We start from the raw sequence: 55,126 nt of genomic DNA, 5'->3' as shown, positions 1-55,126 counted from the left end.
AACTTCTGGAATACCATCGCCGTCTTATGGCGGCGGAACTCGCGCAGGGCGTTTTCATTCATCTTGCAGACGTCGACGCCGTCATAGAGCACTTCGCCGGCCGTCGGCTCGATCAGCCGGTTGATGTGGCGGATCAGCGTCGACTTACCGGAGCCGGAGAGGCCCATGACGACGGTGATGGCGCCGGCTGGCATATCGATGTTGATGTCCTGCAGCCCGAGCACATGGCCGTGTTCCTCATTGAGTTCGGTCTTGCCCGTGCCATTCTTCACCATATCTACAAAGTCACACCCGCGAGGGCCGAAGATTTTGTAGAGGCTTTTGATCTGTATCGCATGACTAGCCATGGATGACCTCCGAGTGCTTCTGGAGCCGTCTGCCATAGGCCTGGCTCGTGCGGTCGAAAATGATGGCGATTGCGACCAGCGCGAAGCCATTGAGGAAGCCGACGGTGAAGAACTGGTTGTTGATCGCCTGAAGCGTGTTCTTGCCGAGGCCGCCGACGCCGACCATCGATGCGACCACGACCATGGCGAGCGACATCATGATGGTCTGGTTGATCCCGGCCATGATGGTCGGCAGTGCGAGCGGAATCTGCACGTTGAACAGCTTCTGACGATGCGACGAACCGAAGGCATCGGCCGCTTCCAGGACCTCCTTGTCCACCAGGCGAATGCCGAGATTGGTCAAGCGGATCATGGGCGGAATGGCGTAGATGACGACGGCGATGAGGCCGGGCACCTTGCCGATGCCGAAAATCACAACGACGGGGATAAGATAGACGAAGCTCGGCATGGTTTGCATGATGTCGAGGATCGGGTTGATGATCGATTGCAGCCTGTCGGAGCGCGCCATCAATATGCCGATCGGCAGGCCGATGACGATGGCGATGAGCGTGCAGACAGTCACCATCGCAAGCGTCACCATCGTGTCGCCCCAAAGGCCGCAGACGCCGATGAGCGTCATTGATATCGCCGTACCGATAACGATCTTGAGGTTTCGGCTGGCGGCATAGACGACGAACATCATGACGAGAAGCACGATGAACCAAGGCGTGTTGGTGAAGAGCCATTCCAGATAGTTCAGAAACCATTGCAGCGGCTGCACAACCGCATCGATGAGATTTGCATAGGCTCGCACAGATGCCCTGAACCCATCGTCGATATTCTTGCGTGCAATACGTATGAGCGACTCGTCTATTGCCGGAAAATTGCAAAGCACGTCCGGCAGGATCGTACACTGAATAGCCATGTATTTCCCCTTCTTGATCCGGTTCTGTCCAGTCCGCGCATGTGGCCTTTCATGTTCGAACGGTATTGCAGCGCTGCGACCGGTTCTGCAGGCTGCTTTTCTATTCCTACTACATTTGCCGGCGCCAATCTGTGCTCGTTGCGACCTGCGACCGCGTCTGTCCGTCGGTCGTCGCCTCCAGCGAATATGAAATCGGCGACAGGCGCAGGCCCGTCGCCGATGCTTTCGTGCTGATCAGAGCGAAGCCTTGATCTTGGTGGCGACATCAGCCGCAACCCACTTGGTCCACATGTCGGGATAGGTCTTGAGGAAGTACTTGGCGCCGTCCTCATTGGTACCCTGGTTGTCGGTCATCCAGGCCAGAACCTTGCCGACGGTGGCGTTATCCCACTTGCGTGTCTTCATGTAATCCATGGCGATGCCGGCCTTCGATGCGAAAGCCTTGGTCACGACCGTATAGACGTCAGAGACGGGATAGGAGTTTACCTTCGGATTGGCGCAATCCTGGATCGCAGTGCAGGCGTCCCATTCCTTCTTGTCATGCTGCACACCGAAGCTCAGACGCACCATCTCGTACTTGCCGAGAATGGCCGTGGGTGCCCAGTAGTAGCCGAGCCAGCCGCTCTTCTTTTCGAAGGCGTTGGCGATCGAACCGTCGAGGCCTGCAGCGGAACCGGTGTCTACCAGCGTAAAGCCAAGCTTGTCGGCGCCGAGTGCCTTATAGAGGTTGGCGGTGGAGATCTGGCAGTTCCAGCCTGCAGGGCAGTTATAGACCGCGCCCTTGGAGGAATCTTCAGGGGCAGGGAAGAGTTCCGGATGCTTCAGCGCGTCCTGAACGGTCTTGATGTCGGGATGGGCGTCGGCAAGGAATTTCGGAATCCACCAACCTTCGACGCCGCCGTCGCTGAGGAGCGGTGCTGCCTCGATCAGGCTGCCTTCGGATACGGCCTTGTCGAGTGCCGTGCGCACGGCGTTGACCCAAAGCTCGGGCGCGACGTCAGGCTGGCCTTTTTCGTTCATGGAGGTGAAGGTCGGCTGCGTGTCGCCGGTCACCAGGGTGACGTTACAGCCGTAGCCGTTCTGAAGGATGATCTTGTCGACCTGAGCCGCGACGCCGGCCGAAGCCCAGTTCATCTCGGCGATCGATACGTCGCCACATGATGCTGCATGCGCCGAGCCAGCCAAAGCATAGGCGCCGAAGGCAAAGATGGCGGAAGCGAGAAGCTTCTTCATTTGATGATGTCTCCCAATTTTTCGTTACGTTACGGAAATCGACCGAAAGCAAGCGTGATGTCTGTCGATCCCTGTCAGCGGTGGTTTAACCACAACCGTTCATACGCCGCTGACGACGCCCGTACGGTCCCCTTTGCTGCTGTCGTGCATTTGGTCTTTTTGCGACCGCGGAACTCTGTCGCGGCCGGGCATTCTTTGCATCGACAACAGGCAGCGTAAGGATTTGAGTGAAGAAATCAACAGCCTGGCCGGTAATTGGAGTTATCGTGCCTGTTGGAGAAGCTGATATAAGCGCCTGAATTAGCCTATTTTCTACTATTCACGGCTGCAAAATGGGCAATGTGAGGCTCGCCCGAAGCCTTTCAGCACGGTGAAGTTAAATACGCCTAAAATATCGTGTCCCTAAAAGACTTTTTGTATTCCATTTGCGTCGTTTGCGACTTCACAACGCAAATAAGAAAATTTTCAAAAATTTTTCGGATTCATTCTTAGTTAAGCACTTAATAACTGTCCGGTAACGATGTCGGTTTATCAATCGGTGCGTGGCGGGGGACACCGCTGCTTCTCCGGATCAGGTAAAGCGTACCGGGGGGAGCGAACCTTGTGGCGTATATGCAAGGAAGCCGGCGTTTTTGGCAAACCGCGTTGATCTCCGGATCGCGCGGTTTTCGCGTTTCTGGCGCAGGCTTTTGCGAGGCCCGGCGCTAACCCTCGGCTGACCCCATTTCATCCCTTTGCGGGAAGGTAAAAGAAAAGCCGCCAATGCAGTCGCATGGCGGCGCGTCGTGGCAGGGCTGCGGCTTGACCGGGTGTCAGCCGACGTTATAGGTGCGAATGAAGCCGATCGTGCCGAAGCGCGTGTCGAGCTGCTGCAGGCGGCTCTCGGGGCGGCGTGCCGGCAGCTTGCCATTCCAGGCGATCTGGATGGAATTCTGTCTGTTGAAGATGAAGAGCATTGGGGTATCCTCCGAGCCCGATCGGCTCGCCTCGTTGTGTGTTTTCGCGGTGGAGATAATCCTCTTCAGCCTAACTAACAATGGATGGAATCGTCATCCTGTGTCGCAAACAGAATATACTTGAAAGTGATGTATTTTTGTATCGCGACTGCCGTTTCCGAGGGTTAAAGATCGCGGCAAAATCAAGGCAAAACTCCGTGTTTTCAGCGGCTGCGGCATATCGAGGTGGTGGGGAATGACAAAGGCGATCATGCTGCAGGGAACCGGCTCCGATGTCGGAAAAACGGTATTGGTCGCCGGTCTGTGTCGCCTGTTCGCCAACAGGGGCGTGAGGGTTCGTCCATTCAAGCCGCAGAACATGTCCAACAATGCGGCCGTCGCCGAAGATGGAGGAGAGATCGGGCGCGCTCAATGGCTGCAATCGCTGGCAGCGCGCGTGCCGTCATCCGTGCATATGAATCCGGTGCTGTTGAAGCCGCAATCGGAAACGGGCAGCCAGATCATCGTGCAGGGCAAGGTATGGGGCCATGCCAAGGGCAGGGACTACCAGGCGCTGAAGCCGCAGCTGCTCGGCGCGGTGCTGGAGAGCTTTGCCACGATGCGGGCGGGAACCGATCTCGTCATCGTGGAAGGGGCGGGCTCGCCTGCCGAGATCAATCTGCGGCGCGGCGACATCGCCAATATGGGTTTTGCGACGCGCGCCAACGTGCCTGTCGTACTGGTCGGCGATATCGATCGCGGCGGCGTCATCGCGTCGCTGGTCGGCACTCATCATATTCTGCCGGACGAAGACAGGCGCATGATCCGTGGCTACCTTATCAATAAGTTCCGCGGAGATGTCTCGCTGTTTGGGGAAGGCATAGAGGCGATCAATGGCTTTACCGGCTGGCGTTGCCATGGGGTCGTGCCTTGGCTCAAGGCGGCGGCGCGCCTGCCGGCAGAGGATTCCGTCGTATTGGAGCGGCTTGCACGCGGTTCCTCCGGCGCGCTGAAGGTTGCTGTGCCCGTGCTTTCACGTATCGCCAATTTCGACGATCTCGATCCGCTTCGGGCCGAGCCCGACGTCGATCTCGTCTTTATCCGCGCTGGCGAGCGTTTGCCTGCCGACGCTGGACTTATCGTGCTGCCGGGCTCCAAGTCTACGATCGGTGACCTCCTCGATCTGCGCGAGCAGGGATGGGATCGCGATATTGCCGCGCATGTCCGCCGCGGCGGTCGCGTCATCGGCATTTGCGGCGGCTATCAGATGCTCGGTCATACGGTCTATGATCCGCTCGGTATCGATGGATCGGTTACCGAGACGGCGGGACTGGGTCTGTTGGATATCGAGACGGAAATGGCGCCGGAGAAGACGGTGCGCAACAGTCTTGCCGTCTCGAAGGAATATGACGTGTCGCTGTCAGGCTACGAAATCCATCTCGGCGTGACGAGCGGCGCCGACTGCGAGCGGCCCTCGACAATGATCGACGGCCGGCCCGATGGGGCGATATCGCCCGACGGTCGTGTCATGGGTACCTATTTGCACGGCCTCTTCGGCAGTGACGCCTATCGGGCGAAGCTGCTCGCAAGCTTTGGCCTTACAGGCGAGCCCACGGATTATCGTGCCAGCGTCGATGTGGCGCTGGACGACATTGCCAGAGAGCTGGAAAGCGTGCTCGATCCCGCCTGGCTCGACCGCCTCGTCCGGTAAGACATGTCGCGCAAAGCCGTGCAGCGGCTTTGCGCGACAACGGCAGCTAGAGATCAAAGACCTGAAGCGGAAGATGCCACTCTGAAAGATCGCGATGCTCGTTAGAGTTCGCCCGATACTTCGCGGCGGCGACGATCGAGTTCTTCGCTGTAGCGACGCAGTGTGTAGCTCTCCGTCAGCAGACCGATCACCTTGCGTTCGATCAGGTCGTTGACCACGACCAGCGCTTCGCTCTTGGTCTGGTCGAACATGGCGGCGGCCTGCTTGGCGTTCATCTGCGGCTGCAGGAACTCGTTGCGTAGAAGGATGAAATCGGAAAGTCCGTGCTCCTCGTCGTCCTTCTCGATCGGGCTCGCATAGACGTCTGGCACGAGAACCATTCCGGAATACTTCTCGTGCTTGTCGACCAGGATGACGCGCTGGGCCGAGCCGATCGGAAAATTCTTGCGAAACTCCTCAATGCTCATGTCGATGCTTCCCGTGTGCACGTCGGGGCGCATCATGCGGGCAACGGTAAGATTGCGGATCCAGCCGACGTCATGAGCGCTGCGGATGCTTTCGCCGCGCAGATGGAAGCGCCATGTGGCGAAGGAGTAGCCGAAGGTCGTGCGCACAACGAGCGATGAGGTGATGACCGCTGCCAGCACCAAAGCGGTGATCGGAAAATCGCCGGTGATCTCAAGCGCGAGGAACGTCATGGTCAGCGGGCCGCCGATGATGGCAACGGCAAGCGAGCTCATGCCGACCACGGCATAGACGGCCGGTGTCAGCGTGGCATGATCGAGATAGGGTGCACAATAGGCAAAGATCTTGCCGAGCAGCGCGCCCATGAACAGCGAGGCGAAGAACAGGCCGCCTCTGAATCCGGAACCGATCGACACGGCCGAGGCAAGCGATTTCAGGATGAACAATCCGACGAGAGCCCCCAGGGTCACCTCGCTGGATAGATTGAGATGCAGTGCGCCGTGTCCGGCGGACAGGACCTGCGGCGAGATCAGCGCCAGCAAGCCGACGACGAGACCACCGAGCGCAGGACGGAAGGGCGGAGCGATGGAACTCTTGCGCGCCAATTCCTCGATCCAGGCGACGCCCTGCATGATCAGGATGCCGATACCGGCGCAGAAGGCGCCGAGCAAAACGGCCGGAAGATAATCCGCAGGAACGATCGCGCCGAAATGATCGATGTCGATGGCGAAATCGTCGCCGGCAAGCAGCCTTGCGATCATCGTCGAGATCAGCGCCGAAACGACAACGGGCGTCAGTGTCAGGATGGAATAGGTGCCGATGATGAGCTCGAAGGCGTAGAAGGCGCCGGTTAAAGGCGCATTGAACGCAGCGGCGATTGCGCCGGCCGCGCCGCAGCCGACGAGCATGCGCAGGTCTGAGCGGCGCATCTGCATCTTATAGCCGAATTTCGAGGCGATGCCGGCTGCAAGCTGCGTATAGCCTGCCTCAAGCCCGACCGAGGCGCCGAAGCCGTTCGAGATCAGGTTCTGTACCGCGACGAGGATACTGTCGGTGAGCGACATGCGGCCGCCATGCAGGGCATTGGCCTCGATCGGGTCGACCATCGGCTTCTTGCGCGTGCGCGACAGCACATAAAGCAATATCCCCATGAGGATGCCGCCGGCGATCGGTGCGATCAGAAGTATCGATTTTTCCGGGATCGCCATTGCCGCTGAACTCAGGCGCTCATAGTCGGTTATGCCGAAGATAAGGCTGTGAAGCTTGCGCGAGATGAAGCTCATCGATGTCACGGCGCAACCGGACGCTATGCCCGCCAGCGCACCGGCAAACACAAGCCCTAATTCGCCACGGCGCAGCAATGCCCTGAATCGACCAAGATCGAATAGGGCCGAGAAGACGCCGAGACGGCGAGGTTGGAATTTCTGTAACATGGGGAGCGAACGATATATTCTATTCGAATGTGGGGGTTTGACCTCTATAAACTCCTAACATCAAAGAAATACGGCAAAAAGACCGGCGTTCTCCCGGGAATTTGCAGCGATTTCGCGAGTGGAACGCAGAATGTCGCAATGATGCCCTTGATTGACTTAAACTAGGCGAAAGCCTAATCACTATCGGCATAACGAATGGTTCCTAAGCGGCGATCTGCCGCATGGGATGAAAAGGGAATGTGAAGGGACGGACCCAAGCCGGGCGTTCTCATCACAGCCGACCCCGCGACTGTAGAGCGGTCAGGGTCTTTCGTTCGGTTTGAAGGGTATTCCGCCGTTGGTTCGCATGGGGCGAACAGGCGGGACAGCCGCAAACCGAAAAAGCCACTGGTATGGCATCATGATCTACCGGGGCTGGACGCCTCTTATTCTACGAATCGTCCGCCTTTTCATGATGCATTGCCGGGAAGGCGAGAAAGATCCGCTGGCGCACGATCGGGGGCGACCGGTTTCGGTCCGCCCCCGTCGCGGCGCCTTATACGCGAGCCAGGAGACCTGCCATGCGTGCCGGGCGCAGAGCCTGTTCTGGGACGTCAGTTCCGCTGCCAGCACGGAGGTTGTCATGGCGCAAGACGAGTTTTCGGCGTGTAGACGCCTCTTTTCCGGTATCGGCTTTATGCCGCCGACCCTCGCTGTTGCGCGGGAGCGGGCATAGCGCATGTCCTCTTCGACTTCCCGAGCCATTTTCGTCCTCGGTGGCGCGCGTTCCGGCAAATCCAGATTCGCCGAATCCCTGATTTCGGACACGGGTCTCGAGCGTCACTACGTGGCGACAGGTCAGGCGTGGGACGATGAGATGCGCGCGCGCATTGCGCAGCACCGTGCCGATCGCGGCGACCTTTGGCAGACACATGAGGAGCCTATCGATCTCTTGGCGCGTCTTGCCGCGATCGACGCCGACGGGCGTGCCGTGCTCGTGGACTGCCTGACGCTCTGGGTGACCAATCTAATGATGGCGGAACGAGACATGGCGGCGGAGTTTGCCGCTCTCACGGAATTCCTGCCGAGGGCGCGGGCGCGGCTCGTTCTCGTGTCCAACGAGGTCGGTCTTGGAATCGTGCCGGAAAATCGCATGGCGCGCGAATTTCGCGATCATGCCGGCCGGCTGCACCAGATGGTCGCGGCGGCGAGTGCCGAAGTTTATTTTATCGCAGCGGGCTTGCCGCTGAAAATGAAGGGTTGATCCATATGAATCAGGAAAAGATTCCCGCCACCGTCATCACCGGCTTCCTGGGAGCCGGCAAGACGACGATGATCCGCAACCTCCTGCAGAATGCCGGCGGCAAGAAGATCGCGCTGATCATCAACGAATTCGGTGATCTCGGCGTCGACGGCGACGTGCTCAAGGGCTGCGGCGCGGAGAACTGCACGGAAGACGATATCATCGAGCTGACCAACGGGTGTATCTGCTGCACCGTCGCTGACGATTTCATCCCGACAATGACGAAGCTTTTGGAGCGCGACTCGCGCCCGGATCACATCGTCATCGAAACCTCGGGCCTTGCGTTGCCGCAGCCGCTAGTCGCCGCCTTTAACTGGCCTGACATTCGCACCCACGTCACCGTCGATGGCGTCATCACGGTGGTCGACAGCGCCGCCGTTGCGGCTGGGCGTTTCGCTGACGATCATGACGCAGTCGAAGCCCGCCGCGTCGAGGATGACTCGCTCGATCACGAAAGCCCGATCGAAGAATTGTTCGAAGATCAGCTGACCTGCGCCGATCTGATCGTGCTCAACAAGACCGATTTGATCGATGTCGATGGTCTTGGCCGTGTCCGCGCCGAGGTCGCCTCGCGCACCGCCCGCAAGCCGACGATCATCGAAGCGAAGAATGGCGACGTGCCGGCCGCTATCCTGCTTGGTCTCGGCATCGGTACCGAGGGCGATATCGTCAACCGTAAATCCCATCATGAACTCGAGCATGAGGACGGCACGCCGCACGATCACGACGAATTTGACAGCTTTGTGGTCGAGCTTGGCCCGATAGCAGACCCGGCCGCCTTCATCGACGCCTTGAAGGGCGTGATTGTGGAGCATGACGTCTTGCGCCTCAAGGGCTTCGTCGATGTGCCCGGCAAGCCTATGCGCCTGCAGGTGCAGGCTGTCGGCAGCCGCATCGACACCTATTTCGATCGCGCCTGGACACCGGGCGAAGCACGGGCGACCCGGTTTGTGGTGATCGGCCTGCACGAGATGGACGAGACGATCGTGCGTAAGGCGATCGAGGCGCTGGTCTAAGGTCAGTCCATGCATCTTCTCCTAGCCCAGAAGGGAACCATCAGCGACGGCGAAGAGGCGATCGATCTTGGCCAATCGCCTGCTGATATCCTCTTTCTGTCGGCAGCCGACACCGAGCTTGCGGCGATTGCCGCAGCCCACGGTGAGGGCGGCCGTTCCCTTCGGCTTGCAAGCCTGATGAGCCTCAAACATCCGATGTCCGTCGATACCTATATCGACCGGACCGCGCGGCATGCGAAGCTCATCATCGTCCGGGCGTTAGGAGGCGCGAGCTACTTCCATTATGCACTGGAGGCGCTGCATGCCTGTGCGGCGCGCCAGGGTGCCTTGATTGCAGTGTTGCCGGGGGATTCGAAGCCCGATCCCGGACTGACGCCATTCTCTAATGTGGCTCTCGATGATCTCAATGCGCTCTGGTCCTATCTGATCGAGGGCGGCGAGACGAATTCCAGAGCATTTCTCGCTTATGCAGAGGCGATACTATCAGGCGCCGAGAAGCCCATGCCCGCCGTGCCTCTGATGAAGGCCGGCATCTGGTGGCCGGGGCGGGGCGTGATCGGCGTCGACGAGTGGAAGCGAGTTTCCAAAGCCGATGTGGCAGCGGTGGAGGGATTTGCCCCCCCGACGATCGCGATTTCCTTCTATCGCGCGCTGGTTCAAAGCGGCGAGACGAAGCCTGTCGAAGCCATGATGCAGGCGCTTATCGTCGAAGGCATGCGGCCTCTTCCGGTCTTTGCCTATAGTCTCAAGGATCCGGTCTCCGTCGGCATCCTTGAAAGCGTCTTTACCGAATTGAAGCCCGGTGTGGTCATCAATTCCACGGGTTTTGCCGTTTCGGCACCGGGTGCGGATCGTCAGCCGACGGTCCTGGAGACGGGTGAAGCCATCGTTCTTCAGGCAATCTTTTCTGCTTCGTCCAAAGAGGCTTGGGAGGCATCCTCGCAGGGGCTTTCGGCGCGCGATCTCGGCATGAATGTGGCGCTGCCTGAAGTCGACGGGCGCGTTCTCGCGCGTGCCGTGTCCTTCAAGGCTGCCGCTCGTTACGACGAACGGGTCGAGGCCAATATCGTTGCCAGCGAACCGCTTGAGGATCGCATGCGCTATACGGCGAGGCTCGCAGCCAATTGGGCGCGGCTGCGCAATATGCTGCCCGGTGGCCGCCGCGTCGCGCTTGTCATGGCGAACTATCCCAACCGGGATGGGCGTCTGGGCAATGGTGTCGGGCTCGACACGCCTGCCGGCACGATCGAGGTGCTGAAGGCGATGCGGGCGGCAGGCTATGGCGTTGCCGATCTGCCCGCCGATGGCGATGCGCTGATGCGGCATCTGGCGGAAGGTCCCACAAATTCGGGTCATGACGGCCGCTTGGTTCGCGAGACGCTTTCCTTCAGCGACTACAAGGATTTCTTCTGGTCTCTTCCAAAACAGATTCAAGATGAGATTACCGGCCGTTGGGGCAATCCGGAGGCGGATCCTTACGCGCTGAATGGCGGCTTTGCCCTGCCGTTCGCCCGCTTCGGCGATGTGCTTGTCGGCATCCAGCCGGCGCGGGGTTACAACATCGATCCGAAGGAGAGCTACCACTCTCCTGATCTCGTGCCGCCGCACGGCTATCTCGCCTTCTATGCGTTCCTGCGCCGCTCCTTCGATGCGCATGCGGTCATCCACATGGGCAAGCATGGCAATCTCGAATGGTTGCCGGGCAAGGCGCTGGCCCTGTCGGAAAACTGCTATCCGGAAGCGATCCTCGGGCCGCTGCCGAACCTCTATCCCTTCATCGTCAACGATCCCGGCGAAGGCACGCAGGCCAAGCGCCGGACGAGCGCCGTCATCATTGATCATCTGACGCCGCCACTGACGCGCGCCGAAAGCTACGGCCCTCTGAAGGATCTGGAGGCATTAGTCGATGAATATTACGAGGCGTCGGGTGGCGATCCACGCCGCATCCGTCTCCTGCGCAAGCAAATCCTCGATCTCGTCGCCGATATCGGTCTCGATCAGGATGCCGGCATCGCCAAGGGCGAGGGCGAAGACGAGGTATTGCGCAAGCTCGACGCGTATCTCTGCGACCTCAAGGAAATGCAGATCCGTGACGGCCTGCACATCTTCGGCGTTTCGCCTTCCGGACGACTGCTGACGGACCTGACGGTGGCGCTGGCGCGGGTTCCGCGCGGGCTGGGAGAGGGTGGCGATCAGAGCTTGCAACGGGCGATTGCGCGGGATGCGTTTGAGAGCTTGGAGGGTGCTATACCCCCCTCTGTCGCTTTCGCGACATCTCCCCCACAAGGGGGGAGATTGGTTGCTCGTGGCGCTTCCTACCATCAAACTGAGATCGCATCGGCTGACACTGTTGGTGAATGGGCAGGAAAGCAGAGCGGCATACTCCCCCCAATCTCCCCCCTTGTGGGGGAGATGTCAGCGAAGCTGACAGAGGGGGGTATTTATCGGAGCAAACCGTTCGACCCGTTAGACTGTGATATGGCCGCCGAATGGAGCGGCCCACGCCCCTCAATTCTCCAAGATGTCTCGGATACCCCCTGGCGCACGCAAGGCGATACCGTCGAACGCATCGAACTCCTGGCCGCACAACTCGTCTCGGGCGAAACGGCCTGCCCCGACAGCTGGCCAAACACCCACACGGTCCTCGGCGAGATCACTTCGCAGCTCCAGCCTTCTATCCTCGCTTGCGGCGACGCAGAGATCGCAGCTCTGCTCAAAGGCCTCGACGGCCGTTTTGTCCCGCCCGGCCCCTCCGGCGCGCCGACGCGGGGTCGGCCGGATGTTCTGCCGACAGGGCGGAACTTCTATTCGGTCGACAGCCGTGCCGTGCCGACGCCGGCCGCTTACGAGCTTGGCAAGAAATCAGCCGAACTGCTGATCCGCCGCTACGTTCAGGACCATGGCGAATGGCCGGTTTCCTTCGGCCTGACGGCCTGGGGCACATCGAACATGCGCACGGGCGGCGACGATGTCGCACAGGCTCTGGCGCTGATCGGCGTTAAGCCGGTCTGGGACATGACCTCGCGCCGCGTTACCGGCTATGAGATCATTCCGCCCGCCATGCTGCGGCGGCCGCGTGTTGACGTCACGCTGCGTATCTCCGGCTTTTTCCGTGACGCCTTTCCCGAGCAGATCGCCTTGTTCGACAAGGCGATCCGGGCCGTTGGCGCGCTTGATGAGGATGCGGCTGACAATCCAATTGCGGCGCGCATGCGCGGCGAGATCGCGCGGCTTGAAGCAGCCGGTCTCGACAAAGTCTCTGCCAGCCGCAGGGCCGGTTATCGTATCTTCGGCTCCAAGCCCGGGGCTTACGGCGCCGGTCTGCAGGCGCTCATCGATGAGAAGGGCTGGGAGCGGCGTGCGGATCTGGCCGAGGCTTATCTCGTCTGGGGCAGCTATGCCTATGGCGCCGGCGAGGAGGGAAGGGCCGAGCGTGGCGTCTTCGAGGAAAGATTGCGCTCTATCCAGGCGGTCGTGCAGAACCAGGACAATCGCGAGCACGATCTGCTTGATAGCGACGACTATTATCAGTTCGAGGGCGGCATGGCGGCGGCGGCCGAGCAGCTTGGTGGTGCGCGTCCCTCGATCTATCACAACGACCATTCAAGGCCGGAAAAGCCTGTGATCCGCTCCCTCGAAGAGGAGATCGGCCGGGTCGTGCGCGGGCGCGTCGTCAATCCCAAGTGGATCGAGGGCATCATGCGCCATGGCTACAAGGGTGCGTTCGAGATCGCCGCAACGGTAGACTATCTCTTCGCCTTTGCCGCGACGACCGGCGCGGTGCGCAATCATCATTTCGAAGCCGTCTATCAGGCTTTCGTCGTCGATCAGCGCGTGCGCGACTTCATGGCGGAGAAGAACCCGGCCGCGCTGAGGGACATGCGGGAGCGTTTGCTGGAGGCAATCGATCGGAAGCTCTGGACGCCGAGAAGCAATTCGGCGAGATTCGATCTGGAAAGCCTGAAAGACGGCAAAGAGGTGATGGCATGAGCGCGGTCGACGAGCTTTTCGCGGCCTTTCGGGACTATCTCGTGTCGCGCAGCGATCCGGTGTTGCACCATTTCATTGAGGGCTTTGACTGGTCAATGACGGAGCGGTCGCTCGCGCCGCGCGACCTGCCTGTCGTCGCCTATCTTCGCGACCTCGAGCGACCGGGCAATGGGGCGGAAGGAGCCCTGTTCGACCGGCTCGCGAATGCAGCGGATACGCTGCATTGGGCCCAGACCTACAGCATCACCGATTTCGGCGGAGATTTTCTGCAGCGATATGGCTGGGTCGAGCTTTTCGGCACGCGAGGACATTTCGCAAGCGAGGAGATGGCCGGCGGCTTTTTGTTGCTTGGCCCCGGGGTGCATTATCCGGACCATCACCATACGGCCGAGGAAATCTATATCCCTCTGACCGACGGCTCGCTGTGGAGCAAGGATGGCCAGCCGTTCCTGCCGCGTTGGTCGGGCGAGATCATCCATCACCCCTCGAACATCCGCCATGCCATGCGCACGGAAGATGAGCCGCTCGTCGCGCTCTATCTCTGGCGTGGCGGGCCGCTGGCACAAAAATCGATCATATCAGGGAGCATGCAATGAGCGATGAACTGGCCGAAACCGGCGCGGACGCACCGAAGAGCGACTATGCTCGTCACGCCGACAAGATGGCCAAGAAGAAGGCCGCGCGCGATAAGATCATGGCGACCAAGACCGATGAGAAGGGCCTGATCATCGTCCATACCGGCAAGGGCAAGGGAAAATCCTCCTCCGCTTTCGGCATGATCTTCCGCCATATCGCCCATGGGAAGCCCAGCGCCGTGGTGCAGTTCATCAAGGGCGCCATGTGGACCGGCGAGCGCGACCTGATCGAGAAGCATTTCTCCGATATCTGCCAGTTCCACACGATGGGCGAGGGCTTTACCTGGGAGACGCAGGATCGCGCCCGCGACGTGGCGGCCGCCTCGGCAGCCTGGGAAAAAGCCAAGGAGCTGATCCGAGACGAGCGGAACTCGATGGTACTGCTTGATGAAATCAATATCGCGCTGCGCTACGACTATCTCGACATCAACGAAGTGCTCGAATTCCTGAAGACCGAGAAGCCCTACATGACCCATGTCGTCTTGACGGGCCGTAACGCCAAGGAAGAGCTGATCGAGATTGCCGATCTCGTCACAGAGATGGAATTGGTCAAGCATCCCTTCCGCTCGGGCATCAAGGGGCAGCCAGGCGTCGAGTTCTGATCGCTGGCCGGGCTTTCAAGAGCCCGGTAGCATCGTCCTCAGCGTTTCCGCAGTCTGCTGGTTTGCGGGGAAGAAGGATTCGATCGCGAGTTCCGATAGCGTGATATCGACAGGTGTTCCGAAGACGGTCGTTGTCGAGAGGAAGGAAAGGTATCCCGCCTCGCTGATGAGCTCAAGCGGCACCGCAATTCCGGCGAAATCTCGCTCCGGGGCAGGTGATTTCTGTATTGCCGGTGCAGGATAGACCGACAATTCGTCCAACAGTTTCGACAGGACAGGATCGCCGGTGGCGGTGATCTGCTGGCGCAGGCGCTCCAGCAGATGCGCGCGCCATTCGGCCAGATTGGCGATCCGAGGCGCCAGGCCATGTGGATGCAGACTGAGCCGCAGGACGTTGATCGGCCCCTCGGTCAGCGAGGTATCGACGACACCGGCGAGAAGCGGCGTGACGGCGGCATTGGCGGCGACCAGCGTCCAGTGCCGGTCGACTGCCAGGGCCGGGAAGGGTTCGTGCCCCTTCAGGAGCATGTCGATTGCTCGTCGTGCCGGCGCAAGCGCCGGATCATCCAGCTTGCGTTCGGGAAAGACCGGGGCAAATCCCGCCGCCAGAAGCATCGGGTTGCGCTCGCGCAACGGCACGCCGAGCCGTTCGGCGAGATGCATCAGCATCTCGCGGCTTGGAAGCGCGCGCCCGCTCTCGATGAAGCTCAGATGTCGTTGCGATATATCGGCTTCAAGGGCGAATTCGAGCTGGCTCAGGCGGCGTCGCTGCCGCCATTCGCGCAGATGATCGCCGAAAGAGCGGGCCGGGTTCATCATGCGGCAGCCGGCAGCTGATCGATGAAGCCGTGAACGGACTTCAGCCGCTCGCCTTCCAGTATGGCGAAATCCGTGCCCTTGATCAGCGGCTCGGCACCGGTCGGACCGAAGCCCCAGGAGAAGCGGAGGTTGTCGCCATGGCGGTCGCCGTCGGTGATCAGGGTGAAGCGGAAGCCGGGGAAGCGGTCGTGCGCGGCCGTGACCAGCGCGTGGATCTGCTCCTGATTGTCAGCACGCATCATCGGGTCAATGTAGCTGCAGGCTTCCGTCCAAGCCTCGGCAATGAGCGCCCGCCGGCGTTCGGCATCGGCCTCGTTCCAGATGGCGATATAGCGTTCTGCAATGATGTTCGCATCAGTCATCGGTCAACTCCTTTGGATCGCCTGAACCGTTCAGGCAGGGCGATCATCGGCGCGTACCGAAGCAGTATCAATTACGTCAGAGGTAATCAAAGGCCCGTTTGTTAGAGCCCGAGCCAGATGCGGACGGGATGGGCGGGGTCCGACAAGAGCTTGACTGCAAAGGCGATGCAGACGACCACCAGCAGCGGCTTGATCAGTTTCGCACCGATGCGCATGGCGAGCCGCGAGCCGACCTGGGCACCGAGAAATTGACCGACGCCCATGATCAGCCCGACTTTCCAGAGAATGGCGCCGGAGAAGATGAACACGATCAAGCTGCCGAGGTTCGAACCGAAGTTGAGCAGTTTCGTATGCGCCGTCGCCTTCAAAAGGCCGAAGCCGGCGAGCGTCACGAAAGCCAGCATCAGGAACGAGCCCGTACCAGGCCCGAATGCCCCATCGTAGAAGCCGATCAGGGGCACGAACGTCACGCCGAAGAGCCCGGCGGTCATGCGCCGGTGTTTCTCGACGTCGCCCAAATTGGGCTTCACGGCAAAATAGAGTGCGATGGCGATCAGCAGGAAAGGCAGGATGATGCGCAGCACCTCGCTCGGCATCACCGTCGCCAGCATTGCGCCGAACATGCCGCCGATAACGGCCATCAGCGCCATTGGCAGCTGTTCGCGAAGCTGTACATGCCCCTGCCGCGCATAGGCGATGGTTGCTGAGGCCGAGCCGAAGATCGATTGCACTTTATTGGTGCCAAGGGTCTGCAGCGGCGGTATGCCCGCGAGCAGCATGGCGGGCACGGTCACCAGGCCGCCGCCGCCTGCGATGGAATCGACGAAGCCGGCAAAGAAAGCGGCGGCAAAGAGCAGAAGCAGGATCTGAAGGGTAACGTCGTGCAAGGCAGGAACTCTGAGGCGTGAAATGAAACGCCTTCTTGCACTCCGGCAACGTCAAGGCAATTGCCTGCGGGACACAGCTGCCAAAATTGACGAGGCGGGGATGGATGGCTAAAGCGCATCGCGATCTTTCAGATTCGCTTCCTGCGCTTTAGGCCCTTGATTTTGCGCATGTCGTTGCCGCAAAACCGCTGCACACTTTTGCGCGACATGCGTTAGAGCTTTGATGCCTGCCTTCGCCGCCGGGGAGTGACTATGACGACCTATGCCAATTCGACTCGACGCTACATTTTCGGTCTGGGCTGTGAGCGCGGTGCGGACTGGAACGAAGTGCGCGCGCTAGCGGAGCGAGCCTTCCATGAGGTTGGAATTGGAAGCGAGCAGGTTCTGGCAGTAGTTTCCATCGATACGCGCATGGAGGAGCCGGCCATAATCGAGGTTGCCGCTCATTTTCGTCTGCCCCTGCGCTTCTTCGAAGCCGCGGAGCTCGAGCGGGAGACGCCTCGCCTGAAGAACCCCTCTGAGCTCGTCTTCGCCCGTGTCGGTTGTCACGGCGTTGCCGAGGCGGCTGCGTTGGCGGCTGCTGGTCCGGATGCGGAACTCGTGCTTCCCAAGATAAAGTCCGGTTTTGCCACGGCTGCGATCGCCAGGATTGACTGAACACCAAAATCGCGTCGCAATTCCCGCAAATGATCCGTGTGGCTTCGCGGCGGCATTTCGCCGCCGGAGGAACTCGTGTATTCCAGTAGTTCAAGCATGATCCGCGACGGGAGGAATTTTCCGGAAGATCAAGCTTATTCAGTATGTTGGTAAGGAAAAATCATGCATAAGGTCATTTATGATACGGATCCGGGCGTCGATGACGCCATGGCGCTTCTCTTCCTGCATCGTCACCCGAATATCGACCTTTTGGGCGTGACGACGGTTTTCGGCAACGCCTCCGTCGATACGACGACACGCAACGCGCTGTTCCTTAAGCGCGAATGGAATATTCCGTGCCCGGTGGCACGCGGCGCCAGCGTCACTTTCGATCCTTCGCGGCATGAACGCCCTTGGCCGACGATGGTTCATGGCCATAACGGCCTTGGCGATATCGACGTGCCTGAAGCGATCGATCTGCCGACCGATCCGCGGCCAGCCTATCAGTTCATCATCGACACCGTTCGCGCCAATCCGGGCGAGGTGACCCTGGTCGCCGTCGGTCGCATGACCAATCTGGCGCTGGCGTTGAAGCATGATCCCGAGATCGCTTCGCTCGTGAAGGGCGTCGTCATCATGGGCGGAAATTTCTATGTGCCGGGCAACGTGTCCCCGGTCGCCGAGGCCAATATTCATGGCGATCCGGAAGCTGCCGATTTCGTCATGACGGGCGCCTGGAAGGTTGTCGTGGTTGGTCTCGATGTGACGTCGGTGACGACCATGAGCCGCAGCTATCTGGCCGACATGGCAAAGGCTGGCGGCCCGTCAGTTCAGCTGCTCGCCGACCTGTCGCAATCCTATATCGATTTCTACGAGCACGCCGTCGATGACGGCATGATGGTTCATGACAGCTGCGCCTGCGTCTATGTCGTGGCGCCAGAGCTGTTCGACACGATCGAGGGATCGATTCGCGTCGTCTGCGGCGGCATTGCCGATGGTCAGACGATCATCAAGCAGGACGGTCGTCGCTTTCCGCCGGGCGATTGGGATAATCTGCCGAGCCAGATCGCCTGCACGGGCATTCGCTCTCAGCAGGTTCTCGATCTGATCCGCGACGTGATTTTGGGCAAGGTCAAGCACTGAGTCTGAGGCGAAGAGGGCGCTTGGGTCCTCTTCGCACTCTCCCCCTCTGGGGAGCCGTCATTATTCGAGCTTGCCATATCGTTGCTTGCGTTTCCGGATATGACAGGGCCGGAAAGCAGCGCGGTTTGGCGACACGTCATTCGGCCTCTCGCCACTGCCTTATCCCGTTCTCAACATTGCAATTTCGACCATCCGGGCATAGGACAGGTGGATGAGCGATACCGTATTTTCCAATCTGCCAGCGTTAGAACCGGGCACCGTTTGGCTTGTGGGCGCCGGGCCGGGGGACGCAGGACTGCTGACCCTCCTGGCCGCCAAGGGGTTGGCCGAGGCGGATATCGTCGTGCATGACGCGCTGGTGAATGAAGATTGCCTGAAGCTCGCCCGGCCGGGTGCCGTGTTCGAGTATGCCGGCAAGCGTGGCGGCAAGCCTTCGGCCAAGCAGCGGGATATTTCCCTGCGCCTCGTGGAGCTTGCGCGCGCGGGCAAACGCGTTCTGCGCCTTAAGGGCGGCGATCCATTTGTCTTTGGGCGTGGCGGCGAGGAAGCGCTGACCCTGGTCGAACATGGTATTCCCTTCCGGATTGTTCCGGGGATTACTGCGGGCATCGGCGGTCTTGCCTATGCCGGCATCCCGGTTACCCATCGTGACGTCAATCATGCCGTTACCTTCCTGACCGGCCATGATTCGTCTGGCCTCGTGCCCGACGCGATCAACTGGGATGCGATCGGCAAGGGATCGCCCGTTATCGTGATGTATATGGCGATGAAACATATCGCCCAGATCAGTGCCAATCTCATTGCAGCAGGCCGTTCGCCGGATGAGCCGGTGGCCTTCGTCTGCGATGCCGCAACTCCTTCTCAACGAGTGCTGGAAACGACGCTCGGATGCGCGCCGGCCGACATCGAGGCCTCTGGCCTCCAACCTCCCGCCATCGTCGTCGTCGGTAACGTCGTGAAACTGCGGCCCTCCCTCGATTGGCTCGGTGCTCTTTCCGGCCGCAAGCTGCTGCCGGTGACGGAGGGGCGGACGGGAAGCGGGCATAAGGTGTCGGCATGAGCGGCTTGCTGATTGCCGCACCGGCATCGGGTTCCGGCAAAACCACATTCACGCTCGGCCTGCTGAGAGCGCTGCGGCAAAGGGGCGTCGCCGTCGCATCGGGCAAGGCCGGTCCCGATTATATCGATCCTGCCTTTCATGCGGCGGCTGCAGGTTCGCCCTGCCTCAATTTCGATCCCTGGGCCATGCGCGCGGAGCTCATATCCGCCAACTCGGCGCTTCATCGCGCCGGTGGCCGGATGCTCGTCATCGAAGCGATGATGGGCCTGTTCGATGGGGCCGCCGACGGCTCCGGCACGCCCGCTGATCTTGCAGCCCTGCTCAATCTGCCCGTCGTCCTCGTTGTCGATGTTTCGCGCATGTCGCATTCGGTTGCGGCCGTCGTCAGCGGTTTCGCCAATTTCCGCGCTGATATCCGTATTGCAGGCGTCGTGCTCAATCGTGTCGCCAGCGAGAGACACGAGGGAATGCTGCGCCGGGCGCTGGACGCGGTGCGGATGCCTATTCTCGCTACCATCGGCAACGACAAGAGCCTGGCGCTGCCGGAAAGGCACCTCGGGCTTGTTCAGGCCGGAGAGCATGCCGCGCTGGAGCATTTCATCGAATCTGCGGCCGGCATCGTATCCAAGGCCTGCAATTTCGAGATGCTGCTCAGGGCCGCACAACAGAATGTCGTGCATCCATCGGCTGCCAACATCGCGCGTCTCATGCCGTTTGGCCAGCGCATCGCGGTGGCGCGCGATATAGCCTTCGCCTTCTGCTATGAGCACATGCTGCTCGGCTGGCGGCGGCGCGGTGCCGAAATCTCCTTCTTTTCCCCCTTGGCGGACGAGGGGCCGGCGGCCGATGCGGATGCAATCTATCTGCCTGGCGGCTATCCCGAACTGCATGCGGGAAAGCTTGCGGAGGCCCATCAGTTTCAGTCGGCCATGAGGGAGGCAGCGGCGCGCAGGGTGCGAATTTACGGCGAATGCGGCGGCTATATGGTTCTTGGCGATGGGCTGGTGGATGCTGCGGGGATGCGTCACGGCATGCTCGGTCTTTTGCCGGTCGTGACCAGCTATGAGAATCGCCAGCGCCATCTGGGCTATCGGCGCGTGACGCCGCTTGGCGGTTCTTTCTTCGAAAAGCCGATGTCGGCGCATGAGTTTCACTATTCGACTATCGTTTCGGAAGGCGAGGCGGATCGGCTGTTTGCCGTCAAGGATGCGCTCGGCACCGATCTGGGTGCGGCCGGCCTGCAGCGCGCCAATGTCGCGGGCTCCTATATGCACCTGATCGACATTGCCGGTGATACGGCATGACGGACAAGATCGTGCATGGCGGCGGCATCACAGAGGCAGCTCGTCAGTATGGCGGGCGGCCGGAAGACTGGCTGGATCTGTCGACCGGCATCAACCCCAACCCCGTCGCCCTACCGGAGGTGCCCGTTTCGGCCTGGCATCGGCTGCCGGACCAGCATTTGCAGGAGCGGGCACGCGAGGCGGCGAGGGGATATTATCGCAGCGGTGATATCCTGCCCTTGCCCGTACCGGGTACGCAATCGGTCATCCAGCTGCTTCCCAGGCTCGTGATCGGTGGAAGCGTTGCCATCCTGTCGCCGACCTATGGCGAATATGCTCGCGCTTTCACGCTTGCAGGCCTGAAGGTCCGTCAAGTCTCGACGATTGCCGATCTGACTTCAGACGACAGGCTCGTCGTCGTCGTCAACCCCAATAATCCGGACGGGCGGATGCTGCCGGTCGACCGCTTGCACGATTTGCACGACAGGCAACGTCAATTGGGCGGCATTCTTCTGGTCGACGAGGCATTCGGCGATGTCGAGCCGGAAGCGAGCGTTGCGCCATATGCCGCCTCCATGCCGGGCCTCATCATTTTCCGGTCATTCGGCAAGTTCTTCGGCATGGCCGGCTTGCGGCTCGGTTTCGTGATTGCCGAGGCTTCGATCATGGCTCGCTTCGAGGATTGGCTCGGCCCCTGGGCGGTGTCCGGTCCGGCGCTTTCGATCGCGACGTCTCTGATGGAGAGCGACACGAGCGCCATTCGCGACCGCATTCTTCAACGACGCCTTGCGCTGGAGAGGATTCTCCGTCACTCGGGTCTGCACGTCGCAGGGGGCACGGCATTGTTCGCGCTGGTTGCCGACGAGCGCACGGAAGGCATATATACGCATCTCTGCCGCCACCATATTCTGGTCCGCAAGTTCGATTATGCGCGCAATTGGCTGCGCTTCGGCCTTGCTCCAGATGAAGAAGCGGACCGAAAACTCGCCGGGGCACTGGAGTCGGATGATTTTAGGTCTGTTCGACCTAAAATCTGAATCTGCTCCAGAAACAAATAAATAGAGCATGATGTCGTCCGAAGACCGCTCACACTTTTTCGGCATCATGCTCTAGAGGGCTATTCGACATGACCGCCGACGAACATCTGCTCATTCTCGTCCTTGCATTGCTGCTGGATCGTATCGTCGGGGATCCCGATTGGCTGTGGCAGCGCCTGCCACATCCTGTCGTCGTGTTCGGCAAGGCGATTTCGTTCTTCGATCGCCGCTTCAACGGAAAACACCTCTCCGGCGTGCTTCGCCGCCGCAACGGCGTCATGTCGATCATTGCCTTGCTCATGGGAGCGGCCATCGTCGGCTGGGCTGTTCATGGGCTGCTCGCTTTCTTCGGCTGGCTCGGCATATTGGTGGAAGCGGCGCTTGTGGCCGTATTCCTGGCGCAGAAGAGCCTAGCCGATCATGTCGGCGAGGTATCGCGGGCGTTGCGGAGTGACGGGGTAGAGGGTGGCCGCTTAGCCGTTTCGCGCATCGTCGGCCGTGATCCGGAGACCTTGGATGAGCCTGGCGTCTGCCGGGCGGCGATCGAGAGCCTTGCCGAAAACTTCTCGGATGGCGTGGTGGCGCCGGCGCTCTGGTACGGCATTTTCGGCCTGCCGGGCCTGTTCTTCTACAAGATGCTCAACACGGCTGATTCGATGATCGGCCATAAATCGGAGACCTATATCGATTTCGGTCGGGCAGCCGCCCGATTGGACGATATCGCAAACTGGCCGGCCGCACGGCTGTCGGTTCTGCTGATCGCTGTCGGCGCGCTCGCCAAGCGCGGGATTTCGGCGCTCGGAAATACCATTCGCGTCGCGGTGAGGGATGGCGGCCTGCACCGGTCGCCGAATTCCGGGAGGCCGGAAGCGGCGATGGCCGGCGCTCTCGACATACAGCTCGCAGGACCGCGCATCTATGGCGGCGAGCTGGTGCGCGAACCGATGATCAACGGCGCCGGCCGCGATACGGCGACCGTCAGCGATATCGAAGCAGGTATCACGATCTTCTACTCGGCATGTTCGATGCTGACGCTTCTCGCCCTTTTGGGGTTCCTGATCTTATTGTGAGCGGCCATCTCCATTAATATATTGCTCACTATACGTATTAATTTGGTATAATTGGCCTGCTGTTAAGCTTTCCCATCGTCTGAATTGCTTCACGAAGAAGCAAACAGTCGGAGGGGATAAGATGAAGTATGTAATGGCGACGGTTGCCGCATGCATCTGTACGCAACTTCACGTAGGCTCGGCGAATGCAGGGACTGTGCTTGCAACCGTCGACCTTCGCTCGCAGACAATGACCGTTTCCGAGGATGGTGTTTTCAAATATCGCTGGAAAGTGTCGACGGCTCGCAGGGGCTACGTCACGCCAATCGGTTCTTATACCGCCAAATGGCTTTCCAAAGATCATCGTTCGAAGAAATATGATGATGCGCCAATGCCCTATGCCGTGTTTTTCAACGGCGGTTATGCCGTTCACGGTACTTACGAGGTGAGGCAACTCGGCAGGCCGGCGTCGCACGGTTGCGTGCGGTTGGAGACCCGAAATGCTGCAACCTTCTTCTCGTTGGCGTCGGATGTCGGGCTTCACAATACCCGGATCGTCATCAGCGACTGATCGATCATAGTTGTGCAAGCGTCTTTGCAGATGCAATCGGCCGTAATGCTGCCGCATCTTGCACGCATGTCGGCCCCGATCCCTGTAGTTGCAGTGCAAGCGTCGCTTTGCTGTTTGCGCAACAGTGTTTCGCCAAATTGCCGGGGTTTCTGGTGGAAGCCATTGGCTTTTGGAATGGATTTCCCTATGAGGGGGATTGAATTATTATTTCAAGAGGTATGGGCAGTGACTGCTACATTTGACAAAGTTGCCGACATCATCGCTGAAACCAGCGAAATCGACCGCGAGACGATCACTCCGGATAGCCACACGATCGACGACCTTGGCATCGACAGCCTCGACTTCCTGGATATCGTCTTCGCTATCGACAAGGAATTCGGGATCAAGATCCCGCTGGAAAAGTGGACGCAGGAAGTCAACGAAGGCAAGGTTTCGACCGAAGAGTACTTCGTGCTGAAGAACCTCTGTGCCAAGATCGACGAGTTGCGCGCCGCCAAGGGCTGAGCGACATCCTTGCACTTTTTTGACGCCCAGCCGCCCTTGAATCTGGCGGCCGGGCGGTTTCATTCTTAAATAGCGTATCCCGCCTGGCGCATGGTGCCTTGCCGGGTCGGAGCGGAGGCATTGATGCTGCTGGAATATTTCCAGATGATCGACAAGGTCGAGTCCGTCGATCTGTCCAAGGGCCTGTTGAAGGCGCATTCCGTCGTTCCGGCGAAGAGCCCGGTTTTCGAAGGCCATTTCCCCGGCATGCCGCTCGTTCCCGGCGTCCTCCTGATCGAGACGATGGCGCAGGCTTCGGGCATGCTGGTGCTTGCCGCGACGAAATTTGCCTATATGCCGTTCCTGATGTCGGTCGATGGCGCCAAGATGCGCACCTTCGTCGAGCCGGAAGCGGAGCTGGATATCGAAGCCGAGCTGGAGCACGATGGGTCTGGTTTTGCGGTGACCAAGGCGCGGATCACCATTGCCGGAAAGAAGATCTGCGATGCGCAGTTGAAGCTGCGCACCATGCCGTTTAATGAGGTGCCGCTCGCCGATATCGTGCGTAAGCGGGCAGGCGAGGTCGGGCTTCTCGACGCCATCGCCGCCAACGGTTGACGCTGCCGGCTTTGCGGGTGCCGCATTCGAAGAGGATTGATGAATGAGCAAGGCTCAGAATGATGTGGTGATCACGGGTATCGGCATCGTCACCTGTCAGGGTGTCGGCAAGGATGCGCATGTCGCACTGCTGACCGCAGACAAGGCGCCGCCGACCGTCGTCGAAACCGAAAAATTCAAGCCCTACCCGGTACATCCGCTGCCTGAGATCGACTGGTCGCAGCAGATCCCGAAGCGCGGCGATCAGCGCCAGATGGAAAACTGGCAGCGCATCGGCGTCTTCACCGCCGGTCTGGCGCTCGACGATGCCGGTTTCAAGGATGATCTGGAAGCCTGCGGCACCATGGATATGATCGTCGCGGCTGGCGGTGGCGAACGTGATACCAACGTCGATACGCTGATCGTCAACGAGGGTCTGAAGCGCAACGACCGCGAACTCCTGCTGAACGAGAAGCTGACGACCGAGCTGCGGCCGACCCTCTTCCTGGCGCAGCTTTCGAACCTGCTCGCCGGCAATATCTCGATCGTCCACAAGGTTACAGGTTCCTCGCGGACTTTCATGGGGGAAGAAGCCTCCGGCGTTTCGGCCGTCGAGACTGCTTTTCACCGCATCAAGTCGGGCGAATCGAGCCATGCGCTGGTAGGTGCCGCGTTCTCGGCAGAACGGTTGGACATGATCCTGCTGATCGAGTCGATCAACGCACATGCGATCGGTGATTGGCATCCCCTCTGGTCGCGCAAGCCGGAAGACGGCGGCGGCATGATCATGGGTTCCATGAGCGCCTTCCTGGTGCTCGAATCGCGTGCCCATGCCGAGGGCCGAGGCGCCCGCATCTACGCAACCATCGATTCGGTCGAAGGCGATCGTGGCCGGCGCGATGAAGGCAAGTTCGAGGCACGGCTCGAACACATGCTTGCGTCTGCCAAGCAAGCGGCGGGCGAGGTGAGCATCGTTTTTTCCGGCACGACGGCGATTCATGATCTTGCCCAGCGCGAAAAGGCCGTGCTGGAGGCGCAGCTTCCGGGCTCTGCCATTCGCGCCTATTCCGGCATTTCCGGCCATGGGCTCGAGAGCCAGTTTACGCTCGGGATCGCTTTCGCCGCGCTTGCCGTGGCCAATCAGGCCAAGGTGCCGCCATTCGATGCGGCGCACGAAAAACCGATGGCGGCCGGTACACGTAATGCTGTTGTAACGACTGTTGGCCATGTACGCGGCGAAGGCATCGCCGTACTATCAGCTGAAGCGTGAGGACCAGCATCATGACCGCATCCGCCTATAAGGACCATCTCGGACGCCCGATCGTCGCCGTCACTGGCATGGGTATCATCACCTCGCTCGGCCAGGGTCTTGAGGACAATTGGAACGCGCTTTCCTCGGGCGTTTCGGGCATTCACAACATCACGCGCTTTCCGACCGACGGTCTTTCGACGCGTATCGCCGGCACGGTGGATTTCATCGATATCCCGGTGCCGAATGCCGTCGAGCGTTCCTATGCTTTTGCGCGCGAAACGACGATTGAGGCTTTGGCTCAGGCCGGCTTCTCCGGCGATTTCGACGCGCCGCTGTTTCTGGCTGCGCCTCCGATCGAGCCGGAGTGGAATGCTCGCTTCGAACTGGCCGATCGCTCGCCGCCGGCGGCTCATCAGGGCGACGCCTACGAGCGTTTCCTGGCTGCCATGCGTGAGCGCCCGGATCCGGCTTTCCATGAGGCGGCGCTCTTCGGCGCCATTTCTGAGCGTCTTGCCGACCGCTTCGGCACGCGCGGCCTTCCGGTGACGCTGTCGACGGCCTGTGCATCGGGCGTGACGGCGATCCAGCTCGGCATAGAGGCTATTCGTCAGGGCCGCACGACGCGCGCGCTGACCGTAGCGACCGATGGTTCGCTCAGCGCCGAAGCGCTCATTCGTTTCTCGCTGCTGTCGGCTCTCTCGACCCAGAACGACCCGCCGACCAAGGCTTCCAAGCCGTTCAGCAAGGACCGCGACGGCTTCGTCATCGCGGAAGGGGCGGCGACGCTGGTGCTGGAATCGCTAGAGGCAGCGGTTGCCCGCGGCGCCAAGATCCTCGGCATCATGAAGGGCGCAGGCGACAAGGCCGACTCCTTCCATCGCACGCGGTCCTCGCCTGACGGCGGTCCGGCGATCGCGACGATCCGCGCCGCACTGGCAGATGCCGGCATGGCAGAGGCCGATATCGGCTACATCAACGCTCACGGCACCTCGACGCCGGAGAATGACAAGATGGAATATGGCGCGATGTCCGCCGTCTTCGGCGAGCGGCTTCCGGCCATTCCGGTGTCATCGAACAAGTCGATGATCGGCCATACGCTGACTGCGGCAGGTGCCGTCGAGGCGGTGTTCTCGCTGCAGACCATGCTGACGGGTACGCTGCCGCCGACCATCAACTACAACAACCCGGATCCGTCGATCGTCCTCGATGTGGTGCCGAACAAGAAGCGTGAAAAGCAGGTGAATGCCGTTCTTTCGAACTCTTTCGGGTTCGGCGGTCAGAACGCCAGCCTTGTCATGGCGCTTGAACCGGCTTAATCGGACCTTTGAATAATAAATGATAACTGCGCCCGAGGGGCGAAGGACTTTGCCATGCGTGCTTTGCAACTGATCGACGACCGCAAACTTGAGATCACCGATCTGCCGGAGCCAGAGGCGCCGGGCGCAGGTGAAGTGACCCTGCGTGTCAAAGCCGTCGCCCTCAACCATATCGATGTCTGGGGCTGGCGCGGCATGGCCTTTGCCAAGCGAAAGATGCCGCTCGTCATCGGTGCGGAGGCTGCCGGCGTGGTCGAAGCGATCGGACCGGGCGTTGCCAACGTGCTGCCGGGCCAGCTCGTGTCGATCTACGGCGCGCGCACCTGCGGCCTTTGCCGCCATTGCCGCGAAGGCCGCGACAATCTCTGCGAACATGTCGGCGGCGTGCATGGCTTCCATCTCGACGGTTTCGCGCAGGAGAAGGTCAATCTGCCTGCTCGCCTGCTCGTTCCGGCTCCTCCCGGCGTCGATGCGGTCGGCGCGGCACTTGCGCCCGTCACCTTTGGCACCGTCGAGCACATGCTATTCGACAATGCCAAGCTGGAACCGGGTGAAACCATCCTCGTTCATGCCGGCGGCTCGGGCATCGGCACGGCGGCCATTCAGCTTGCCAAGAAGATCGGCTGCACCGTCATCACGACGGTAGGCTCCGACGACAAGATCGAGAAGGCAAAGGCGCTGGGCGCCGATCACGTCATCAACTATCGCACCGACCGTTTCGAGGGCGTCGTGCGCAAGCTGACGAAGAAGAAGGGCGTCGACGTTGTGTTCGAGCATGTCGGCAAGGATACCTGGGCGGGTTCGATGCTCTGCATGAAGCGCGGTGGCCGCCTCGTCACCTGCGGCTCGACCTCGGGCGTTTCCACCGAAATGAACCTGATGATGCTGTTCCAGCAGCAGTTGAAGCTGCTCGGCTCCTTCGGCTGCCGCATGGAGAACATGGCCAACGCCATGCAGAAGATGGCGCGCGGGCTGGTCCATCCGGTGATCGATACCGAAGTGAGCTTCGGCGATATCGACCGGGCACTGGAGCGGATGGAATCGCGTCAGATCTTCGGCAAGATCATCCTGAAAATGGATTGAGCCGCGTGAAGCTCTTCATCACCCGGATCGTCCTTGCGCTTAGAAATTTCCGGCAATGGCTGGTGGCGCAGGTCATTTTCGGATTCCTGAATTTCCTGAAGCTGTTTCCGGCTGACGGAGGCATCAAATTTGCCGATTGGCTGACCCGCAAGATCGGTCCGCGCTTGCGCAGGCACAAGCTGATGCTGACCAACCTGCGCAACGCCTTTCCGGAAAAGAGCGAGGCGGAGATCGGTGAGGTCGCGCTCGCGAGCTGGGGCAATATGGGGCGGCTGGCGGCGGAATATGTCTTTCTCGACCGGCTGTTCGATTTCGATCCCGAGAGCGACAAGCCGGGCCGTGTCGAGGTTTCGGGCATTCCGATCTTTCTCGATCTCAGGGACAATCCGCGGCCGTTCATTGTCTTTACCGGCCATACCGGCAATTTCGAGCTGCTGCCTGTCGCGGGCGCGGCCTTCGGTCTGACGGTGACGGTGCTCTTTCGCCCGCCGAACAATCCTTATGTAGCCGAGAAAGTTTTCGACTTCCGGGCAAAACGTATGGGCAAGCTGGTGCCGTCGCATGCCGGCTCGTCCTTCAGCCTTGCCCGGGAGCTGGAAGCGGGGCGCGGCGTCGGCGTGCTGGTCGACCAGAAATTCCGCAAGGGATTGAAGACGTTGTTCTTCGGCCGCGACGTCAAGACGAATCCGCTCCTGCCGAAGCTCGTGCGCCAGTTCAACTGCGAGGTCTATCCGGCCCGGTGCATCCGCCTGCCTGGCAATCGCTACAGGCTGGAGATCGAGCCGAGGCTGGAATTGCCTTACAACGAGCAGGGCAATCTGGATCTGACGGCAACCGCGCAAATGCTGAACGACAAAGTCGAGAGCTGGGTGAGGGAACATCCCGAGCAATGGCTCTGGTATCACGATCGCTGGAACATCAAGGACGCGGTTTTCTAAGCTTCCAGTTTCGCTCCTAGGTGGTGGAAGGCGGGGGCGCCTTCTTCTGCCTCTTCGCGACGATTGCCTTCCGTATACCCTTCATTTTGGAAATACTGCTTTGCGGAGAAGTTCGGTCCACCGGATTGAAACGCAGGGTAAGTCATGATAATTCATATGCTAGAAAGTTTGGTGAGATTGCGGACACCAAACTGAATATCCTTGGGCATGGCAACGCCGGGAAACGAGGCCTCGGTGTTTGACTATGGTCAAGGACAGGAGGGCAATTTGCTGGCACTCTTTCATGCCTTCTCCACGAAATGCAGTCAGATTCAGCGTGCAATAAAACTTGGTGACGACGAGCTAGTAGACGCGCTTGATAGCGAGTTGGAGCCACTTATTGCGGCTATTCTGGCCTATAAGGCCACCAGTCTGCTTGAAATCTACATGCAGCTGCAATTCATGAACAATCTCATCCGAGAAGAGTCGGATGATCGCGCGCGCGTCGTGCGCAATTCGGCATCGCTATCCGTGCTGATCGATCGTTATTTCGGCGGCGCGAATGAATCGGCGACCGACGTCTTGATGGCATTTTCGACCAAGAGAGAGGAACACGACGAGCTTTTCGGCTTCGACGAAGGCAGCGTCTTGAACGACGTCATCCTCAACAGCCTGCCGGATCGCGTTGCCGTCGTTACGCGCGACTATCGCTATCTCTACAGCAATGCGGCGAATTCGGAATTTCTGAAATCGAAGCAGATGGAGCTCGTCGGGCGGCATATATCCGAATTCGTCGGCTCCGAATATTTCGAAAGCAATGTGAAGGTGAAGCTTGATGCCTGCTTTGCCGGCGAAAAGGTCGAATGCATCTATCCGTCCTATCGCCAGACCGAGCCAGGCAAGATCCTTCACTGCAGTATGACGCCGCTTCGCGCCAAGGCTGAGGTGATTGGTGCATTGCTTGTCGTGCACGAAGCTAGCGTCGTTCCTGCTAGCATGCAGGTCGCCTGAACTCCCGTTCAGGCCCCGAACAACAGTTTTTCGACCGAATCCTCTATCAGCAACGGGTTCGGCTCATTCTCTCTGACATCGCCTGGTTCTGATGCCGCCATCGCGTGCTGCAAAGCGTTGTCTTTCGGCTTGTCATCATTGCCGCATTCCAGGCAATAGCAACGAAATCGGATCACCTTCGGCGTCTTCATGTCGTTGGCCGGCTCCAGCTTGCGAAGGGATCCGGCAGGTCGCGCCAGCGCTCAGGCGTGAAGCGGTCCGCTTCGATCAGGCAAGCATCCAGCTCCGCAACGATCTGCTGCTGGTTCATCGGATCGGCGCCGATGAACACCAGTTCCTGGCGACGGTCGCCCCATACGGGGTCGAGATAGGGCGAAAGAGCGCGCTTGAACGAGGGATCGTGCGGCCATTGGTCCTGCGGCACCGCGGCCCACCACAGGCCCATCTTGCTCGTACGGACCAGCGCGCCTGCCTGGCTCATTTCGCCGACATAATAAGGACGCGTCGCGAGCCAGAAGAAGCCCTTTGCGCGCACCACGCCCGGCCAGGAATGGTTAAGAAATGCTTGAAACATCAGGGGATCGAAGGGTTTCCTCGCGCGATAGACGAAGGAGCGGATGCCGTATTCCTCCGTTTCCGGAACATGATCCTTGAAGCCGTGCAATTCCTTGTACCAGAGCGGGTGTGTCTCGGCGCGGTCGATGTCGAAACGACCGGTGCCCAGAACTTCCGCTGGCTCCACGGCGCCGAAATCGGCTTCGATTTGCCGCGCATCCGGATTGAGGCCGACGATGATCTTGCGGGCGGCGTCGCGCTGCTCGGCTGTTGCGGAACCGACCTTATTGAGAATGACGACATCGGCAAATTCGATCTGTTCGACCAGCAGGTCGACGATGGTGCGGTTGTCGCCATCGTCGGCGGTTTCGCCGCGATCGGCAAGGAAGTCCGTGGATCCGTAGTCGGTGAGAAGGTTGGCCGCATCGACGACGGTCACCATGGTATCGAGCCGGGCGATATCGGAAAGGCTGCCACCGTCTTCGTCGCGGAACTCGAAGGTGGTGGCAACGGGCAGGGGCTCGGCAATACCGGTCGATTCGATCAGCAGGTAGTCGAAGCGATCCTGCTCGGCGAGTTGCCGGACTTCCTTCAGCAGATCGTCGCGTAGCGTGCAACAGATGCAGCCATTGGTTATCTCGACCAGCTGTTCTTCCGTGCGGGAGAGATTGGCGCCGCCGTCGCGTACCAGGGCCGCATCGATATTCACTTCGCTCATGTCGTTGACGATCACGGCGACGCGCAGACCCTCACGATTGTTGAGGATGTGATTGAGCAGCGTCGTCTTGCCGGCGCCGAGGAAACCGGAGAGGACGGTAACCGGGAGCTTCTTGTTCATGGCAACCTCACTGTAATGTAATATCATTACATAATATGTCCTGAAAAAAGCGAGCAATGGGCTCGCTTCCTTCGGCGATCTTCAGCCTTGCGCTGAAAGGCAGTTTTTCAGGGAGCTCGCGATACCGCGCATCAGATCGAAGTAGAGATTTGGCCCCTGCGGCAGCGTCGCGGCTTCAGGATCGAGGACGCCTGATTTCGCAGATGTGCCTTCCAGCACCACCTTGACCAGCTTCGGTTCGAATTGCGGCTCGGCAAAAACGCAGGTTGCGCCGAGATCGGCAACCTTGCTGTGGATTTCGGCAACGCGCTGTGCGCCGGGAATGGTTTCCGGGCTGACCGTGATCGAGCCGGAAACACGCACGCCATAGCGATGCTCGAAATACTGATAGGCGTCGTGGAAGACGATGAAGGGCTTTTCCTTCACCGGTGCGACCGTTGAGGCGATCTCAGTATCGAGGGCATCGAGCTTGTCGTTCAACGCCTTCTGGTTGGCTTCGTAGGTCAGCGCATTGGCGGGATCGGCTGCGACCAGCGACGTGGTGATCTCCGCCACCATCGCCTTGGCATTGTGCGGATCGAGCCAGAGGTGGGTGTCGAATTCACCGTGGTCATCATGATTGTGGGCATGATTCTCGCCGGCGGCCGGCTCGTCGCCATCGTCATGCGGCTCGAAGGCGCCGCCTTCGCGGAACTTGAGCTTGGTGATGCCGGGCGCCTGATCCAGCTCAACAACAGTAGCATTGGAGCCGAGAGAATCGAGGGGTTTCTGCAGGAAGACTTCCATGCCCGGGCCGACCCAGAAAACCACCTGCGCCTGCTGGAGGCTGCGCGCATTCGATGGCTTGAGCGCATAGGTATGCGGTGAGGCTGCGCTGTCGACGATCAGATCCGGCGTGCCTACTCCCTGCATGACGGCAGCGACAAGCGAGTGGATCGGCTTGATGGAAACGACGACCTTCGGGGCATCGGCCGCGGTAGCGGCGGTGCCGACCAGCAAGCCGGAGAGCAGGAGAGAGGCTGCGAGGGGAATGAGAGCTTTTGCTACATTCATGCGATAAATGCCCTTGAACGGATATGTTATGTTATTACATCAATTGCGTTATGCTATAACGTGTGCAATAGCATGGCGCAATAGTGCAATTGGAATTTCCATGCTTTCTTCCATCGACAGCAAGAGCCGGCCTCTCGTGTCGCTCCATGATGTCGGCGTCCGCCGTGGTGGTCGCTGGCTGGTGCGTGGCGTGGATTTTTCCGTCAACCGCGGCGAAATCGTCACCCTGATCGGCCCGAACGGCTCAGGCAAATCCACCAGCGCCAAGGCAGCGATCGGCGTGCTGAAGCCGGACGAAGGGCGTGTCGATCGCATCAGCGGGCTGAAGGTCGGCTATGTCCCGCAGAAGCTTGCCATCGACTGGACGCTGCCGCTTAGCGTTCAGCGCCTGATGACCCTCACGGGTCCCTTGCCGGAACGTGAGCTGATGACAGCGTTGGAAGCCGTCGGCATCGCGCATCTTGCCAAGGCCGAGGTGCAGCATCTTTCCGGCGGCGAATTTCAACGGACGCTGCTGGCGCGTGCCATTGCCCGCAAGCCCGATCTGCTGGTGCTCGACGAGCCCGTGCAGGGGGTTGATTTCAACGGTGAGATCGCGCTCTACGACCTCATCAAGTCGATCCGCAATTCCGAAGGCTGCGGTATCCTGCTGATTTCGCATGATTTGCATGTTGTCATGGCAGCCACCGATACGGTGGTTTGCCTGAACGGCCATGTCTGCTGCCGCGGCACGCCGCAGACGGTCAGCCAGAGCCCGGAATATGTAAAACTGTTCGGTACGCGTGCGGCGCAGTCGCTGGCGATCTACAGCCACCATCACGATCATACGCATCTGCCCGACGGTCGCGTGCAGCATGAAGACGGCTCGATCACCGATCATTGCCATGCCGAGGATGGCCACCACCATCATGACCATGACGATCATCACGATGATCACCATGGGCATGACCATGCCGGGGGAGGACGCCATGTTTGACGATTTCTTCCTCCGCGCCATTGTTGCCGGCGTCGGGCTGGCGCTGACGACAGGGCCGCTCGGCTGCTTCATCATCTGGCGGCGCATGGCTTATTTCGGCGATACGATCTCGCATTCGGCGCTGCTTGGCGTGGCGCTCTCGCTGCTTTTCCAGCTTAATCTCACCCTTTCCGTTTTTGCGGTCGCCGCGCTCGTATCGATCCTGCTGCTCTTCCTGCAGCGGCGGCAGGCGCTGTCGGCGGATGCGCTGCTCGGCATTCTCTCGCATGCGACGCTGGCGATCGGTCTGGTTATCGTCGCCTTCATGAGCTGGGTGAGAATCGATCTCATCGCCTTCCTCTTCGGCGATATTCTGGCCGTCAGCCAGTCCGACATCGCGGTGATCTGGGGCGGCGGCATTCTCGTGCTGGCAGCGCTCATCTGGCTCTGGCGGCCGCTGCTCGCATCGACGGTCAATCCTGAGCTGGCCGAGGCCGAAGGGTTGCGGCCGGAACGCGCCAGGCTGTTCTTCATGCTGCTCATGGCCGTGGTGATCGCCATCGCCATGAAGATCGTCGGCATTCTGCTCATCACGGCGCTGCTGATCATTCCCGCCGCTACTGCGCGCCGCTTTGCCGGTACACCGGAGACGATGGCGATTTTCGCCTCGCTGCTCGGCGCGGTCGCCGTCGTCGGCGGGCTCTTCGGATCGCTACGCTACGATACGCCGTCCGGGCCCTCCATCGTCGTCGCGGCGCTCGTTCTGTTTATCATCAGTCTGCTGCCGCTTGTGCGCAGGAGCGGCACGCCAGCGGCGCAACAGAGAGGACAGTCATCATGACCACTCCGATGCTCACCAAGAACCAGTCCCTCGTTTTCGATGTTCTGACCAAGGCGGAGGCGCCACTCAGCGCCTATACCATTCTCGACAAACTGCGCGATCAAGGCTTTCGCGCCCCGCTGCAGGTCTACCGCGCGCTCGACAAGCTTCTGGAATATGGCGTCGTCCACCGGCTCGAGAGCATCAATTCCTTCGTCGCCTGCGCGCATCCCAATGAGGATTGCCATAGTCACGGCCTGGTTGCCTTCGCGATCTGCGAAAGCTGCGGCCAGGTGATCGAATTCCACGATCACGAGGTGGATCACCGCCTGACGGATTGGCTGAAGTCGCAGAAATTCAAGGCGGAAAAGTCGACCATCGAAATCCGCGGCCATTGCGCCAATTGCGCAGCGTGAGCTTTTGCCGGAGCCTTATCTCACGCTCCGGCAACTATTTATGATCGTTTTCTAATCTAATCTCTTCAGATCGCGGGCGAAGCGCTGCCAATTGGCGATGTAATGCTGGGCCGAGCGACGCAGGCGTTCGATCGCGGCTTCGTCCAGCGTGCGGATCGCTCTCGCCGGCGAGCCGACGATCAGCGAGCCATCCGGAAATTCCTTGCCTTCCGTGACAAGCGCATTGGCGCCGACGAGGCAATTATTGCCGATCTTCGCGCCGTTCAGCACGGTGGCGCCCATGCCGATCAGCGAATTATTGCCGATGGTGCAGCCATGGATGATGGCATGATGCCCGATGGTGCAGCCTTCGCCGATCATCACGGCGAAGGTCGGGTCCGTATGCACCATCGTGCCTTCCTGGATGTTGGTGCCCTTGCCGATGATGATCGGCTCGTTGTCGCCGCGCAGCACCGAGCCGAACCAGATGCCGACATCTTCGCCGATCTCGACCTGGCCGATGACGCTGGCATCCGGGGCGATCCAGTATCGGCTCGGACCGGGCGTTTTCGGTGTCAGGCCGGCAAGGGCGTAGAGCGGCATGGATGATCCTCCTCGATCAGATTACGTTCAATACCAGCGTCGCGACGCCGTCGACGGCACAGCTGATCCGGTCACCGCGCGCAACCGGGCCGACGCCTGCGGGCGTGCCGGTCATGATGAGATCGCCCGGCGCRAGCGTGAAGAGCTTGGACAGCTCGGCGATGATTTCAGGCACTTTCCAGATCATCTGCGAGAGGTCGCCTCGCTGGGCAGCCTCGCCGTTGCGCAGCAGCCAGATGCCGCCCTTGTCGGGATGGCCGACGCGGGTGGCGGGCACCAGCGCGGAGACGGGCGCGGAATGCTCGAACGCCTTGCCGATCTCCCAGGGCCGGCCGAGCTTCTTGGCTTCGCCCTGCAGATCGCGGCGGGTGAAGTCGATGCCGACGCCATAACCATAAACGCAGTCGAGCGCCTGCTCGACCAGAATATCGGCGCCGCCGCTGCGCAGCGCCACGACAAGCTCCACCTCGTGATGCACGTCGGATGACAGCGGCGGGTAGGGGAAATCGCCTGATACCAGCAGATTGTCGGCGTTCTTCTGGAAGAAAAAGGGCGGCTCGCGGCTGGGGTCATGACCCATTTCTATGGCGTGGTCGGCATAGTTGCGGCCGACGCAATAGACCCGGCGCACGGGAAAGAACTCGGTTTCGCCCTCGATCGGCAGCAGGACCGGGGCGGGGGATGGAATGACTGTCATGAGTGGGGCGTTCATGGGGATCGTTCGAAACTCTCATTGATCTCGGAAAGGCCGCTGCCCTCCGACTCCATTTTGCAAACTAGCATCATTGTTACTGCCGCGAAAACTGGCCTTTTTGAAGGATTTGGTGTAGAGCGCGGGGCAGAAAGGTATCCCATGTATAGTGAAGCGCTGAAAACTGGCCGCAAGATCTTTGCGGTTGCCCCTATGATCGACTGGACGGATCCGCCCAAGAAATAAGGGATTTTGTGGTCGTGTTGTACTGCTAGTTGTACCGACCTGAGCGCAACGTTACTCAAACACGATTGGCGTCATCGCGTGCAATGATTGGTCATTAATTGACAAATTTGTAAGTTTACAGCAGTTTTGCAATCATGGTTGCAAACGCATAGCGCGAATTATCTTCACGATGTCAAATCCTGTAAACATGGAGGAAAAATTGTCAAGCGAAAAGATGACCACGCCAGAGGCCGCTCGATATATTCGTAAGTCGGCATCATGGCTCAACAAGACCCGACTGAACGGAACCGGGCCGGTGTACCTCAAGGTTGGTGGGTCTGTCCGGTATGTAAAAACGGACCTGGATAATTGGCTAGCCGGCATGCGACGGACGGCCGTGTACGATTTCGCCAACGATAATGTTAGGGCGATGGCAGCTACCTAACTCACGCTGCCTAGCTTTTTTACCGGCCCCGCGCCCCACTTCCCACTTCAACCCACCCACCATTTCACCGACCGGCCCTGTGCCGGCGAGGAGGATCTTTGCGTTCATTCGCCTACGAACCCCGCGCGTCACGTCTTATCACCGAGCGCGTTTCTGCAGACGCCTCACTTCCGCGGATCCGCGGCTACGCACTCGCGATCGACTTCCTCAATGGCTACGCTGCGGATGCGAGGATCATCGAAAGCTCCACACTCTTGTTTCCTGAGAAAGTGGCAGGAACTGAAGGCGAAAAGGGTGATCGCCGCCGCTTTGGTTTCGTGCAGTGCGCCGGCGAAGGCATCGTAGCGGCATCTGTCGGTGGCTGGCAGGCGACGAAAGACAGCTCGACGGCCGTTCACCCGCCGGCGGTCATTCTGGCAACCGACAGCCTCATCAAGCCGTGGGAAGGTCTGGTGCTCAAGGCGCATTGGGATCGGTACGCCAAGATCTACGACATCTGCTACGGCGAAACCGAGATCAACGGCAAGCCAGTTCAGTCCGGTATGAGCTTCACCAAGCCCGAGTGCGAGGCGATCCTCGAGGCGCGCGTCTACAACGACTATTATGTGCCGCTGACCAAGAAGGTGCCGGGCTTTACGACTTTCCCGGTCGGCGTGCAGGCCGCAATGGTCTCCGGCGCCTACAATTTCGGCGTGGGCGGCATGGTCAACTCGACTGCCACGAAACTCCACATCAAGGGCGAGCACCGCAAGGGCTGTGAAGCCCAGACGGAGTGGAATAAGGCCGGAGGCGAAGTTGTCCCGGGCTTGGTAAAGCGCCGCGAGATGGGCGACGACCAGCGCGCCGGCGAGGCTGCGCGCATTGCGCAGATGCAGGCAGACGCCGATGCACTTCAACACCAGATAGAGGAGCTCCAGCGTGAAGCTCATCAAGACCCTGACGCTGGCAAGCCTGCTCTTGGCGCTTCCAGCGTGCAGCGCATCAACAAGATTCGTTAGCCCACCGCCAACGCCGCAGCTGGCTCGGCCAGATTCGGCGCTGACGAAGGATTGCGACCGCCCCGTCGACGTCGGCGACAAGCCGCTCAGCCAGGAGGAAACCGAAAACCTCTGGGTGAAGGACCGCGGCGCGCTGGTTGCCTGCCGACGCAGCAAGACCGCGCTGCGAGATTTCTACGCCGATCGTGATAGCAGACTGGCAGGACAGAAGTGACAGCAGAGGACATCATGAAGATCGTGGCGTTCTTCATCACGGTTTCCGGCGCCGGCTGGGCCATCTGGTGGAAGATCGACGCCAAGGTTGAGAAGGTGAAGACGGAAACCGCGAAGGAAATCGAAGATCAACGCGTCGCGACGCAGGATCTGCGCGATGATCTGGCAAAACATCAGCTGCACACGGCCGAGAAGTACATCACCAAAGAGGGGCTTCGCGAAACGACCGAGCAAATCATGGGGGCCATCAGTGGCGTGAAGACCGCCATTGACAATATGACTCTGCGTGTCGATCGCGTCGTCGAAAACCAAAGCAAGCCTGCGCGCTCGACGCGCGCCAACTGATCAGAGCCCCTATCCTTCGCTGGGTAGGGGCTTTTTTCGTTTGTGATCAGTCCTGTACGGCTCGTGCGCACTGTGATCCGCATGTTGCTTGAAGAGCATGAGCAAGTCGAGGTCGTCATGTGTGACGCCAACCACGATCCGGCCGGCGAGGTGTGGCTACGCGAAATGCTGGCGGCGTTCTATGAAGACGAGCCACGCGTCGCGGTGGATGTGAACCCGGCACATACTCGGTCATCGAGCATGGCGACGTCTCGCTCTTCTATCACCATGGGCACCGGCGCGGCACCAAGAACGTCGATTCCATCCTCGTCGGCAAGTTCCGCAAGATCTACGGCCGCACGCGCCTGAGCTATGCGCACACCGGCCACAAGCACTCTGACGAGCTGAAGACCACCGATCTTATGAAGGTGGAGCAGCACGAGACGCTCGCCGCACCGGATGCCTACGGTTCGAATTGGCTTTCTGGCAGATCGGCCAAGGTGATCACCTATCACAAAGAATTCGGTGAGGACGGACGCGTCATCCTGTCTGCAGCTCGAGTCATGGGCGCCACTAAAGTGCAGCCCGCAAACGACATTGTGTCGAAGCACGCAAGGGCGGCGTAATGGCCGCCTTCTGCCGCCAGGACACCTAGGTAAAAATTAGAATGTTGATCGCCACTGGTTCATCAGGTTCGTTCCCACTGTCCAATCGCCTAATCTTAATGCGTATCTCGCCATCCAAAATCTTGTGAATGCCAACCAAATAGGTATCAGGAAAGTCTGGGCCAGAATTATTATTTAATCTACAGGTTGCCACTGCGCAAAATGGATTTGCTTTAACATGCTCTGCTGAAAAAGTTACTAGAGTAAGATCGCGGTAGGTCTTTCCCGATGCCGAAACGGCAATTATGTTGCCGGAAACCTCAACCTTGGCTGGATCCCAATGTTGCGAAATCATAAATTCCTCCCTTTGGTTCCGTTTGATGGACGGTCTTACGAGAAAAATATTGATCGTAGTGAGTGAACAACAACACCATATATTCTAGTAAAAGTCGATAGCGAGATTTCGCCAAAGGGTTACAACGTCGCCATACCAAGTTCCGCTGATGACTTGGGCGCCTACAGTTTCACGTCTTTCCAAACCGGCTTGCGAATAATCTGGATCTGAACGAGCCGGCGGATGGTCATGCCCACAAGCTCCTTCGACGGAGGGCTGATCAGGTCGGCGGCCAGATAATCCTTCCTGTTGCATAGCTCGCATCGGAACTGTTTCGCAATCTGCCGAACAGAGATGTTTCCGCATAGCTGGAGGAGATCCACCGGCTCGTAGAAACGCTTCACCCGACAATGCGCGCAGTCGATTTTGACGTAGTAGGAGCCATTCGCGTAGTATCGCAACGTGGGCGCTGAGAGCACGTCAACTCGGCTTGGGGCTTTCTCGGGCATCTATCATGCGCTGGGCTCAGCGCGGCTCTCTTCGTTGAACGATATTGCGTTGACGAAGACGCCGATCGTGTCATCCAGGCTTGCACCAACCTTCGTCCATGTCGCGGCGCTCGTCATACCCCTCATGCTCACCATGCCGCAGGCCTCGCCGGTTTCGTCGTCAATCGCGATTTCCAGCGTTCCCACGGGGATGCTGTCCGGAGCGAGGTAAATGCCAACCGAGTAGAACCGAGCGTCTGGTCGATCGGCGACGGCTGAGATCAGCTCGGGCTCGGCCTGGTCCGCCAACATGTCGCTCGGGGGAGACCAATAATAGAAAGGCTCGATGTGAGGGTAATCCAGCAAGCCATCGAGAATGTCGCGCACCCGGCCAAGATGCTGTCGTAAGGTCGCCGACTTAATCAGGCCACGATCTTTAAACCGCTCATCGTAACAGCGGATGCTTACGTGCTGGACGAATTCGTAGAGTGCGATCGCATCGCTGTCGCTAATGGTCATGACGGGCGCCTTCGGTTTGGGCTCGCCGTCGCAATCGTCCACATCGTTTTCCAGATAGACAACGTCACCCATGTTGGTTCTCCTTCAGGCTCGAGGCCTCATAGGCGCCAATCCCTTTCAGCACGCACCTGGCTTCGCTGATGCGCCGTCGGAATGCGTCCGACTTGGCGATGACGCCGTTCTTCTGGCGCTGATCAAAGACATCTTCCCCGAGAAACGCGACAAGTTCCCGAAAAACCTCGGCGTCGTGGGGCGTGATTGTGTAACCGGTCGTTTGCATGGCGCACGTCTCCGTTCCTGCCGATCGCCGGCGGGTTCCCTTCTTCTGATTGTCAGTCCTTGTTAGGCGGCATTTAAGTCCGCTATTTCGCCATGCTTTGCCAGCAAGCGAGGCGAAGTCATATCGCCGGTCTCTTCATCCACCATGACCGCGTAAGCCGCGACGCCGACAAAGCGATCCGACATGGCCGAAGCAATCTTCTCTGCACTCACAGCATTCGATGCCTGCCGCATTTCGCCTGGCACCAGGTTTCCGCGGTTCCTTCGGTAGGGCAGGATAATGAATCTTTCAGCGGCACTCATGGCGTCTTCCTTATTTTGTTCTTATTATGTTCTGGTTTTGGGAAGAGTCAAGCCTAAGGGGCGTTGACGGGAGAGACCTTGGTAGTGCAACTGACGGTGTGCGAGGAGTCGAAGGCCTGCTGTGGAACACAGGGATGCTTGATGGGCGACGATGCATTAAAAGTAAAAGCTGGACGCTGGACCATTAGGATCGCCAAGGGCGTCGCGTGGATCTCGGTCATCCTTTCGTTTTTGGCTCTTTTCGCCGGTGATTTCGCGCATGGTTTCATCCCATCGGTGGAGTGGGCGAGCACTACAAATTCCCTACGCTTGGCTATCGGCTTAATCTCGACGCTGGTGGCGCTTCGTGTGGCGCTGAAGATTTTGTTCACAAGCAGCGACCGGATATTAGCGAAAGTCGGCGCCGTTCTGGTCGCTCCACTTATGAGTTTCATGTTCGCGAGTGGAGTTGTTATTTGCGGTCCGATTATATTAGCCATTTTTGCTGGCCACCATGTTGAGCTGCCCTATAAGGTGGAGCAGGCGACCGGAACGGGTCGGAGAGGATGCAGATCACCCGTGTATCTCCAGGGGCTGCCATTTGTTTTCAACAGCCTCTGCGGGGTTTCTGAAGAATTCAGACAGAGCCTAAAGCCAGGTATGCCGATCATCGTGGAGGGGCGCGGTACGAGCTACGGTGTTTTTGCAAGCGATTACCGTCAGATCGGACCTTGACTTGAACCTTTTCCGCCACGGGCCTTCTCCGGTCCTTTCAAGCCTATTGCTGAGCATGTGCCCGCGCTTTCGGCACACGCAGTGACTGCGAAAGTCTCCGTCTGCTTCACGCCGGCCGAACAATGCGAGAGCCGGATCGTCGACGCTACCGATCAGACCCAGTCCTTCATCCGCGTTCAGGCCTACGGTTTCACGTCACTGCCGATTATCTTGACATACCCTCAAAACTAGAAACACGTTCACGGCGCTGTTGAACGTGAAAAGGCTCCGACTGCTTGGAGGAGGATCTGATGGGCTCCCCAGCCAAGTCATCAGTCTCGTGACAAGTCCAATGGTCGACGCCCCCATCTTTACCGCGGAGAATGATGTTGACTGATGAGACGCAATACTACGCTGACCTAGCGGCGCTCCTTGATCCCGCGTGCTTTCATTACATGATCGGACCATCTTGGTCCGTCACCGTATGGTGCCATGCACTATCAGGTTTTGCCTGATGACTGGTGACATCGACACCTGGTTTGCTCGCAGCCCGCACGATGCATTCGCTATCTGCCTGGCAGAATGCGGCGTGGGTCACTCGAGATCTCCTTGAGCTGTCGCCACTTGAAAAAACGGTCAGCGCCCGCTGCGCAAGATGCGTTCTATGTCATCGATCCGGTCGCGACGGCGCTTCAGGCGCTTGCCGATACGGCCGAACCAGCGTTTACGCTTTTTTGCCTCGCGGCTGGCCTGAAGGTGTTCGATGAAGACCTCATGGACCTCTTCGTTTTCGACACGATCGAAGATCCAGCAAAAAGATACGGGTAGTTTCTCGACGCGGAACTGCGGGTTGGCGCTTTTCTCATCCTCGGCAATGATCTCTTCGAGAGCGAGTTGATCCCACATGTCGGGATTGGCAAGGCATTTCTGCCGCCAAAGCTCCAGAAGCTGCGCCGTCGCAGGCGTATCGTTGAGGAGGATCGTCCCGCTCAGTAGACGGCCGTCGGCTTCGTAGTAGACGGCGATATCGCAATCGAGCTTGTGAAGTTCCGGCCAAGGGTTGCGATGGAAAACGGCATCGACGTCGACATAAAGCAGTGGCCCGCGAAGCTTCGTTCTTTCCTGCAAGAGGAAGCCGGGCTTCAGACTGGCATTCAAGACCCAGCTGCCGGCACTCGGCAATGCTTTGGCATGTACCGTGAGGCCGAGCCGTTCGGCCGAGCAGGACATGCGCTTACTTTCCTGTTCGTAAAAGCTGTCTTTGGTAAAAAATGCCACCACAACGCCATCGGCGGAGGTCGCTTTAGACCTGCGCTCTGTAAGGTCTTGCGCTGCGGGGAAAGGCACAATCAAGGCACGCTGCTGGGCGGTCCAGGGACGGATCTTATTAAGTATATTCAAGAAGGTACCTTCGGGAGCTTGGCTGATTTGTTCACATGCCGGGCCACGCACTCGCGATTTGAACCTGGCACATTTGCCTTTGAGTATGAGTGTTGACAGTGACCCACATGCGCGCCCCCGCTGCATGGTAGGTCCGGTGGAGAGTTCGGTTGAACGATTTTGTCCGTTCGATTGCATATAGCTTGCCGCGCCGGGGTTCATGCCGGATTGGTAAGCCGCTTGATCTTGGTTACTTCACTGGCATGTCAGTAGTGTTGTCACATTTGGGCGGCGTCCGAAGCCGACAAGGCAAACGCCGCCGTGGTTAAAGGGCTTGCTGGCAGTGACTGCAATCACCGAGCTTTCCATAGAGGCCTTTGCTTACTTCACCCTGAAGGGCGTTCCTGATAATGCGGAGAACGTCACCTTTACCGAGAGCGGCGAGATCGCGCGCCAGCTCCTCGCGAATTGGGATAGCCGGCTGAAGGTGTCGAGGGCGTTTGAATCTGCCACCGAAAATCGTTGACTGAGCAAAGCGCTGACAAGGGGAGCTTTGCCTCGTTGGTGTGAGACAGAGCGAAAGCGTGATCGGGGTGTCTCGTGTGAAATTTAGATTGAGAGGCGAGAGTGACCGCACGATCCAGTTTTACCTGTGCACTGCCGGCAATTTCTAAACTCAACGTTGACACGGAAAGGCGTCGAGAAGTGCGAGATAAAGGACGAATGCTACTTCAGAATCTGGCGGTGAAAAATCCGACCTATAGTGCGTTTTATCTGCGATGTAGTCATCCAGAAGCTTTACATATTGACTGCCAGAGATACCAAGCTTTTGTGGCGGACAATATATTGCTGCATCGCCACGACTCTGAGCCGCGACATTCGACCACGAATAGCCTTCTCCCATGCCAGCAATATATGCGGCTTTCATCTCTATAGGAAATTTCGAAAGTTCTCTATAAGTGAGCGCGGAACTCGGGATTGCTGAGATCAATACTGCCAGCACAGCGACTCCAAACGATGAGATACGCATAACAATGCCCCCCTTGGCGATGGAAAGCCATCATTGCTTATAGTTCACGCGAGTGTCGATGAAGAAACTTCGCTAATGGATACGGTCGGCTAGGGTTTTTCAATCTGGCGTGACGAGGATCTGGCAGAGTATATCAGATACGCCCTCGGGATTGGTAAAGGCCATCCCCTTGCCATCCGGCAGCCTAACCATGATCCGGGTCTTGTTGAGGTTATCTAGGATGAGCATCCTCACGCCATCCTTCGCGACTGTCGTTGCCGCCCAGGTTTTGATTTTTGCCGCCTTTTGAAACGGAGCATAGTTACTTGATGCCCTCGATACTATTGCGCCACCAGAGCCGTTCAGACCGAATTCTATGACGGTCCCAGGCAGAGCGCAGTTGACGACGCCAGTTTTTTCATAAGGCTCAGAAGCCAATCTATCGTCAGAATGGGCAATTGTCGTGGTAACAATGCTCGCAAGCAGGCATGAAAGAACGCGCCTCATTGGGAAATCCCTTTTTGTAGAGATCATTGCCGAACAGCGAGCGAATGTCGATGGCCAGAATTCGCCAAAGGGTGGTGATCCTCTTCAATTGAGGCGGGCAATCGCGACGTCGAGAAGTCGCCGGCCAGCGACCTAGGATGTGTGAAGCTTCAATTTGGATGGCCGCCGGGTAATGGCGCCATGACCAGAATGCGTAGGTCATATTCTTGGTTGTCTCACGGTGTCAGCAGCGCTCACAGAGCAACATCGAGCCGAGCTCGGTTACGACCCATTTGCCCAAACAGTATAACGGCGTCGCCAACAACGACAACGCTCGCACTTGGCAGGCTGCCGATAGATGGCTGTTGCAGCGCCGTCCGCAGACGTGAGTGTCCAGCCGTCCGGGCGCAGGGTTGTTTGAGTGCGAGCCACCAGGATCACGATTGCACCGTAAAAGTGCGGCCGGCGAGCGTTACATCTCAAGAAGTTGAGCCTCTGCGGAACCGACGTTTACTCTTCGACGCGGGCTGCTTCCGTCCCTTGACCGCCCTTGTAATCCATGCCTGTATTCGAGCTCATATGCGATGAAGGTTTATGCGACTGGGTCACGCGGGAGGGCAGCTGCTTCGAGGCGCTGCTGGGATAGCGGCGTCGTGGTTTCCTTCCACGCGCAGGGTATAGATGATGAATCCGGGACAGATATTTTGCGCAAGAATTCCACACGGGTCGGCCCCGGCTATCCTCAAGTCGTCATTCTCGTCGGCGCAACGGGAGATCTTTCCCGGCGTAAACTGCTGCCTGGGCTGTTCCACCTGGTCAAGGCCGGCTTTATTCCAGGCTGCCGCATCGTAGGCGTCTCGCTTGATGATATCGACGTTGACGGTTTCCGCACCATCGCCCGCGAGTCGTTAGACAATTTCCTGACACGCAAGTTCACGCAGGCCGAATGGGAGGCTTTCTCTGCATCGTTGGACTACGTCTCCCTTTCTGCCGGCGCGAGTGTGCTCAAGGAAGCTGTTAACAGGGCCGAGGAGGCGCTGGGACCAGAGACAAGGCGTGTGCATTATCTATCCGTTCCGCCAAATGCCGCGCTTCCAGCTGTACAGCTCCTTGCTGAGGCCGGGCTCGTAGAACGTTGTCGCATCATCATGGAAAAACCGTTCGGCACGGACCTTGCCAGCGCCGTGGAGCTGAACAGGAAACTTCACGAGGTGTTTGACGAGAAACAGATTTTTCGTATCGACCACTTCCTTGGCAAGGAACCGGCACAGAACATTCTAGCCTTCCGCTTCGCCAATGGCCTGTTCGAACCCATCTGGAACCGAAATTTCATCGACCACGTGCAGATCGACGTGCCGGAGACGTTAGGTCTTTCAACCCGCGCCGCCTTTTACGAGACGACGGGCGCCTATCGCGACATGGTGGTAACCCACCTTTTCCAGATCCTCGCCTTCATGGCGATGGAGCCGCCTACTGCCCTCGAACCGGCACCAATCTCAGAGGAGAAGAACAAGGTGTTCCGCTCCATGTTGCCGATTGAACCGCGTGATGTAGTACGCGGACAGTATATCGGCTACCGAAAAGAGCCGGGGGTTGATCCGGAGAGCGACACGGACACGTTCATCGCCCTCAAATGTGCCATTGATAACTGGCGCTGGGCGGGCGTGCCCTTTTTTCTGCGCACAGGCAAGCGCCTCGCCGAGGGACAACGCATTATCTCGATCGCCTTCCGTGAGCCGCCGAAATCGATGTTCCCGGCGGGCTCTGGCGTGGGCGCGCAAGGGCCGGACCATCTGACATTTGACCTTGCCGACGCCTCCAAGGTATCGCTGTCCTTCTATGGCAAGCGCCCAGGCCCTGGCTTCCGTCTCGACAAGCTCTCGTTGCAATTTGCGATGAGTGAAACCGGTATGATCGGCGAGGTTCTGGAAGCTTACGAGCGCCTGATCCTCGACGCCATGCGTGGTGACCACACGCTGTTCACCACAGCCGAAGGCATCGAGCGACTATGGGAAGTCTCCCAGCAACTGCTGGAAAACCCGCCGCCGGTGCGACTTTACGATCAGGGTGGCTGGGGTCCGAAGTCGATCCATCAGCTCATAGCCCCGCATGCCTGGCGCCTGCCGTTCGAGCGGGCGTGGCGGGACTCGTCTAGGGAGTGATTGACATTCCGTAGCGTGCGGAATCTGCCTCCTACAGCCCTCTACGCTCCTTCCACCCCTGAGCCCGTCCGTACCGAAGTTCTCGAACGCGCCGCGAGCGGGAAGAAGATGTGGCAAGGCGGACGCCGGAAAATTCCGCATCAATGAGGCATCTGCGGCAGGGGAAATGCTGCCTCAGTCCTCCTTCATAGGTATCTTGGCCTCTTTGACCGCATTGATGAACGCCCAACGAGCATCCTCTGGGGTTCGCTTGCCGCTGATCACGTCAGCGCAGGCGGACAGGGCACGGTCCAGCGCGGGGGCTTCCTCAAGTGGCCAATCTTCAATGAGCGCCCAGGAGGCTGCTTGAGTCGTGTCGATGACCACCCAGTCATCCGGGCTCTCAAGCGCGATCGTGACCGCCTTGCTCCATTTTCTGTGCGTCACGGGAAATCCTCGAATTTGCAGTTGCTTATCGCTCGTCTCATAGGCCGATTTCATGTGCCTTTTTTGGGAGTGCGATACCATGCTTCTTGATATCGTCATCTGCGATTGCACGCCTCTCAATCATTGCAGACGGCACCGATGAAGTCTTGGTAGGATCTGATTTCCTGTGCAGCCATGAACTGCTCACCGCCGCATGACGGACATTTGAAGGGGACAATATCGTCGCTCATGCACCTGCCTCCATGCGGATAAAAATCCGCGATCTTGGATAACCAGCACTTTGGCATTGCGCTACTAGTTTACTTGTAGCAGTGTTTTTTTGGCTGTCGGCGAGACCAGCATTCGCGCTGATCTCGCCACCGAGGAGCCACCTAGCGCGGGAGAGTGCGGTATCAGCTTGCAGGCAAGCCGCATTCCCCGCTGCCAGGATCTCTAGGAGAGCAGACTTCTCCATCAGATCGCAAGGGAATCGCCCCTTTTCCCACGTCAAATTTCGCTTTTGACGACAATGCTCCACAGTTTTTTTTTACTGGCTCCGATTCAGGTTGCGCAACGCGCTAAATGCGCAAGGCAACGCCAATTTACGAGTTCTCTCGCATCCATTTGTCGTACGGATCTTCGCTGTCATTCACACCAAGACCGCTGATCTCATCGAGCTTCGCGTCGATTGCGCGCTTATCCCACTTTCGCGTGCCAGGAATGCATTGAGGCATTTTGTAAGTCGCCACCCACATTGAGAATGTCGATTCGGCAATGCCCAGATACGCGGCGGCTTCCTTACGTCCGATGAGGCGTGGTTGGTCGGTCATTTCTTCTTTCTCGCCTTCGCCTCGGCCAGCCGTGCGGCCCGTTGAGCTGAAAAATAGCCATCGTTTGCAGTCGCCCGCTCGATTGACAACTGGAGCTTAGTTTTCCGCGCCGATTGCCGTGCGGTAGACGGTCCGCTCGATGTGAAATCCCTTTTGGAATGGCGCTTTAGGAAGCTCTCTATTTCCTCGGGCGCGATCGCCACATGATTTCGCTCTGCGCCTCGACCAACTTTGACATAAACAAGCTCGCCGTGGCGGATCAGATCGCGGATCGTCGAAACGGAGGTCGCCAGGAGCTCGGCGACTTCGTCGATCGGCAGCAGTCGGCGAATAGGTTGTTCACGAGCTCCAGCCATGAAGGCAAGCTGCACGTCCTCAACGCGCCAGCCCTGATCAGGATCCAACGGTTCGGTGAAGCGGGCATAATATTGCGCTGACTTCTGAATCCAGACTTCGTTTTTCATAACGACTTCTCGTAGTACCAAAACTCGATGCGCTTCGCTTCTTCAATGCCGGCGTCCGTGACCGTCCACACGATGTCGCCGTCGTGGTCTTTCTTCCCAGCAACGATCACACCTTTTTCGGCCAAACGGTTCATTGTGGTCGGGCCTGCCTCAGGGATAGCACCGTGTGTTCGCGCATCGGGATGAGCTACCATGTAGAGCAGAGCTTTCTGACTGCGGCCATCGAGACCTAGCTGGGGTTTGCGCTTATCACGGCTCTCGCGCTTCGGTTTCCACGCGCCCAAGTTCTCCTCACCATCTGGCGCAACGGCTAGAAAGCCGGCCGTGATGCCGAAATATCCATCGTAAAACTTCCGGACTAACGGAACCGGGCGGCCATCATGGAGCGGATCAATCCTTGGAAATCCCTTCCGCTCAAGCTGCGGGATGACGGCCTTTACGTACATGGAGGCTCTTTCCTTGCCCACGATGGCAATGGCAATCTCTCGGTCGGTGGCGAACATCGGGAGTTTTGAGAGCGGGTCGGTCATCTATCTCGACCCCATTTCACATGTCGCCGGCTATAGACAAGTGGATCTTCCCACCACGGTATCGCGCGCCAAGCGTCGGGCACCGGCAGCTTATTGATGGCCTCAATCAAGGGTGCTTGCGGGACGTTAGTATAGCGGCGGGACATGCTATCCACGGCATGGCCAAGGATCTGATCCTTGATGTGCGGATGAACGCCGGCGACAACAAGCCCTGTCGAGCAGGAATGGCGGCCGGTGTAGGGAGACACGTCGGTTATATCGACCCCCTTCTTGGCAAGGCGCTTCCGCGCACCAACGATGCCATTGCTCAGTTGGCCGCCGCTTTCCGCACAGATTGTGTAGGGTTGCCCCTTGAAGGTGCGAAATACTTTCTGGATGCGATCCTTCCGGGCCAGGAGAGCCTCGAACAGCGGAACAAGAAAGTCATGCATGGGCACGCCCCGAGGTTCACCTATTTTGCTGCTGCGAATAATGATCCACCTGCCGGCCACGTCGACGTCTTTCATTTCCAACGCAAAGAGCTCGATCGGTCGCATGCCGGTGTAGAATAAGGCGGTCATTACCATGGCTGGAGCGGGGGCCATGGCGGCCACGAATTGCGCAGCGCGCTCATACGGGACGGGTCGATTGCCGCTTCGGATCTCCTCGCGACGGCGTGTCGTTCCCTTTGTCCTGCGTGGACGCGACCATTGCCGAACATCAGCCCAATCGTTTCTTACCGCATGATTCCAGACCGCAATGAACGGTGTGTAACATTGGCGATTTCGCGTTTCTGGCGATGCATTTGCGAGAAGCTTCAACGCAGCCGCATCGAGGTCGTTCTGGCGGAGTTTTCGGAGATGTCTCGTGCCGAATTGCTTGCGGAGCGCGGGCAAGAATCTCGGTGATCCGCCGGCCTTCAAATATGACTCCGCGGCTTGATCAAACGTGGCGTTGACCTTCTTTCCGAAGATGCTCTCGTCGAGCACCTCTTTGCTGCGAACGGTGAGGATGAGTTCAGCAGCGTCCCGGTCGGTAATTCCGGTGCTTTCATAAACCGAAATTCCCCGTATCGACCCACGGAGCCACCAGTTGGGAGAGTCTTTTCTTCTGATAAGCTTGATGACCAATAAAGGCTCCAACACGAGAACAGCAATTGCCACCCGGCACGAATGCCGATCGACGTTGCCCCGGTGGTGGACGGGATGCTTTCGCGGATTGGTGGGCCGCAGATGGAAACTATTGCGCGGCGATAAGGCGGTCAAGCCGTTTACGCTGAAGAGGTTAGAGAACGGCCACGTGATCTCGTGGCAGCAGCGTGACGTCAATCGGCCGCCCGACCCCGTTCTAAAACTAACGGCAGTCGCGTTCTTCGAGGGTGTCTATAGTATTGCCAGTGACAATCAAGTCCGATCCCGCAACCGCACGCCGGGGCCATTACCGTTCTGATCAATGAAGAGGACACCGCCAGCCTCGAAGCATCTTCTCAGAACATCGAGAGTGGCATGCTGAGGCACGGATTTACCGCCCTCAAAGTTTCGGATGGTCGCGTTACCGATCTTTGAATATTCGGCCAAGTTCTGTTGCGACCAATCTAGGAGCGCCCTGGCAGCGCGGCATTGGGATGGTGTCAGCATAGGCACTTTCTCCAATAATAGCTAATGCTAGCGATTTTCGCTTGCTGTCAAGGTGGATGTCGTTTATCGCTATGTATATCGAAAATCGATTGACGGCAACGAGGGTACTGAAATGACACAGATCATGGTTACCGAATCCTATATCGGCCGCATGATCGGCCTTCATGCAGCAATAGACGCTCTCGGCGCGGAATTCTGTCCAATGCCAGATGAGGCTATGAGCGCGCTTACAGAAGCAAGCATGCTCATCTCTAAGGCAATCATAGCGGCTCCAGTGACGAGCGAGGCGGATATTGCGAACAAGTTCCGTTTTGCTGCCGCGCTGATCGAATGTCCCCACGGCTTGATGGCTGATGAGCCGGCAGCGGTATTCGGAGCGTTGGCGGATCTGGCCCGGTTTCGAAATGGCGAATCGCTTGAGATTTTCGGGGAGCCTGACTGCTGGTACGGGCATATCTCGGGCCTTCAGCGGCAATAACCGTCACAAAATTTGCCCACGTATCGGTCTGAGCTTCTACCTCAGTAGCCGTAGCGGATCACGCTGGTTCGAATCCAGCCGTGGGCTCCATCGCACCAATGGCCGGCGCGATCACTACCTGCGCCCACAACAGCAGCGCGCCGGCCGGCGTTATAGATCCGTTGGGCTTCCGCTCGGTCGTGGCATAACTAGCGCCGAAGCGATATAGGTCTGCTCAATCTGTTCGGCATGGAGGAAATCTTGATACTATATCACTTCACCGGAGCGGAAATGCTCAGAGGGATTGCTAGGTGTGGGATAACGGTAGGGGATGTACCCACCGATCTCGACTCCACGGCTGGACGAATTGGCGTGTGGTTCACGGATACTGCGGACGCGAATGGACATGGACTCGAAGGCGCAGGGCTTGATAAAAAGAGGGTGCGGCTGACAGTCGGAATTCCCGACGGTGATGTAAAGTTAGTCCGATGGACGGACTGGTCACCGATAAATGTGTCGGCCAAGACACGGCGCGCCCTTGAGAAAGCGGATGGCGCTTCAGCAGCGACATGGTGGATTTACTTTGGCTGGGTTAAGCCAGAATGGATTCTGGAAGCGTACGACAATCAGGAAGGGGCACCGATTACGGCTTGGCAGACTGCTTTCCCAGAAGAGATAAGTCGACCTGGCATACCCTATTGGCGCCGGGAGGCCTGGCAAAAAAAGATGCTAAAGGATGTGCGTCGGGCACAAGACGCGATGCGCCGCTGACGTTGTCAGGTCCTGCACGCGGCAGGCCACCAATTACCAAAGCCACCACAAGCGCGCCGCCGGCCTCACCAGCCGGCGGCTTTTCTTTGGCAATGCGACACAAATCTACGGAAGGCCTCCCCGCCGCCCATTTGAGTCGACGGTGCTCTCATTCGCCCATTCAATGCACCTTCTCCCCGCATTGCGGGGAGAAGAAACCCTGCAGCAAAGTATCAGAACGGCGTGCCGGGCAGTGCCTGCGTCGCTTCTTTCTGAACCGACTGCAATTCCTTCGGGTCATAGCCGAGAGCCTGCAGAATAGTCGGCGCCACTTGTGTCGTCTGCACCAGCGCCGTGATCGTCCGTGGCGGAATGGACGGATTGCTCAGAAGCAGCGCCACGCTGCGGTCATTGGCATTGCTGCCGCCGTGTTCGGCGATTTTCTTGCCGCCCGTATAGACCACGCCAGGGTTCACGGTCACGATGAAATCAGGCGCGCGCGTATCGCTGGCCGGATCCTGGTACGCGAGCGCGACCTGATTGCTGGTCAACAATTGGCCGATGCCGAGCGCCTTGCCTTGATCGTTCAGATACTCGGTTGCGGCGGTCAGCGCTTTTGCCCGCTCTTCCGGCTTCAGCCAGATCAACGATGCATCGTCAGCGATGTGGAACGCATAGCCCGGCATTTTTGTGTAGGGATCCTCGTCAGTCGGCTGGAACTTCGACGGATCGATTGGCGACTGGCCGTGTTTTGACGCAATAACAACGAGCGTCGTGTCGTCGAGCTTATTGTCGTGCAAGGCGCTGACCAATTCGCCCAAAGCGTGATCGACATAATCGAGTTGCACTCCCAGCCCGTTGTTGGGCATGCCGTTGGCGTCTGCATAACCGCCGATCAGACCGGTCTCATCGCCAGGCCCAGCTTTCGGCAATTTCTGCCCAACGCTCACGGACTGCAGATTCAACCCGAACAGCGCCGGCACCGGTTGCTTGTTCGCACCGGTGCTGTCGAGTCCTTTGATTTCATTGATCACTGCTTTCTGCAAATTCCGAGGCAATCCGCCCCCTGATTCCGAAATGATGTCGCCCCCCAATTCCGAGAAATAGTCGCCCCCTTATTCCGAGATGATTGCGCCCCCTTTGGCGGGCATCTGGCAAGGGTGGTCTGCCGGTGTGAAGTTTCTTCCTTGGACGTTGACGAGGAAGGAACGGGATGCCTGCGGAGAGAGTGGAGATGCGGCGTGTCCGCGAGATATTGAGATATCGCTTTGAGCAAGGACTTGGGCACAAGTCGATTGCGGTGCGGGTTGGGACTGCGCCCTCGACGGTGCGCGAGACGCTACGGCGCGCGGCGGTTGCCGGGTTGTCGTGGCCTTTGGGTGACGACGTCAGCGATACGGTCCTGGAGGCGGCGCTTTATAAAGCGGCTGGGACGAAGATAGGACACCGCCGCGCTCCGGAGCCGGATTGGGCGCAGGTCCATCGCGAGCTGAAGCGCAAGCATATGACGCTGCAGATCCTGTGGGATGAATACATCGGTCTTCATCCGGATGGATATCGCTATAGTCGCTACTGCGACCTGTATCGCGGCTGGGCGTTGAAGCTGCCGGTGACGATGCGGCAGGATCACGCGGCCGGCGACAAGCTGTTCGTCGATTATGCGGGCGACACGGTTACGGTCGTTGTCGATCGGTTGTCCGGCAAGACACGACAGGCTCACCTGTTCGTGGCGGTTATGGGCGCGTCGAGCCTTTCCTATGCACATGCGCGCTGGAGCGAGACGCTTCCCGACTGGATCGAATGCCATATCCAGGCGCTGGAGTTCTTCGGCGGTGCGCCGGCGTTGCTGGTTCCTGACAATGCCAAGGTGGCGATCATCAAGGCGTGCCACTTCGATCCCCAGGTCAACCGGACGTATTGTGCGATGGCAGCCCATTACGGTAGCGCGGTCCTACCGACGCGGCCGAGACGCCCCCGTGACAAGGCGAAAGTGGAAGCTGCGGTTCGTATCGTCGAGCGTTGGCTGCTGGGTCGCCTTCGCCATCGCATCTTCTACAGCCTGGTCGAGGTCAATGCGGCGATCGCCGACTTGCTATATGATCTCAACGACAAGCGTGTCCTGCGCCGGGTTGGCGTCACCCGCCGCCAATTGTTCGAAGAGCTCGACCGGCCGGCTTTAAGTCCATTGCCCGTCGAACGCTACGTCTTTGCAGAATGGCGTATCCGGCGGGCTGGATTGGATTACCACGTCGAAATCGAGCGGCATTATTACTCCGTCCCCTATCGCTTTGCTCGCGAGCAGGTTGAGGCGCGCATCACCGCCAATACGATCGAGATCTTCCACAAAGGCGAGCGAATAGCCGCCCATCGTCGTTCCAGCGGCAATGGCAAACACACCACGATCCCCGATCACATGCCCTCAGCCCACCGCCGCTTTGCCGACTGGACGATCGAACGCATTCAACGCGAGGCCTCTTCCGTCGGGCCGGAGGTTGCGTTGCTATGCGAGAAGATCCTCGCCGACAGGCCGCACCCGGAGCAGGGCTTTCGAGCCTGCATGGGGATTATCCGCCTGAACAAAAGCTTTGGCCGCGACAGAGTGAACGCTGCTTGCAGCCGTGCGCTGGAGATTGGGGCCCGGACCTACGGTTCAGTACGCTCCATTCTCGACAATCATCTCGATCGCGCTGCCTCCACCAATGGACCAGCCTCGCATGAGCCTATCCATCACGAAAACATCCGCGGACCTCGCTATTACCACTAAGGAGAACCGACAATGCTTGCGCATCCAACACTCGATAAACTCAATTCCATGGGCCTGGCCGGCATGGCAAAGGCCTTTGGGGAGCTCGTCACCAACGGCGAAGCCGAACATCTCTCGCACGCTGAGTGGCTCGGACTGCTGCTCGAACGGGAATGGAGTTCCCGCTACGATCGCAAGCTTGCCGCACGCCTCAGGTTCGCCAAGCTGCGCCATCAGGCGACGCCGGAAGACGTCGATTACCGCAGCGAGCGCGGCCTTGATCGCGCGCTCTTCATGAAGCTGCTCGGCGGCGACTGGATCAACGCTCATGACAATCTGGCCATTTGCGGACCCTCGGGCGTCGGAAAGAGCTGGTTAGCCTGTGCGCTCGGCCACAAGGCTTGCCGTGACGATCGATCCGTTCTCTATCAGCGTGTCCCAAGGCTGTTTGCGCAGCTCGCGCTCGCTCGCGGCGACGGCAGGTATGCTCGGCTGCAACGGACCCTGGGACATGTTCAAGTCCTGATCCTGGATGATTGGGGTCTCGAACCACTCAACGAACAAGCGCGGCACGACCTCCTCGAAATCCTGGAGGATCGCTACGGCCGCCGATCAACCATCATTACCAGCCAACTCCCCGTATCGGCATGGCACGGCGTCATAGGAGACCCGACTTACGCTGATGCCATCCTGGATCGTCTCATTCACAACGCCCATCGCATTGATTTGAGCGGCGACAGTCTGCGCCGAAACCTGCCGCGCAAAGCTTGACACTTCGTCTGAATGAACTGACAACAATTATCGCCTGCAGACCCCATTAAACAGGGGGCGAGATCATCCCGGAATCAAGGGGCGCAATCATCTCGGAACAATGGGGCGGCTTCATCGGAATCGGCACA

61 protein-coding genes, 1 tRNA gene and 1 riboswitch (1 of these 63 cut by a window edge) are annotated in these 55,126 nt (G+C 59.0%); of the genes, 35 read left to right on the top strand and 27 right to left on the bottom strand.

All coding sequences use genetic code 11. The annotated features are described in order from the left end of the window. From QD409_RS18485 to QD409_RS18470, 4 genes are all read right to left on the bottom strand, one after another. Nucleotides 1-347, bottom strand: the start of a protein-coding gene (locus QD409_RS18485) for a quaternary amine ABC transporter ATP-binding protein (RefSeq protein ID WP_092855139.1). 706 nt of this gene lie to the left of the window's left edge; only the first 347 of its 1,053 coding nucleotides appear in the window; its start codon is at nt 345-347; the stop codon falls past the left edge of the window. Then, nucleotides 340-1,251 (bottom strand): ABC transporter permease, encoded by a 912-nt coding sequence (locus tag QD409_RS18480; protein WP_092855137.1) that lies wholly within the window; start codon nt 1,249-1,251, stop codon nt 340-342. Before QD409_RS18480 ends, QD409_RS18485 begins: the two co-directional genes overlap by 8 nt. A gap of 234 nt (nt 1,252-1,485) precedes the next feature. Next, nucleotides 1,486-2,484 (bottom strand): ABC transporter substrate-binding protein, encoded by a 999-nt coding sequence (locus tag QD409_RS18475; RefSeq protein WP_092855133.1) that lies wholly within the window; start codon nt 2,482-2,484, stop codon nt 1,486-1,488. 812 nt (nt 2,485-3,296) lie between these two features. Continuing rightward, the gene (locus QD409_RS18470) at nt 3,297-3,440 is read right to left on the bottom strand and encodes a hypothetical protein (protein ID WP_092855131.1); all 144 of its coding nucleotides are present in this window, start codon (nt 3,438-3,440) and stop codon (nt 3,297-3,299) included. A 235-nt stretch (nt 3,441-3,675) separates the two neighbouring features. Between QD409_RS18470 and QD409_RS18465 the strand changes: the two genes are divergently transcribed. After that, a complete protein-coding gene (locus tag QD409_RS18465; RefSeq protein ID WP_092855129.1) occupies nt 3,676-5,130 on the top strand; it encodes a cobyric acid synthase in 1,455 nt (484 codons plus the stop codon). A gap of 101 nt (nt 5,131-5,231) precedes the next feature. Here the strand turns inward: QD409_RS18465 and QD409_RS18460 are convergent, their stop codons facing one another. Continuing rightward, on the bottom strand, nt 5,232-7,028 hold the full coding sequence (locus QD409_RS18460) for a chloride channel protein (RefSeq protein WP_430763305.1): 1,797 nt from the start codon (nt 7,026-7,028) through the stop codon (nt 5,232-5,234). Between the two features lie 179 nt (nt 7,029-7,207). Beyond that, nucleotides 7,208-7,605: riboswitch (cobalamin riboswitch) on the top strand. A gap of 141 nt (nt 7,606-7,746) precedes the next feature. Between QD409_RS18460 and cobU the strand changes: the two genes are divergently transcribed. From cobU to cobO, 5 genes are read left to right on the top strand one after another with little or no spacing between them, the layout of a single operon-like run. After that, nucleotides 7,747-8,271 carry a bifunctional adenosylcobinamide kinase/adenosylcobinamide-phosphate guanylyltransferase gene (cobU, locus tag QD409_RS18455; RefSeq protein ID WP_092855125.1) on the top strand — a complete coding sequence of 175 codons (525 nt, stop codon included), beginning with the start codon at nt 7,747-7,749 and terminating at the stop codon, nt 8,269-8,271. Between the two features lie 5 nt (nt 8,272-8,276). Then, complete coding sequence (gene cobW / locus QD409_RS18450) at nt 8,277-9,326, top strand: cobalamin biosynthesis protein CobW (RefSeq protein ID WP_092855152.1); 1,050 nt, start codon at nt 8,277-8,279, stop codon at nt 9,324-9,326. Nucleotides 9,327-9,335: 9 nt separating this feature from the next. After that, nucleotides 9,336-13,316: a cobaltochelatase subunit CobN gene (cobN, locus tag QD409_RS18445; RefSeq protein WP_092855123.1), complete on the top strand. Its 3,981-nt coding sequence runs from the start codon at nt 9,336-9,338 to the stop codon at nt 13,314-13,316. Further along, nucleotides 13,313-13,912, top strand: a complete 600-nt coding sequence (locus tag QD409_RS18440) for a dimethylsulfonioproprionate lyase family protein (RefSeq protein ID WP_092855121.1) — start codon at nt 13,313-13,315, stop codon at nt 13,910-13,912. Before cobN ends, QD409_RS18440 begins: the two co-directional genes overlap by 4 nt. After that, nucleotides 13,909-14,553 (top strand): cob(I)yrinic acid a,c-diamide adenosyltransferase, encoded by a 645-nt coding sequence (gene cobO, locus QD409_RS18435; RefSeq protein WP_092855119.1) that lies wholly within the window; start codon nt 13,909-13,911, stop codon nt 14,551-14,553. Before QD409_RS18440 ends, cobO begins: the two co-directional genes overlap by 4 nt. 15 nt (nt 14,554-14,568) lie before the next feature. Here the strand turns inward: cobO and QD409_RS18430 are convergent, their stop codons facing one another. The 3 genes from QD409_RS18430 to QD409_RS18420 form a co-directional block, all read right to left on the bottom strand. Continuing rightward, the gene (locus QD409_RS18430) at nt 14,569-15,372 is read right to left on the bottom strand and encodes a helix-turn-helix domain-containing protein (protein ID WP_430763304.1); all 804 of its coding nucleotides are present in this window, start codon (nt 15,370-15,372) and stop codon (nt 14,569-14,571) included. Further along, on the bottom strand, nt 15,369-15,734 hold the full coding sequence (locus QD409_RS18425; protein ID WP_092855116.1) for a nuclear transport factor 2 family protein: 366 nt from the start codon (nt 15,732-15,734) through the stop codon (nt 15,369-15,371). Before QD409_RS18425 ends, QD409_RS18430 begins: the two co-directional genes overlap by 4 nt. A gap of 101 nt (nt 15,735-15,835) precedes the next feature. After that, nucleotides 15,836-16,621: a TSUP family transporter gene (locus QD409_RS18420; protein WP_092855114.1), complete on the bottom strand. Its 786-nt coding sequence runs from the start codon at nt 16,619-16,621 to the stop codon at nt 15,836-15,838. A 252-nt stretch (nt 16,622-16,873) separates the two neighbouring features. Here QD409_RS18420 and QD409_RS18415 point away from each other — a divergent pair, with 252 nt between their 5' ends. From QD409_RS18415 to QD409_RS18350, 14 genes are all read left to right on the top strand, one after another. Continuing rightward, entirely contained in the window at nt 16,874-17,278 is a 405-nt protein-coding gene (locus tag QD409_RS18415; RefSeq protein WP_430763303.1) for a cobalamin biosynthesis protein, read from the top strand. A 162-nt stretch (nt 17,279-17,440) separates the two neighbouring features. Continuing rightward, entirely contained in the window at nt 17,441-18,400 is a 960-nt protein-coding gene (locus QD409_RS18410; protein WP_092855111.1) for a nucleoside hydrolase, read from the top strand. Nucleotides 18,401-18,611: 211 nt separating this feature from the next. Then, a complete protein-coding gene (gene cobA / locus QD409_RS18405) occupies nt 18,612-19,460 on the top strand; it encodes a uroporphyrinogen-III C-methyltransferase (RefSeq protein ID WP_092855109.1) in 849 nt (282 codons plus the stop codon). Beyond that, a complete protein-coding gene (locus QD409_RS18400) occupies nt 19,457-20,764 on the top strand; it encodes a cobyrinate a,c-diamide synthase (RefSeq protein WP_092855107.1) in 1,308 nt (435 codons plus the stop codon). The genes cobA and QD409_RS18400 overlap by 4 nt, the downstream gene beginning before the upstream one ends. Continuing rightward, a complete protein-coding gene (gene cobD / locus QD409_RS18395; RefSeq protein WP_430763302.1) occupies nt 20,761-21,780 on the top strand; it encodes a threonine-phosphate decarboxylase CobD in 1,020 nt (339 codons plus the stop codon). Before QD409_RS18400 ends, cobD begins: the two co-directional genes overlap by 4 nt. An 89-nt stretch (nt 21,781-21,869) precedes the next feature. Next, on the top strand, nt 21,870-22,850 hold the full coding sequence (gene cbiB / locus QD409_RS18390) for an adenosylcobinamide-phosphate synthase CbiB (protein WP_092855103.1): 981 nt from the start codon (nt 21,870-21,872) through the stop codon (nt 22,848-22,850). 121 nt (nt 22,851-22,971) lie between these two features. Next, nucleotides 22,972-23,400 (top strand): L,D-transpeptidase, encoded by a 429-nt coding sequence (locus QD409_RS18385; RefSeq protein ID WP_430763301.1) that lies wholly within the window; start codon nt 22,972-22,974, stop codon nt 23,398-23,400. Nucleotides 23,401-23,625: 225 nt separating this feature from the next. After that, the gene (locus QD409_RS18380; protein WP_167668073.1) at nt 23,626-23,904 is read left to right on the top strand and encodes an acyl carrier protein; all 279 of its coding nucleotides are present in this window, start codon (nt 23,626-23,628) and stop codon (nt 23,902-23,904) included. Between the two features lie 123 nt (nt 23,905-24,027). Further along, complete coding sequence (locus QD409_RS18375) at nt 24,028-24,501, top strand: 3-hydroxyacyl-ACP dehydratase FabZ family protein (RefSeq protein ID WP_092855097.1); 474 nt, start codon at nt 24,028-24,030, stop codon at nt 24,499-24,501. Nucleotides 24,502-24,544: 43 nt separating this feature from the next. Continuing rightward, entirely contained in the window at nt 24,545-25,750 is a 1,206-nt protein-coding gene (locus tag QD409_RS18370) for a beta-ketoacyl-ACP synthase (RefSeq protein WP_430763300.1), read from the top strand. An 11-nt stretch (nt 25,751-25,761) separates the two neighbouring features. Next, nucleotides 25,762-27,048 carry a beta-ketoacyl-ACP synthase gene (locus tag QD409_RS18365; protein WP_092855093.1) on the top strand — a complete coding sequence of 429 codons (1,287 nt, stop codon included), beginning with the start codon at nt 25,762-25,764 and terminating at the stop codon, nt 27,046-27,048. A 54-nt stretch (nt 27,049-27,102) separates the two neighbouring features. After that, nucleotides 27,103-28,131: a zinc-binding dehydrogenase gene (locus tag QD409_RS18360; protein WP_092855091.1), complete on the top strand. Its 1,029-nt coding sequence runs from the start codon at nt 27,103-27,105 to the stop codon at nt 28,129-28,131. 5 nt (nt 28,132-28,136) lie between these two features. Then, entirely contained in the window at nt 28,137-29,069 is a 933-nt protein-coding gene (locus tag QD409_RS18355; protein ID WP_092855150.1) for a lipid A biosynthesis lauroyl acyltransferase, read from the top strand. 267 nt (nt 29,070-29,336) lie between these two features. Further along, nucleotides 29,337-30,059 (top strand): PAS domain-containing protein, encoded by a 723-nt coding sequence (locus tag QD409_RS18350; RefSeq protein ID WP_092855148.1) that lies wholly within the window; start codon nt 29,337-29,339, stop codon nt 30,057-30,059. 8 nt (nt 30,060-30,067) lie between these two features. Here QD409_RS18350 and QD409_RS18345 read toward each other — a convergent pair whose 3' ends face one another. From QD409_RS18345 to QD409_RS18335, 3 genes are all read right to left on the bottom strand, one after another. Continuing rightward, nucleotides 30,068-30,250 (bottom strand): hypothetical protein, encoded by a 183-nt coding sequence (locus QD409_RS18345; RefSeq protein ID WP_092855089.1) that lies wholly within the window; start codon nt 30,248-30,250, stop codon nt 30,068-30,070. Next, on the bottom strand, nt 30,247-31,452 hold the full coding sequence (locus QD409_RS18340; protein WP_430763299.1) for a GTP-binding protein: 1,206 nt from the start codon (nt 31,450-31,452) through the stop codon (nt 30,247-30,249). The genes QD409_RS18345 and QD409_RS18340 overlap by 4 nt, the downstream gene beginning before the upstream one ends. An 81-nt stretch (nt 31,453-31,533) precedes the next feature. Then, the gene (locus tag QD409_RS18335) at nt 31,534-32,505 is read right to left on the bottom strand and encodes a zinc ABC transporter substrate-binding protein (protein ID WP_092855085.1); all 972 of its coding nucleotides are present in this window, start codon (nt 32,503-32,505) and stop codon (nt 31,534-31,536) included. 100 nt (nt 32,506-32,605) lie between these two features. Between QD409_RS18335 and QD409_RS18330 the strand changes: the two genes are divergently transcribed. Genes QD409_RS18330 through QD409_RS18320 form a run of 3 tightly spaced genes read left to right on the top strand, consistent with a single transcriptional unit; the run spans nt 32,606 to nt 34,696 of the window. Further along, nucleotides 32,606-33,481: an ATP-binding cassette domain-containing protein gene (locus QD409_RS18330; RefSeq protein WP_092855083.1), complete on the top strand. Its 876-nt coding sequence runs from the start codon at nt 32,606-32,608 to the stop codon at nt 33,479-33,481. Then, the gene (znuB, locus tag QD409_RS18325) at nt 33,474-34,301 is read left to right on the top strand and encodes a zinc ABC transporter permease subunit ZnuB (protein ID WP_092855146.1); all 828 of its coding nucleotides are present in this window, start codon (nt 33,474-33,476) and stop codon (nt 34,299-34,301) included. Before QD409_RS18330 ends, znuB begins: the two co-directional genes overlap by 8 nt. Beyond that, on the top strand, nt 34,298-34,696 hold the full coding sequence (locus QD409_RS18320; RefSeq protein ID WP_092855081.1) for a Fur family transcriptional regulator: 399 nt from the start codon (nt 34,298-34,300) through the stop codon (nt 34,694-34,696). Before znuB ends, QD409_RS18320 begins: the two co-directional genes overlap by 4 nt. Before the next feature lie 51 nt (nt 34,697-34,747). On the opposite strand, the gene QD409_RS18315 is transcribed toward QD409_RS18320, so the two are convergent. Together QD409_RS18315 and QD409_RS18310 are read right to left on the bottom strand one after the other, a co-directional pair. Next, nucleotides 34,748-35,278 (bottom strand): gamma carbonic anhydrase family protein, encoded by a 531-nt coding sequence (locus QD409_RS18315; protein ID WP_092855079.1) that lies wholly within the window; start codon nt 35,276-35,278, stop codon nt 34,748-34,750. A gap of 16 nt (nt 35,279-35,294) precedes the next feature. Continuing rightward, on the bottom strand, nt 35,295-35,990 hold the full coding sequence (locus QD409_RS18310; protein ID WP_430763298.1) for a fumarylacetoacetate hydrolase family protein: 696 nt from the start codon (nt 35,988-35,990) through the stop codon (nt 35,295-35,297). 747 nt (nt 35,991-36,737) lie between these two features. Between QD409_RS18310 and QD409_RS18305 the strand changes: the two genes are divergently transcribed. The 5 genes from QD409_RS18305 (at nt 36,738) to QD409_RS18285 (ending at nt 38,800) form a co-directional block, all read left to right on the top strand. Next, entirely contained in the window at nt 36,738-37,637 is a 900-nt protein-coding gene (locus tag QD409_RS18305; protein WP_430763297.1) for a lysozyme, read from the top strand. After that, a complete protein-coding gene (locus tag QD409_RS18300; RefSeq protein WP_430763296.1) occupies nt 37,558-37,851 on the top strand; it encodes a dehydrogenase in 294 nt (97 codons plus the stop codon). The genes QD409_RS18305 and QD409_RS18300 overlap by 80 nt, the downstream gene beginning before the upstream one ends. Nucleotides 37,852-37,865: 14 nt before the next feature. Next, nucleotides 37,866-38,195: a hypothetical protein gene (locus QD409_RS18295; protein WP_430763295.1), complete on the top strand. Its 330-nt coding sequence runs from the start codon at nt 37,866-37,868 to the stop codon at nt 38,193-38,195. 81 nt (nt 38,196-38,276) lie between these two features. Next, nucleotides 38,277-38,543 carry a hypothetical protein gene (locus QD409_RS18290; protein ID WP_430763294.1) on the top strand — a complete coding sequence of 89 codons (267 nt, stop codon included), beginning with the start codon at nt 38,277-38,279 and terminating at the stop codon, nt 38,541-38,543. 53 nt (nt 38,544-38,596) lie between these two features. Continuing rightward, a complete protein-coding gene (locus tag QD409_RS18285) occupies nt 38,597-38,800 on the top strand; it encodes a hypothetical protein (RefSeq protein WP_430763293.1) in 204 nt (67 codons plus the stop codon). Nucleotides 38,801-38,825: 25 nt separating this feature from the next. Here the strand turns inward: QD409_RS18285 and QD409_RS18280 are convergent, their stop codons facing one another. From QD409_RS18280 to QD409_RS18260, 5 genes are all read right to left on the bottom strand, one after another. Further along, the gene (locus QD409_RS18280; protein ID WP_430763292.1) at nt 38,826-39,134 is read right to left on the bottom strand and encodes a hypothetical protein; all 309 of its coding nucleotides are present in this window, start codon (nt 39,132-39,134) and stop codon (nt 38,826-38,828) included. A 161-nt stretch (nt 39,135-39,295) separates the two neighbouring features. After that, entirely contained in the window at nt 39,296-39,622 is a 327-nt protein-coding gene (locus QD409_RS18275) for a hypothetical protein (RefSeq protein WP_430763291.1), read from the bottom strand. Between the two features lie 3 nt (nt 39,623-39,625). After that, on the bottom strand, nt 39,626-40,192 hold the full coding sequence (locus QD409_RS18270) for a hypothetical protein (protein ID WP_430763290.1): 567 nt from the start codon (nt 40,190-40,192) through the stop codon (nt 39,626-39,628). Beyond that, complete coding sequence (locus tag QD409_RS18265) at nt 40,185-40,400, bottom strand: hypothetical protein (RefSeq protein ID WP_430763289.1); 216 nt, start codon at nt 40,398-40,400, stop codon at nt 40,185-40,187. The genes QD409_RS18270 and QD409_RS18265 overlap by 8 nt, the downstream gene beginning before the upstream one ends. Before the next feature lie 62 nt (nt 40,401-40,462). Further along, nucleotides 40,463-40,702: a hypothetical protein gene (locus QD409_RS18260; RefSeq protein ID WP_430763288.1), complete on the bottom strand. Its 240-nt coding sequence runs from the start codon at nt 40,700-40,702 to the stop codon at nt 40,463-40,465. A gap of 141 nt (nt 40,703-40,843) precedes the next feature. On the opposite strand from QD409_RS18260, the gene QD409_RS18255 reads away from it, so the two are divergent. Continuing rightward, complete coding sequence (locus QD409_RS18255; RefSeq protein ID WP_430763287.1) at nt 40,844-41,416, top strand: hypothetical protein; 573 nt, start codon at nt 40,844-40,846, stop codon at nt 41,414-41,416. Between the two features lie 615 nt (nt 41,417-42,031). Here the strand turns inward: QD409_RS18255 and QD409_RS18250 are convergent. Beyond that, nucleotides 42,032-42,997: a putative nucleotide-diphospho-sugar transferase gene (locus QD409_RS18250; RefSeq protein ID WP_430763286.1), complete on the bottom strand. Its 966-nt coding sequence runs from the start codon at nt 42,995-42,997 to the stop codon at nt 42,032-42,034. 112 nt (nt 42,998-43,109) lie between these two features. On the opposite strand from QD409_RS18250, the gene QD409_RS18245 reads away from it, so the two are divergent. After that, nucleotides 43,110-43,301, top strand: a complete 192-nt coding sequence (locus tag QD409_RS18245; RefSeq protein WP_430763285.1) for a hypothetical protein — start codon at nt 43,110-43,112, stop codon at nt 43,299-43,301. Nucleotides 43,302-43,451: 150 nt separating this feature from the next. Here the strand turns inward: QD409_RS18245 and QD409_RS18240 are convergent, their stop codons facing one another. Beyond that, a complete protein-coding gene (locus QD409_RS18240; RefSeq protein WP_430763284.1) occupies nt 43,452-43,805 on the bottom strand; it encodes a hypothetical protein in 354 nt (117 codons plus the stop codon). 99 nt (nt 43,806-43,904) lie between these two features. Further along, nucleotides 43,905-44,291 carry a hypothetical protein gene (locus QD409_RS18235; protein ID WP_430763283.1) on the bottom strand — a complete coding sequence of 129 codons (387 nt, stop codon included), beginning with the start codon at nt 44,289-44,291 and terminating at the stop codon, nt 43,905-43,907. A 680-nt stretch (nt 44,292-44,971) separates the two neighbouring features. Between QD409_RS18235 and zwf the strand changes: the two genes are divergently transcribed. Continuing rightward, nucleotides 44,972-46,432 (top strand): glucose-6-phosphate dehydrogenase, encoded by a 1,461-nt coding sequence (gene zwf, locus QD409_RS18230; protein WP_430763351.1) that lies wholly within the window; start codon nt 44,972-44,974, stop codon nt 46,430-46,432. 174 nt (nt 46,433-46,606) lie between these two features. Here the strand turns inward: zwf and QD409_RS18225 are convergent, their stop codons facing one another. The 5 genes from QD409_RS18225 to QD409_RS18205 form a co-directional block, all read right to left on the bottom strand. Next, nucleotides 46,607-46,858, bottom strand: coding sequence for a DUF982 domain-containing protein (locus QD409_RS18225; RefSeq protein ID WP_430763350.1), 252 nt, complete (start codon nt 46,856-46,858; stop codon nt 46,607-46,609). Between the two features lie 581 nt (nt 46,859-47,439). Continuing rightward, nucleotides 47,440-47,667 carry a helix-turn-helix transcriptional regulator gene (locus QD409_RS18220; protein ID WP_430763282.1) on the bottom strand — a complete coding sequence of 76 codons (228 nt, stop codon included), beginning with the start codon at nt 47,665-47,667 and terminating at the stop codon, nt 47,440-47,442. After that, the gene (locus tag QD409_RS18215) at nt 47,664-48,131 is read right to left on the bottom strand and encodes a helix-turn-helix domain-containing protein (protein WP_430763281.1); all 468 of its coding nucleotides are present in this window, start codon (nt 48,129-48,131) and stop codon (nt 47,664-47,666) included. Before QD409_RS18215 ends, QD409_RS18220 begins: the two co-directional genes overlap by 4 nt. Continuing rightward, entirely contained in the window at nt 48,128-48,661 is a 534-nt protein-coding gene (locus tag QD409_RS18210) for a hypothetical protein (protein ID WP_430763280.1), read from the bottom strand. Before QD409_RS18210 ends, QD409_RS18215 begins: the two co-directional genes overlap by 4 nt. After that, a complete protein-coding gene (locus QD409_RS18205; protein WP_430763279.1) occupies nt 48,658-49,770 on the bottom strand; it encodes a tyrosine-type recombinase/integrase in 1,113 nt (370 codons plus the stop codon). Before QD409_RS18205 ends, QD409_RS18210 begins: the two co-directional genes overlap by 4 nt. 619 nt (nt 49,771-50,389) lie before the next feature. Between QD409_RS18205 and QD409_RS18200 the strand changes: the two genes are divergently transcribed. Both QD409_RS18200 and QD409_RS18195 read left to right on the top strand, forming a co-directional pair. Beyond that, nucleotides 50,390-50,755, top strand: a complete 366-nt coding sequence (locus QD409_RS18200) for a hypothetical protein (RefSeq protein ID WP_430763278.1) — start codon at nt 50,390-50,392, stop codon at nt 50,753-50,755. Between the two features lie 14 nt (nt 50,756-50,769). Then, a tRNA-OTHER gene (locus QD409_RS18195) sits at nt 50,770-50,845 on the top strand. Between the two features lie 872 nt (nt 50,846-51,717). On the opposite strand, the gene QD409_RS18190 is transcribed toward QD409_RS18195, so the two are convergent. Then, nucleotides 51,718-52,578 (bottom strand): alkaline phosphatase family protein, encoded by an 861-nt coding sequence (locus tag QD409_RS18190; RefSeq protein ID WP_430763277.1) that lies wholly within the window; start codon nt 52,576-52,578, stop codon nt 51,718-51,720. Nucleotides 52,579-52,718: 140 nt separating this feature from the next. Between QD409_RS18190 and istA the strand changes: the two genes are divergently transcribed. Together istA and istB are read left to right on the top strand one after the other, a co-directional pair. Beyond that, nucleotides 52,719-54,248 carry an IS21 family transposase gene (gene istA, locus QD409_RS18185; protein WP_430763349.1) on the top strand — a complete coding sequence of 510 codons (1,530 nt, stop codon included), beginning with the start codon at nt 52,719-52,721 and terminating at the stop codon, nt 54,246-54,248. Between the two features lie 12 nt (nt 54,249-54,260). Continuing rightward, nucleotides 54,261-54,998 carry an IS21-like element helper ATPase IstB gene (gene istB, locus QD409_RS18180; protein WP_092856877.1) on the top strand — a complete coding sequence of 246 codons (738 nt, stop codon included), beginning with the start codon at nt 54,261-54,263 and terminating at the stop codon, nt 54,996-54,998. Nucleotides 54,999-55,126: the final 128 nt, after the last annotated feature.

The organism is Rhizobium sp. BR 315, assembly GCF_050577975.1.
Lineage (GTDB): Bacteria > Pseudomonadota > Alphaproteobacteria > Rhizobiales > Rhizobiaceae > Rhizobium > Rhizobium miluonense.
This window is presented reverse-complemented; position numbering and strand designations above follow the sequence as displayed.

Excerpts from the sequence above, each read along its gene's own strand:
- QD409_RS18370 (WP_430763300.1), top strand. The coding sequence starts at position 24,545 with ATGAGCAAGGCTCAGAATGATGTGGTGATCACGGGTATCGGCATCGTC.
- QD409_RS18385 (WP_430763301.1), top strand. The coding sequence starts at position 22,972 with ATGAAGTATGTAATGGCGACGGTTGCCGCATGCATCTGTACGCAACTT.
- QD409_RS18285 (WP_430763293.1), top strand. The coding sequence starts at position 38,597 with ATGAAGGTGGAGCAGCACGAGACGCTCGCCGCACCGGATGCCTACGGT.
- QD409_RS18295 (WP_430763295.1), top strand. The coding sequence starts at position 37,866 with ATGAAGATCGTGGCGTTCTTCATCACGGTTTCCGGCGCCGGCTGGGCC.
- QD409_RS18415 (WP_430763303.1), top strand. The coding sequence starts at position 16,874 with ATGACGACCTATGCCAATTCGACTCGACGCTACATTTTCGGTCTGGGC.
- QD409_RS18400 (WP_092855107.1), top strand. The coding sequence starts at position 19,457 with ATGAGCGGCTTGCTGATTGCCGCACCGGCATCGGGTTCCGGCAAAACC.
- znuB (WP_092855146.1), top strand. The coding sequence starts at position 33,474 with ATGTTTGACGATTTCTTCCTCCGCGCCATTGTTGCCGGCGTCGGGCTG.
- QD409_RS18360 (WP_092855091.1), top strand. The coding sequence starts at position 27,103 with ATGCGTGCTTTGCAACTGATCGACGACCGCAAACTTGAGATCACCGAT.
- QD409_RS18425 (WP_092855116.1), bottom strand. The coding sequence starts at position 15,734 with ATGACTGATGCGAACATCATTGCAGAACGCTATATCGCCATCTGGAAC.
- QD409_RS18375 (WP_092855097.1), top strand. The coding sequence starts at position 24,028 with ATGCTGCTGGAATATTTCCAGATGATCGACAAGGTCGAGTCCGTCGAT.
- QD409_RS18265 (WP_430763289.1), bottom strand. The coding sequence starts at position 40,400 with ATGCAAACGACCGGTTACACAATCACGCCCCACGACGCCGAGGTTTTT.
- cobU (WP_092855125.1), top strand. The coding sequence starts at position 7,747 with ATGTCCTCTTCGACTTCCCGAGCCATTTTCGTCCTCGGTGGCGCGCGT.
- QD409_RS18460 (WP_430763305.1), bottom strand. The coding sequence starts at position 7,028 with ATGTTACAGAAATTCCAACCTCGCCGTCTCGGCGTCTTCTCGGCCCTA.
- QD409_RS18470 (WP_092855131.1), bottom strand. The coding sequence starts at position 3,440 with ATGCTCTTCATCTTCAACAGACAGAATTCCATCCAGATCGCCTGGAAT.
- QD409_RS18215 (WP_430763281.1), bottom strand. The coding sequence starts at position 48,131 with ATGAAAAACGAAGTCTGGATTCAGAAGTCAGCGCAATATTATGCCCGC.
- istB (WP_092856877.1), top strand. The coding sequence starts at position 54,261 with ATGCTTGCGCATCCAACACTCGATAAACTCAATTCCATGGGCCTGGCC.
- QD409_RS18250 (WP_430763286.1), bottom strand. The coding sequence starts at position 42,997 with ATGAACCCCGGCGCGGCAAGCTATATGCAATCGAACGGACAAAATCGT.
- QD409_RS18410 (WP_092855111.1), top strand. The coding sequence starts at position 17,441 with ATGCATAAGGTCATTTATGATACGGATCCGGGCGTCGATGACGCCATG.
- QD409_RS18465 (WP_092855129.1), top strand. The coding sequence starts at position 3,676 with ATGACAAAGGCGATCATGCTGCAGGGAACCGGCTCCGATGTCGGAAAA.
- QD409_RS18315 (WP_092855079.1), bottom strand. The coding sequence starts at position 35,278 with ATGCCGCTCTACGCCCTTGCCGGCCTGACACCGAAAACGCCCGGTCCG.
- QD409_RS18475 (WP_092855133.1), bottom strand. The coding sequence starts at position 2,484 with ATGAAGAAGCTTCTCGCTTCCGCCATCTTTGCCTTCGGCGCCTATGCT.
- QD409_RS18335 (WP_092855085.1), bottom strand. The coding sequence starts at position 32,505 with ATGAATGTAGCAAAAGCTCTCATTCCCCTCGCAGCCTCTCTCCTGCTC.
- cobO (WP_092855119.1), top strand. The coding sequence starts at position 13,909 with ATGAGCGATGAACTGGCCGAAACCGGCGCGGACGCACCGAAGAGCGAC.
- QD409_RS18480 (WP_092855137.1), bottom strand. The coding sequence starts at position 1,251 with ATGGCTATTCAGTGTACGATCCTGCCGGACGTGCTTTGCAATTTTCCG.
- QD409_RS18330 (WP_092855083.1), top strand. The coding sequence starts at position 32,606 with ATGCTTTCTTCCATCGACAGCAAGAGCCGGCCTCTCGTGTCGCTCCAT.
- QD409_RS18440 (WP_092855121.1), top strand. The coding sequence starts at position 13,313 with ATGAGCGCGGTCGACGAGCTTTTCGCGGCCTTTCGGGACTATCTCGTG.
- QD409_RS18365 (WP_092855093.1), top strand. The coding sequence starts at position 25,762 with ATGACCGCATCCGCCTATAAGGACCATCTCGGACGCCCGATCGTCGCC.
- cbiB (WP_092855103.1), top strand. The coding sequence starts at position 21,870 with ATGACCGCCGACGAACATCTGCTCATTCTCGTCCTTGCATTGCTGCTG.
- QD409_RS18340 (WP_430763299.1), bottom strand. The coding sequence starts at position 31,452 with ATGAACAAGAAGCTCCCGGTTACCGTCCTCTCCGGTTTCCTCGGCGCC.
- cobA (WP_092855109.1), top strand. The coding sequence starts at position 18,612 with ATGAGCGATACCGTATTTTCCAATCTGCCAGCGTTAGAACCGGGCACC.
- istA (WP_430763349.1), top strand. The coding sequence starts at position 52,719 with ATGCGGCGTGTCCGCGAGATATTGAGATATCGCTTTGAGCAAGGACTT.
- QD409_RS18320 (WP_092855081.1), top strand. The coding sequence starts at position 34,298 with ATGACCACTCCGATGCTCACCAAGAACCAGTCCCTCGTTTTCGATGTT.
- QD409_RS18220 (WP_430763282.1), bottom strand. The coding sequence starts at position 47,667 with ATGACCGACCAACCACGCCTCATCGGACGTAAGGAAGCCGCCGCGTAT.
- QD409_RS18260 (WP_430763288.1), bottom strand. The coding sequence starts at position 40,702 with ATGAGTGCCGCTGAAAGATTCATTATCCTGCCCTACCGAAGGAACCGC.
- cobD (WP_430763302.1), top strand. The coding sequence starts at position 20,761 with ATGACGGACAAGATCGTGCATGGCGGCGGCATCACAGAGGCAGCTCGT.
- QD409_RS18290 (WP_430763294.1), top strand. The coding sequence starts at position 38,277 with ATGTTGCTTGAAGAGCATGAGCAAGTCGAGGTCGTCATGTGTGACGCC.
- cobW (WP_092855152.1), top strand. The coding sequence starts at position 8,277 with ATGAATCAGGAAAAGATTCCCGCCACCGTCATCACCGGCTTCCTGGGA.
- QD409_RS18270 (WP_430763290.1), bottom strand. The coding sequence starts at position 40,192 with ATGGGTGACGTTGTCTATCTGGAAAACGATGTGGACGATTGCGACGGC.
- QD409_RS18430 (WP_430763304.1), bottom strand. The coding sequence starts at position 15,372 with ATGATGAACCCGGCCCGCTCTTTCGGCGATCATCTGCGCGAATGGCGG.
- QD409_RS18275 (WP_430763291.1), bottom strand. The coding sequence starts at position 39,622 with ATGCCCGAGAAAGCCCCAAGCCGAGTTGACGTGCTCTCAGCGCCCACG.
- QD409_RS18280 (WP_430763292.1), bottom strand. The coding sequence starts at position 39,134 with ATGATTTCGCAACATTGGGATCCAGCCAAGGTTGAGGTTTCCGGCAAC.
- cobN (WP_092855123.1), top strand. The coding sequence starts at position 9,336 with ATGCATCTTCTCCTAGCCCAGAAGGGAACCATCAGCGACGGCGAAGAG.
- QD409_RS18210 (WP_430763280.1), bottom strand. The coding sequence starts at position 48,661 with ATGACCGACCCGCTCTCAAAACTCCCGATGTTCGCCACCGACCGAGAG.
- QD409_RS18235 (WP_430763283.1), bottom strand. The coding sequence starts at position 44,291 with ATGAGGCGCGTTCTTTCATGCCTGCTTGCGAGCATTGTTACCACGACA.
- QD409_RS18345 (WP_092855089.1), bottom strand. The coding sequence starts at position 30,250 with ATGAAGACGCCGAAGGTGATCCGATTTCGTTGCTATTGCCTGGAATGC.
- QD409_RS18255 (WP_430763287.1), top strand. The coding sequence starts at position 40,844 with ATGGGCGACGATGCATTAAAAGTAAAAGCTGGACGCTGGACCATTAGG.
- QD409_RS18240 (WP_430763284.1), bottom strand. The coding sequence starts at position 43,805 with ATGCGTATCTCATCGTTTGGAGTCGCTGTGCTGGCAGTATTGATCTCA.
- QD409_RS18200 (WP_430763278.1), top strand. The coding sequence starts at position 50,390 with ATGACACAGATCATGGTTACCGAATCCTATATCGGCCGCATGATCGGC.